This window comes from Pseudomonas sp. Marseille-Q0931 (assembly GCF_940789645.1).
Taxonomy (GTDB): Bacteria; Pseudomonadota; Gammaproteobacteria; order Pseudomonadales; family Pseudomonadaceae; genus Aquipseudomonas.
This window is the reverse complement of record NZ_CALNWT010000002.1, coordinates 56127-113280: the sequence shown is the minus strand read 5'-3', so window position 1 is coordinate 113280 and position 57154 is coordinate 56127. Positions and strand designations below refer to the sequence as shown.

The 57154-nt window shown below is 63.1% G+C and carries 49 protein-coding genes and 2 tRNA genes (2 of these 51 only partly in view); 31 read left to right on the top strand and 20 right to left on the bottom strand.

What is annotated here, in order from left to right; translation table 11 throughout:
• From P3C50_RS06890 to P3C50_RS06855, 8 genes are all read right to left on the bottom strand, one after another.
• A protein-coding gene (locus tag P3C50_RS06890) for a glycosyltransferase (protein ID WP_275545425.1) crosses the window boundary here: on the bottom strand, nt 1-1365 show its start. The gene continues 2376 nt to the left of window position 1, outside the view; the window shows 1365 of its 3741 coding nt (coding positions 1-1365); its start codon is at nt 1363-1365; the stop codon falls past the left edge of the window.
• Nucleotides 1358-2575 (bottom strand): ABC transporter ATP-binding protein, encoded by a 1218-nt coding sequence (locus tag P3C50_RS06885; protein WP_275545424.1) that lies wholly within the window; start codon nt 2573-2575, stop codon nt 1358-1360. Before P3C50_RS06885 ends, P3C50_RS06890 begins: the two co-directional genes overlap by 8 nt.
• A complete protein-coding gene (locus P3C50_RS06880) occupies nt 2572-3345 on the bottom strand; it encodes an ABC transporter permease (protein ID WP_275545423.1) in 774 nt (257 codons plus the stop codon). Before P3C50_RS06880 ends, P3C50_RS06885 begins: the two co-directional genes overlap by 4 nt.
• Nucleotides 3346-3449: 104 nt before the next feature.
• Nucleotides 3450-4496, bottom strand: a complete 1047-nt coding sequence (gmd, locus tag P3C50_RS06875; protein ID WP_275545422.1) for a GDP-mannose 4,6-dehydratase — start codon at nt 4494-4496, stop codon at nt 3450-3452.
• A complete protein-coding gene (locus P3C50_RS06870; RefSeq protein ID WP_275545421.1) occupies nt 4493-5878 on the bottom strand; it encodes a TolC family outer membrane protein in 1386 nt (461 codons plus the stop codon). The genes gmd and P3C50_RS06870 overlap by 4 nt, the downstream gene beginning before the upstream one ends.
• The gene (locus tag P3C50_RS06865; protein ID WP_275545420.1) at nt 5878-7194 is read right to left on the bottom strand and encodes an HlyD family type I secretion periplasmic adaptor subunit; all 1317 of its coding nucleotides are present in this window, start codon (nt 7192-7194) and stop codon (nt 5878-5880) included. Before P3C50_RS06865 ends, P3C50_RS06870 begins: the two co-directional genes overlap by 1 nt.
• 12 nt (nt 7195-7206) lie before the next feature.
• The gene (locus tag P3C50_RS06860) at nt 7207-8925 is read right to left on the bottom strand and encodes a type I secretion system permease/ATPase (RefSeq protein WP_275545419.1); all 1719 of its coding nucleotides are present in this window, start codon (nt 8923-8925) and stop codon (nt 7207-7209) included.
• An 81-nt stretch (nt 8926-9006) separates the two neighbouring features.
• Nucleotides 9007-10134: a glycosyltransferase family 4 protein gene (locus tag P3C50_RS06855; RefSeq protein WP_275545418.1), complete on the bottom strand. Its 1128-nt coding sequence runs from the start codon at nt 10132-10134 to the stop codon at nt 9007-9009.
• A 246-nt stretch (nt 10135-10380) separates the two neighbouring features.
• On the opposite strand from P3C50_RS06855, the gene P3C50_RS06850 reads away from it, so the two are divergent.
• Nucleotides 10381-11823, top strand: a complete 1443-nt coding sequence (locus P3C50_RS06850) for a TolC family outer membrane protein (RefSeq protein WP_197857024.1) — start codon at nt 10381-10383, stop codon at nt 11821-11823.
• Between the two features lie 186 nt (nt 11824-12009).
• On the opposite strand, the gene waaA is transcribed toward P3C50_RS06850, so the two are convergent.
• Both waaA and P3C50_RS06840 read right to left on the bottom strand, forming a co-directional pair.
• A complete protein-coding gene (gene waaA, locus P3C50_RS06845) occupies nt 12010-13272 on the bottom strand; it encodes a lipid IV(A) 3-deoxy-D-manno-octulosonic acid transferase (protein WP_275545417.1) in 1263 nt (420 codons plus the stop codon).
• A 43-nt stretch (nt 13273-13315) separates the two neighbouring features.
• Complete coding sequence (locus P3C50_RS06840; protein WP_197857026.1) at nt 13316-14203, bottom strand: LysR family transcriptional regulator; 888 nt, start codon at nt 14201-14203, stop codon at nt 13316-13318.
• 88 nt (nt 14204-14291) lie between these two features.
• On the opposite strand from P3C50_RS06840, the gene P3C50_RS06835 reads away from it, so the two are divergent.
• From P3C50_RS06835 to P3C50_RS06820, 4 genes are all read left to right on the top strand, one after another.
• On the top strand, nt 14292-14624 hold the full coding sequence (locus P3C50_RS06835) for a DMT family transporter (RefSeq protein ID WP_197857027.1): 333 nt from the start codon (nt 14292-14294) through the stop codon (nt 14622-14624).
• Between the two features lie 61 nt (nt 14625-14685).
• Nucleotides 14686-15861, top strand: a complete 1176-nt coding sequence (locus P3C50_RS06830; RefSeq protein WP_275545416.1) for an NAD(P)/FAD-dependent oxidoreductase — start codon at nt 14686-14688, stop codon at nt 15859-15861.
• Complete coding sequence (locus P3C50_RS06825) at nt 15858-16667, top strand: aldo/keto reductase (RefSeq protein ID WP_197857029.1); 810 nt, start codon at nt 15858-15860, stop codon at nt 16665-16667. Before P3C50_RS06830 ends, P3C50_RS06825 begins: the two co-directional genes overlap by 4 nt.
• Nucleotides 16668-16809: 142 nt before the next feature.
• Entirely contained in the window at nt 16810-17718 is a 909-nt protein-coding gene (locus P3C50_RS06820) for a metal ABC transporter ATPase (RefSeq protein WP_275545415.1), read from the top strand.
• A 16-nt stretch (nt 17719-17734) separates the two neighbouring features.
• On the opposite strand, the gene P3C50_RS06815 is transcribed toward P3C50_RS06820, so the two are convergent.
• Nucleotides 17735-19267 (bottom strand): AhpA/YtjB family protein, encoded by a 1533-nt coding sequence (locus tag P3C50_RS06815; protein ID WP_275545414.1) that lies wholly within the window; start codon nt 19265-19267, stop codon nt 17735-17737.
• A 174-nt stretch (nt 19268-19441) separates the two neighbouring features.
• Between P3C50_RS06815 and serB the strand changes: the two genes are divergently transcribed.
• Nucleotides 19442-20656 (top strand): phosphoserine phosphatase SerB, encoded by a 1215-nt coding sequence (serB, locus tag P3C50_RS06810; protein ID WP_275545413.1) that lies wholly within the window; start codon nt 19442-19444, stop codon nt 20654-20656.
• A 63-nt stretch (nt 20657-20719) separates the two neighbouring features.
• On the opposite strand, the gene P3C50_RS06805 is transcribed toward serB, so the two are convergent.
• The 5 genes from P3C50_RS06805 to P3C50_RS06785 all read right to left on the bottom strand — a co-directional run bounded on the left by P3C50_RS06805 (nt 20720) and on the right by P3C50_RS06785 (nt 28130).
• On the bottom strand, nt 20720-22789 hold the full coding sequence (locus P3C50_RS06805; protein ID WP_275545412.1) for an EAL domain-containing protein: 2070 nt from the start codon (nt 22787-22789) through the stop codon (nt 20720-20722).
• A 63-nt stretch (nt 22790-22852) separates the two neighbouring features.
• Nucleotides 22853-24655: a molecular chaperone gene (locus P3C50_RS06800; protein WP_197857034.1), complete on the bottom strand. Its 1803-nt coding sequence runs from the start codon at nt 24653-24655 to the stop codon at nt 22853-22855.
• Between the two features lie 166 nt (nt 24656-24821).
• On the bottom strand, nt 24822-25682 hold the full coding sequence (gene asd, locus P3C50_RS06795) for an archaetidylserine decarboxylase (RefSeq protein ID WP_275545411.1): 861 nt from the start codon (nt 25680-25682) through the stop codon (nt 24822-24824).
• Between the two features lie 65 nt (nt 25683-25747).
• Nucleotides 25748-26563 (bottom strand): rhodanese-like domain-containing protein, encoded by an 816-nt coding sequence (locus tag P3C50_RS06790; protein ID WP_275545410.1) that lies wholly within the window; start codon nt 26561-26563, stop codon nt 25748-25750.
• Between the two features lie 43 nt (nt 26564-26606).
• Nucleotides 26607-28130 carry an HDOD domain-containing protein gene (locus tag P3C50_RS06785; RefSeq protein ID WP_275545409.1) on the bottom strand — a complete coding sequence of 508 codons (1524 nt, stop codon included), beginning with the start codon at nt 28128-28130 and terminating at the stop codon, nt 26607-26609.
• Nucleotides 28131-28249: 119 nt separating this feature from the next.
• On the opposite strand from P3C50_RS06785, the gene motA reads away from it, so the two are divergent.
• Together motA and motB are read left to right on the top strand one after the other, a co-directional pair.
• Entirely contained in the window at nt 28250-29101 is an 852-nt protein-coding gene (motA, locus tag P3C50_RS06780; RefSeq protein ID WP_275545408.1) for a flagellar motor stator protein MotA, read from the top strand.
• A 3-nt stretch (nt 29102-29104) separates the two neighbouring features.
• Nucleotides 29105-30094 (top strand): flagellar motor protein MotB, encoded by a 990-nt coding sequence (gene motB / locus P3C50_RS06775; protein WP_197857039.1) that lies wholly within the window; start codon nt 29105-29107, stop codon nt 30092-30094.
• Here motB and rsgA read toward each other — a convergent pair.
• Nucleotides 30088-31119, bottom strand: coding sequence for a small ribosomal subunit biogenesis GTPase RsgA (gene rsgA, locus P3C50_RS06770; RefSeq protein WP_197857040.1), 1032 nt, complete (start codon nt 31117-31119; stop codon nt 30088-30090). The two genes, motB and rsgA, sit on opposite strands and share 7 nt — an antisense overlap.
• A 93-nt stretch (nt 31120-31212) precedes the next feature.
• Between rsgA and P3C50_RS06765 the strand changes: the two genes are divergently transcribed.
• Together P3C50_RS06765 and orn are read left to right on the top strand one after the other, a co-directional pair.
• Nucleotides 31213-32022, top strand: a complete 810-nt coding sequence (locus P3C50_RS06765; RefSeq protein ID WP_197857041.1) for a class I SAM-dependent methyltransferase — start codon at nt 31213-31215, stop codon at nt 32020-32022.
• Between the two features lie 16 nt (nt 32023-32038).
• Complete coding sequence (gene orn / locus P3C50_RS06760; protein ID WP_197857042.1) at nt 32039-32581, top strand: oligoribonuclease; 543 nt, start codon at nt 32039-32041, stop codon at nt 32579-32581.
• Between the two features lie 87 nt (nt 32582-32668).
• Here the strand turns inward: orn and queG are convergent, their stop codons facing one another.
• Nucleotides 32669-33742 carry a tRNA epoxyqueuosine(34) reductase QueG gene (gene queG, locus P3C50_RS06755; RefSeq protein WP_275545407.1) on the bottom strand — a complete coding sequence of 358 codons (1074 nt, stop codon included), beginning with the start codon at nt 33740-33742 and terminating at the stop codon, nt 32669-32671.
• Between the two features lie 61 nt (nt 33743-33803).
• On the opposite strand from queG, the gene P3C50_RS06750 reads away from it, so the two are divergent.
• From P3C50_RS06750 to P3C50_RS06690, 13 genes are all read left to right on the top strand, one after another.
• The gene (locus tag P3C50_RS06750) at nt 33804-35303 is read left to right on the top strand and encodes an NAD(P)H-hydrate dehydratase (protein ID WP_275545406.1); all 1500 of its coding nucleotides are present in this window, start codon (nt 33804-33806) and stop codon (nt 35301-35303) included.
• Complete coding sequence (gene tsaE / locus P3C50_RS06745; protein ID WP_275545405.1) at nt 35291-35758, top strand: tRNA (adenosine(37)-N6)-threonylcarbamoyltransferase complex ATPase subunit type 1 TsaE; 468 nt, start codon at nt 35291-35293, stop codon at nt 35756-35758. The genes P3C50_RS06750 and tsaE overlap by 13 nt, the downstream gene beginning before the upstream one ends.
• A gap of 10 nt (nt 35759-35768) precedes the next feature.
• Entirely contained in the window at nt 35769-37196 is a 1428-nt protein-coding gene (locus P3C50_RS06740; protein ID WP_275545404.1) for an N-acetylmuramoyl-L-alanine amidase, read from the top strand.
• Nucleotides 37196-39076, top strand: a complete 1881-nt coding sequence (mutL, locus tag P3C50_RS06735) for a DNA mismatch repair endonuclease MutL (RefSeq protein ID WP_275545403.1) — start codon at nt 37196-37198, stop codon at nt 39074-39076. Before P3C50_RS06740 ends, mutL begins: the two co-directional genes overlap by 1 nt.
• Nucleotides 39077-39130: 54 nt before the next feature.
• Complete coding sequence (miaA, locus tag P3C50_RS06730) at nt 39131-40102, top strand: tRNA (adenosine(37)-N6)-dimethylallyltransferase MiaA (RefSeq protein WP_275545402.1); 972 nt, start codon at nt 39131-39133, stop codon at nt 40100-40102.
• Between the two features lie 101 nt (nt 40103-40203).
• Nucleotides 40204-40464 carry an RNA chaperone Hfq gene (hfq, locus tag P3C50_RS06725; protein ID WP_275545401.1) on the top strand — a complete coding sequence of 87 codons (261 nt, stop codon included), beginning with the start codon at nt 40204-40206 and terminating at the stop codon, nt 40462-40464.
• Nucleotides 40465-40477: 13 nt separating this feature from the next.
• Nucleotides 40478-41779 (top strand): ribosome rescue GTPase HflX, encoded by a 1302-nt coding sequence (gene hflX / locus P3C50_RS06720; protein ID WP_197857050.1) that lies wholly within the window; start codon nt 40478-40480, stop codon nt 41777-41779.
• 97 nt (nt 41780-41876) lie between these two features.
• Nucleotides 41877-43043 carry an FtsH protease activity modulator HflK gene (gene hflK, locus P3C50_RS06715; protein ID WP_197857051.1) on the top strand — a complete coding sequence of 389 codons (1167 nt, stop codon included), beginning with the start codon at nt 41877-41879 and terminating at the stop codon, nt 43041-43043.
• The gene (gene hflC / locus P3C50_RS06710; protein ID WP_197857052.1) at nt 43043-43912 is read left to right on the top strand and encodes a protease modulator HflC; all 870 of its coding nucleotides are present in this window, start codon (nt 43043-43045) and stop codon (nt 43910-43912) included. Before hflK ends, hflC begins: the two co-directional genes overlap by 1 nt.
• Before the next feature lie 105 nt (nt 43913-44017).
• Nucleotides 44018-44203, top strand: a complete 186-nt coding sequence (locus P3C50_RS06705) for a DUF2065 domain-containing protein (protein WP_013713860.1) — start codon at nt 44018-44020, stop codon at nt 44201-44203.
• 37 nt (nt 44204-44240) lie between these two features.
• Nucleotides 44241-45428: an ATP phosphoribosyltransferase regulatory subunit gene (locus P3C50_RS06700; RefSeq protein WP_275545400.1), complete on the top strand. Its 1188-nt coding sequence runs from the start codon at nt 44241-44243 to the stop codon at nt 45426-45428.
• A gap of 57 nt (nt 45429-45485) precedes the next feature.
• On the top strand, nt 45486-46781 hold the full coding sequence (locus P3C50_RS06695; protein WP_275545399.1) for an adenylosuccinate synthase: 1296 nt from the start codon (nt 45486-45488) through the stop codon (nt 46779-46781).
• Nucleotides 46782-47001: 220 nt separating this feature from the next.
• Nucleotides 47002-48936, top strand: coding sequence for a methyl-accepting chemotaxis protein (locus tag P3C50_RS06690; RefSeq protein ID WP_275545398.1), 1935 nt, complete (start codon nt 47002-47004; stop codon nt 48934-48936).
• 130 nt (nt 48937-49066) lie between these two features.
• Here P3C50_RS06690 and P3C50_RS06685 read toward each other — a convergent pair.
• Together P3C50_RS06685 and P3C50_RS06680 are read right to left on the bottom strand one after the other, a co-directional pair.
• Nucleotides 49067-49153: transfer RNA gene (locus P3C50_RS06685), tRNA-Leu, on the bottom strand.
• Nucleotides 49154-49235: 82 nt separating this feature from the next.
• Nucleotides 49236-49322: transfer RNA gene (locus P3C50_RS06680), tRNA-Leu, on the bottom strand.
• Nucleotides 49323-49528: 206 nt separating this feature from the next.
• On the opposite strand from P3C50_RS06680, the gene rnr reads away from it, so the two are divergent.
• From rnr to alr, 8 genes are all read left to right on the top strand, one after another.
• Nucleotides 49529-52015: a ribonuclease R gene (gene rnr / locus P3C50_RS06675; protein ID WP_275545397.1), complete on the top strand. Its 2487-nt coding sequence runs from the start codon at nt 49529-49531 to the stop codon at nt 52013-52015.
• A complete protein-coding gene (gene rlmB / locus P3C50_RS06670) occupies nt 52012-52755 on the top strand; it encodes a 23S rRNA (guanosine(2251)-2'-O)-methyltransferase RlmB (protein ID WP_275545396.1) in 744 nt (247 codons plus the stop codon). The genes rnr and rlmB overlap by 4 nt, the downstream gene beginning before the upstream one ends.
• 266 nt (nt 52756-53021) lie before the next feature.
• A complete protein-coding gene (rpsF, locus tag P3C50_RS06665; protein WP_061237453.1) occupies nt 53022-53444 on the top strand; it encodes a 30S ribosomal protein S6 in 423 nt (140 codons plus the stop codon).
• 28 nt (nt 53445-53472) lie between these two features.
• Complete coding sequence (gene rpsR / locus P3C50_RS06660) at nt 53473-53703, top strand: 30S ribosomal protein S18 (RefSeq protein ID WP_003246847.1); 231 nt, start codon at nt 53473-53475, stop codon at nt 53701-53703.
• Nucleotides 53704-53739: 36 nt separating this feature from the next.
• Nucleotides 53740-54627 (top strand): hypothetical protein, encoded by an 888-nt coding sequence (locus P3C50_RS06655; protein WP_275545395.1) that lies wholly within the window; start codon nt 53740-53742, stop codon nt 54625-54627.
• A 21-nt stretch (nt 54628-54648) separates the two neighbouring features.
• Complete coding sequence (gene rplI / locus P3C50_RS06650; RefSeq protein WP_197857059.1) at nt 54649-55095, top strand: 50S ribosomal protein L9; 447 nt, start codon at nt 54649-54651, stop codon at nt 55093-55095.
• A 118-nt stretch (nt 55096-55213) separates the two neighbouring features.
• On the top strand, nt 55214-56608 hold the full coding sequence (gene dnaB, locus P3C50_RS06645) for a replicative DNA helicase (protein WP_275545394.1): 1395 nt from the start codon (nt 55214-55216) through the stop codon (nt 56606-56608).
• Nucleotides 56609-56772: 164 nt separating this feature from the next.
• On the top strand, nt 56773-57154 hold the 5' portion of the coding sequence (gene alr, locus P3C50_RS06640; RefSeq protein ID WP_275545393.1) for an alanine racemase. Its footprint extends 695 nt past the window's final position; the window shows 382 of its 1077 coding nt (coding positions 1-382); the start codon lies at nt 56773-56775; its stop codon lies off the right edge, out of view.

Below are 57154 nucleotides of genomic sequence, written 5' to 3'. Positions count from 1 at the left end.
CTGATTGACGATGACGTCGATACGGTAGTGGGCCGCCAGTGCAGGCAGCAGTTCGGCGCTGTAATCGGCGATGCCGGTGTGCTCGGGTGGCAGTGGCGATACGAACGCCAGGCGGGGCTTGCCTACCGGAGCAGGACGGTCGACCTGTTGCAAAGAGGCCAGGCGGCGCTGCAGGCGCACAACCTGAGGTGCATAGCCATCCTGCAGGGTATCCTGCTGCACGGCATTGCGGCTGAGAGCCAGTTCCAGGCGTTGCAGCCTGGCATTGAGCGCTGGCATTCGGTTGAGCATTTTGCGTGCCGCGCCTGCAACGGTGGAGTTGCGCCGGGCGCAGGCGATGGCCAGGCCTAGCGGCCGCAAGGCGAAGCGGGAAAGCCCGCGCATGTTGCCGTGGCGCAGGAAGTCGGTGAACTCGCGCAGCGGGCGGGTAATGCGCCAGGAGCGGCTGCTGTAAATCTGTGCCAGCAGCGCCTCGGTACGCTCGATATGTTGCGCGTGCAGGGTGTGGCGCTCGGCCAGTTGCTCGATCTGCGCCTGCAAGGCACTCAGCTGTTGAACGTGCCGGGCTTCCTGTTGCTCGCGTTGTTGCTGGTGCTGTTGCTGACGCTGAAGCAGTTGCAGGTGTTGCTGGTCATGACGCAGCGCCAGCGACTGCAGGCTGAGGCCATATTCATGCTGCAGCAGCGTGCTCAACTCATCATCGCTTCGCTCGGCGGTCTTGCGTGCGATGACGGCGTAGTCCGGACTGGCGCCATACAGCACTTGCCAGAGGCCGATGAAGGCTTCGGGGTTATGCAGGGCCGGGTCCTCTTGCAGGCGCATGAGGCTGCTCTGCGGAAAGCCGGCATGCTGGCAGAGAAACTCCAGAAACAACGAGGGCACGGGCCGCTGGTGGGTCGGGTCCAGATAGAAACTGTTGGTGCCGACCAGCAGGTTCTCGCTATTGGGGGTTTCCATGATCAGCAGGCCGCCCGGCACGAGTACCCGATACGCTTCGTCGATCAACTCGCGCAGGTAATCGAACTCCAGGTGCTCGACCACATGAAAGGCGGACACCAAATCCAGGCTCTCGGGCGGCAATTCGCGCAGGGCGCTGAGCGCGTCCTGATTGCGTGCCTGCAGGCCGGATTCATGACAGGCGCGCAGCATCTCGTCATCGAGGTCGACCCCCTGCGCGCTGATGCCCTCGTCTTGCAAAACCCGCAGCCATTCACCACGACCGCAGCCGATATCGAACCCCTGGGCCTTCGGGTTTTGCTGCCGCAGCGCTTGCAGAAAGGGCCGATAGATGGACAGGCGGCGCTGAATTTCGTCCACTGGCGCGCGGAAGCGCTCTTCCAGCGCTCGGTAAAAGGTGTCACTCATGGTGCTGTGTACACTCCAGATTCGCGCCTAGCCAGGCCACACCGGCGAACTCGGGGTGGCTCTGGTTGATGACTTCAAACATGATGGCGCGCTCCTGCCACGCGTAATTGCGATCGATATGACCGTTACGGCTGTGCAGGGCTAGCGTGATGGAATAGGTGCCGGGGCCGATGCTGGCATCGAATTCGAAGTCCCAGCACAGCTGTTGGCCCGCCTGGGGCGCCTCGGCGATCTGTTGCAGGTGGCGGGTATTGGTGCCGAATACGTCCTGCCCGTAACGATCCTTGATCAGAAAACCGATTACCACGTCAGGCACCGCCTGCTTGCAGTGGGCAGTTACCCGCAGATGCACGCGTTGGCCGACGTCGATTTTTTCCACCGGCCGCCCATCGGCGAGCAATGAAATATCACCGAATACCAATTCGCCCGTGCCCGATAGCAAGGCTTTGGCCTGCGGATCGTAGGTGATCTTTTGCTCCTGGTGAGCAGCGAGCATGGCATTGTAGTAATCCATTACCTGGTCGGGCTCGCCCTGCATGACCACGCGGCCATGTTCCAGCAGGATGGCGCGGTCGCAGATGCTCTGGATGGCCTGTTTGTCGTGACTCACCAGCAATATGGTGGTGCCTTCACGAGAAAATTGGCGGATGCGTTCGAAGCTCTTGTGCTGGAAGTAGGCGTCGCCCACTGACAGCGCCTCGTCGACGATCAGTATGTCCGGGCGCCAGGCGGTTGCCACCGCGAATGCCAGGCGCACCTGCATGCCGCTGGAGTAGGTACGAACCGGCTGGTCGATGTACTCACCAATTTCCGAAAAGGCATGGATGTCGTCGATCAGCTCATTCACTTGCCCGGCCGTGTATCCCATGAGCCCGGCGACGTGATAGACGTTCTGCCGGCCACTGAGATCCGGGTGGAAGCCCATGCCCAGTTCGAGAATGGCAGCAATGCGACCGCGCACGGCGAGGCTGCCCAGCGTCGGCTTGAGGGTGCCGGTGATGATCTTGAGCAGCGTGCTCTTGCCCGCGCCGTTGAGCCCTATCAGGCCGACGGTTTCACCGGCCCCAAGCGTGAAGGAGATATCACGCAGCGCCCAGTGCTCTTCGGCCCCTGGCGTGGGGATGCCCAGCCAGGACAACACCCGATGGCGCTCGCGTCGATATTGCCTGAACACTTTGCCCAGATTGGTTATCTGCAACATTGCACTCATAGCGCGTCCACCACTTCTTCAATGCCGCGGCGGTAAAGAAATATCGCCAAAACCATCACCAGCAAGGCGAGTGCCGCTGGGTAGAGTAGCGCTGACAGATCCGGCGCCCGTCCGAATACAAGCACTGCCTGATAGGCCTGAACGATTGCCGTGAGCGGGTTGTAGGAAAGCGCCAGTTGAGCGGTAGGCGGCATCACGTCCAGGGTATAGACGATAGGGGTGAGCCAGAAACCGAACTGCAGACCGATCCCGACAAGCTGTCCTATGTCACGCATGAACACATTGAGAATGCTGATTGCCAGGCCGAGCCCGGCCGCCAGGAAGATCACCAGCCCATACAGCACGGGCAGCCAGATCAGGCTGGCTATGACGTTGTGGCCAAGCACGACGAAGATCAGCAGGATGGCCAGCAGAAGCAACAGGTTGTTGATGATGGCGCTCCCCAAGGCAGCGATGGGAAGTGCCAGCCTTGGGAACGCCATCTTCTTGATCAGGTTGCTGTTGTCGATGAATACGCCGAGGCTGCGTCCGACGATGTCGGAAAACAGCGACCAGGCGAGAATCCCGGACATCAGGTAGATGGGGTAGGCGTGTTCGGACTGCACGCCGGGAAACCTGGCCTGCATGAACATGGAGAGTACGAAGGCGTAGATGGCCGCTTGGGCCAGAGGCAGTAGAACGATCCAGATAAGCCCCAGCCGGCTTCTGACCACCCGCGCCATGAACTCATTGCGAATCGAGCTCTTGATGAAGTGGCGTGCGGACCACATTTGCGCGACTTTGCTGTTCAAACGGCTGGAAACCTCGCTGTTGAGATACGGGGCCGACGTTTATCGGGCTTCGATAACGTCGGCCATGCGGCATCGTGGGGATGTTAGAAGGACTTGCCTGTCTTGACGCGCTCAAGATCAGCCTTGACCATCAGGTCGCAAAGCTGCTCGAGGGTGGTATGCGGTTTCCAGCCAAGCACATCCTGGGCCTTCTGCGGATTGCCGATCAGCAGTTCCACCTCGGCGGGGCGGTAGAAGCGTGGGTTGACCTGTACCAGCGTCTTGCCGGTATTCACGTCGACGCCTTGCTCGTCTTCACCGCTGCCGCTCCACTCGAGCTGGATGTCCACAGCCTTGAACGCCATGTTGACGAAGTCACGCACGGTTTCGGTGCGGTTGGTGGCGATCACGAAGGTGTCCGGCTCTTCGGCCTGGAGCATGCGCCACATCAGGTCGACGTACTCCTTGGCGTAACCCCAGTCACGCTTGGCATCGAGGTTGCCGAGCTCGAGCACGTTCTGTTTGCCAAGTGCGATACGGGCAACGCTGTCGGTGATCTTGCGGGTCACGAACTCTTTGCCGCGCAGCGGCGACTCATGGTTGAAGAGGATGCCGCTGGTGCCGAAGATGTCGTACGACTCGCGGTAGTTGATGGTCATCCAGTGCGCGTACAACTTGGCGACACCGTAAGGGCTGCGCGGGTAGAACGGAGTCGACTCGACCTGCGGTGTTTCCTGCACCTTGCCGAACATCTCCGAAGTGGATGCCTGATAGAAGCGAATCTTGGGATTGACGATGCGAATCGCCTCTAGCATGTTCACCGCACCCAGGCCGGTGATTTCTGCGGTGGTCAGCGGTTGACCGAAGGACACGCCCACGAAGCTCTGTGCCGCAAGGTTGTATACCTCGTCCGGCTCTGCCATCTGCAGCAGTCTGATGCTGGCGCTCAGATCGGTGAGGTCATGCTCGACGAGTTCGAGGCTGGGATGCTCGGCGATGCCCAGCTCTTCGATACGCCAGAAATTCACCGAGCTGGTACGGCGGTAAGTGCCGAAAACCCTGTAGCCTTTATCGATAAGAAAGGCAGCCAGATAGGCACCATCTTGCCCAGTGATACCGGTTATAACCGCGGTTCTACTATGCATGCTCATTCCGTTGTTTTCCGCTCGAGGGCACGCGCTTCTTCATTGTTCTGCGCAAGCCATTGGTTGACATTTTCGATGCTGCTCTCACTCAAGCCACCAGCCCAGCGATTGAGAGACAACAGACCATTGATGAAGTCGTACTGCGACTTTAGAAGGTCCCGACGTGCCTTGTATTCGTTCTGCACGCTGGTAAGCACATCGACGGCATTGACCACACCGAAGCTGAATCCTTTTTCGGCTGCAATGCTCGATTGTTCAGCAGATTCAAGTGCATTGCGCGAGGCTTTGACCTTCTCGACACTTGCCTGAATGCTCAGGTAGGCGCTGGTGGTTTCCTTGAGTACTTGCCTGCGCACCCCTTCGAGTTGCTGCTCGGCGGTAATTTGATCGTTATAGAGCGCGCGCACTCTGGCTGAGGTCGAACCGCCGCTGTAAAGAGGGATCTGTACGCCCAGTGTGGCGACATAGGTGTCGGTTCGAGGCGCGAGGGTGTTGTCATAACCTACATCGCTTCGCTGAGCGCTCAGGCCCAGGCTCAGGCTTGGATAATGGCCACCGCGAGCTTCACGCAACGCAGCGTTGGCAGCTGAAACACCGCTTTGCTGTGCCTGCAGAGCCGGGCTTGCATTCAACGCGCGCTCTGCCCAGGACTCCAGTGAGCCTGACGGCACTTGCAGCTCGACATCTTCCCGAATGCGGCTCAGCCGCTCGTTCACGGGGCGTCCTACCAGTTCGGCGAGCGCTTCGCGGCTCAGACGCACCTGGTTACGTGCCTCGACTTCCTGTGCGGCCAGAGCATCGACACGAGCCTTGAGGTCCAGCACGTCGGTGACCATTGCCATCTGACGCGCATAGAGTGCGTTGACTCGATCAAGGTTCTTCTGGGTCGCTCGGCGCTCAGCCATGATCAGTTCAAGTTCGTCGTCGGACGCCAGGGCAACGAAATAGCGCTGGGCCAGTTCGATAGTAGCCTCTGCCTGCGCATCGGTAGACTCGAATTCGCTCTGTTTGGCGAGGTCCTTGAATTTCTGGTAACGCTCCCAGGCTTCCTTGTTGTAGAGGTGCTGGCTGAGACTCAGGGCGTAGCGATCATTGTTGTACTGCTCGCGAGTTCGCTCGTCATCGCGGCTGGTACGGTTGAAGCTACTGTTGGCGCTCACTTGGGGCAGCAAGGCACCGAATGCTTCGCGCTCGCGCTCGCGCCCTGCCTGGGCACGGGCGAAGGCCATGAGTACGCGCGGGTCCTCCAGCCGAGACTCGCGATACAGTTGCGCCAGGTCGGCGCTGTAGTTATTGGCGCTTACACCGCTGGGGGCGGTTTCGGGCTCGGCGGCGTAAGCTGTGATGCTGGTACCCAGTACCAGCAAGAGAAACAGGCGGTACATCATCAATCCTCGATCAGCGAACGCGCTACCGCATTGGTGATCGGTTGCATGATGTATTGGAGAAGGGTCCGATCGCCCGTATTGATGAGAACCTCGGCAGGCATCCCAGGCTGCAGTTTCAGCGAGCCCAGCGTCCGCGTCCCGTTCTCGGTCAGGCTTACTCGGGCGAGGTAATACGGCATGCCTGTCTGTTCGTTGATCAGCCGGTCGCCAGAGACATGGTTGACCGTACCTTCCATAACCGGAGTCGCACTGCCGAATGCACTGAACCTGATATCTGCAGTTTTGCCAGGCGACACACGGTCGATGTCGACCGGCGAGACCTGTGCTTCCACGACCAGATCGGAAACCGACGGCACGATATCCAGCAGAGGCGTTGCCGGGCTGACCACGCCCCCGATGGTGTGCACCTTCATACCAATGATCATGCCGTCATCAGGGGCGCGGATCACGATCCGTCTCAGTCTTTCCTCAAGGGCCGACATGCGCTCCTGAAGGTCGAACACGCGCGTCTGGACTTCAGCCAACTGGCCGACGACCTCGGAACTGAAATCCTTGTTCAATTGTAAGATCTGCAGCTCCGTCTCGCTGATCTGCAATTTTGTCTTGGTAATTTGCGAGCCGTGATCGGCTATCTCGGCGCGTTCCATGTCGAGCCTGCGCTGCTGATCGAGCAGGCGCTGCTTGTCGACGAAACCTTCTGACAGCAGCTCGGTGAGCTCGCCAATTTCACCCTGATAGGATTTCTCAAGATTTCGTTTGGTCGAGATCATGGACTGCAGGCCGCGAATCTGCTCGTGCAATTGGCCTATGCGCTTCTCCAGCACGGAAACTTCGCCAAGGCGTGAGCCACGGCGCGCATTGAATACCTGGGTCTCGCCCTCACGAGCCTCGCGAGCGCGCTCGCTGTCGATCTCCAGCATATTGCTGAAGTCGATTTCCGGCAGTTCGTCGCGCTCGGCACGCAAGCGTGCTTCCATCGCCTGGGCTGCAATCAGTTGACTGCTGATCATTCCGTACTCGGCACGCACTTGCGTGTCATCGAGTACGATCAGCGGGTCTCCGGCCTTCACGACATCACCATCTCGCGCATGCAGCTCCTTGACGATGCCGCCCTCGAGATGTTGAACGGTTTTGCGGTAGGTCTGCACGGTAACGACACCGGGTGCTAGCGCAGCACTACCGAGGGGGGCAAAGACTGCCCAGGTGCCGAACAGGCCAAACGCTACGAACACGATTAGCATGCCTATGGTGCGAGGCTTGCGGTCGGAGGTAGGCAGGTCGGAAAAACTGCTATCGAGGGTTGGCGTGGTACTCATGTCTACCTCGATTCAGCGGTTGATTGCAGCAGGCTTGGCAGCCTGGGCATTTTGTTGCTTGTTCAATTCGGCTACTACCAGCTCGCGCGGGCCATAGAGCGCTATGGCACCGTCACGCAGCACCAGCAGACGTTCCAGTTGGTCCAGGATGCTGGTTCGATGAGTGATCACGAAGACAGTGGCGCCACGCGCTTTGAGTATCTTGAGGGCCGCAGCGAGCGCGCGCTCGCCTACCTCGTCAAGGTTGGAGTTGGGCTCGTCCAGCACGATCAGTCGAGGATCGCCGTAAAGAGCGCGGGCCAGGCCGATGCGCTGCCGCTGCCCGCCAGAGAGGTTGACCCCGTCGGCACCAATTACCGTGTCGTAGCCGTCCGGCAGTTGCAGGATCATTTCATGAACGCCCGCGATGCGCGCTGCCTCTACAACCTTGCCTGCATCGAGATCACCGAATCTCGCGATGTTGTCGCCGATGGAGCCTTCGAACAGCTCGATATCCTGCGGCAGGTAGCCGACATGCGGACCTAGTTCGTGCTTGTCCCAGGCATTGACGTCGGCACCGTCAAGCCGCACTACGCCGTGCTGAGGCGCCCATACGCCGAGAAGGGCGCGGGCCAGCGTGGACTTGCCGGAGGCGCTAGGGCCGATTACGCCCACGATCGAACCAGCCGCGGCAGCAAAGCTCACGTTGCGGATGATTGGGGCCTTGCTTCCCGGGGCACTGATGATGAGGTTTTCAACGCGTACCTCACCTTTTGGCGCAGGCAGGCTCATGCGTTCAGGCTCGGCCAGTTGCTCGTCCAGAATGTCGTTGAGGCGGGCGTATTGCGAGCGGGCACTGGTGAAGCCCTTCCAACTGCCAATGATCATGTCGATGGGGGCGAGGGCACGCCCGAGCAGGATCGACCCTGCGATCATCAGCCCTGGATTCAATTCGTGCTTGACCGCCAGGTAGGCGCCAAGCCCCAGCACCAGAGACTGAACGAACGTGCGGAACGTCTTGGATATGGAGCTGACGGTGCCACCGCTGTCGCTGGCCAGGGACTGGAGCAGCAAAACCTTCTTTTGACGCTGTGCCCATTTGGCCATGAGGGTTTCGAGCATCCCCATGGACTCGATCACTTCGGCGTTGCGAAGATTTTTGGTGGTGTAGAGGCTGGCAGCAATATTCTGTTTGTTGGCCTCGGCCAGCGCCTTGCCGGTCAGTTTTTCGTTCGCAACGGCCAACAGGAGCAAGATGATCGCACTGGCGATGGCCAGCCAGCCGAACCAGGGATGGAAGAGGAACATTACGCCAATGTATATCGGCAGCCATGGGGCATCGAAGAACGCGAACAAGCCATTGCTGGTAAGAAACTGCCGCAGTCCGGTGAGGTCATTGAGAGGCTGAGCAGACGCGTCCATGCCACCGCTGTCCAGGGCGCGCTTGAAGCTTGCGCGATAAACCTGGCGGCTGAGCATGACATCAAGCTTGGTGCTGACGCGTACCATCACTCGTGAACGCGCCCATTCGAGTGACCCCATGGTCATCATCAGTACAGCCATGATGAGGGTGAGCATGACCAGCGTGGAAATGCTCCCACTGGTGACTACTCGGCCATAGACCTGAAGCATGTAGAACGAGGGCACAAGCATCAAGGCATTGACGAAGAAACTGAAAACGCCAACGGAGATAAAGCTGCCCTTGCACGCCTTGAGAGCAACCTTGAGGCTGTTTTCTTTAACCTGTTGCATCGTATCAATACTGCCGAGACTTAAAAGCGGCGGATTCTAGCACTAATGCGCAGGCGCAGGGAGACCGTTGGCCCTCAGTGGTCAGGCTCCCCGTTGAGCCACGTCAATAGCCTCGTTATAGACGGCGAGGGTGTTTCGCCACATGCGGTCGGCGGTGAACAATTGCTCGAAACGCAAGCGAGCCTCAGCACCGAAACGCATGCATTCTACCCTGTCAGTCCAGAGGCGCTGCATTGCTGCTCGAAGGGCCTGCGGCGACGCGGGAGGGACGACCAGCCCGGTGACTTCGTGATGATTGACATAGGTGGTTCCGCTGCCAATTTCACAACTGATCATCGGCTTGCCCAGCATGGAGGCTTCCAGCAGCGAAATGCCGAATGCTTCTGATCGAAGGTGGGATGGGAATACCAGTGCGAGGGAGAGCTGTAGCAGGCAAACCTTGTCCTCATCATCAAGGCGGCCTAGAAAAACGACGTTCTGCAGCTGCAGGCGAGCAGCCTGCTCTTTCAGTGCGCTTTCTTCAGGGCCGTTACCTATGACAACTAACGGGAAGTTGGTCCCTTGCAGCGCATCCAGCAGGCTTGAAAGCCCTTTGTAGTAGCGCAAAACGCCGACAAACAGAAAAAAAGCCTCTCCAACGCGCTTTCGCCAGTAATCCAGACGTTCGGTTGACGCTTGCGGGTAAGCGCTTGCATCCAGCCCATAAGGAACGACCACCGTCTTGTCAGAGAAGTGGCGCAGAACTTCACTGCTTTGCTGGTAATTGGGGGACGCAACCATGATGCGCTGTACGCTGCCTAGAAAACGATTCATCAGCGGGCGATACAGCTTGAGTAAGGATTGTTGACGAACGATGTCCGAATGGTAGCTGACCACGCTGGGGCGGCCATGTCGCGTACAGAAATGTACGAGATCCATCATTGGCCAGGGAAAATGAAAATGGATGACATCCGACTCGCGGGCCATGGCACTGAAGCGCTTGAAAACGTCCAATGAGAAGCCGGTGGAGGCGATCTGGATATTTTGTCTGGCCCGTGTGACCTGATGATGTTCGACGTTGATTGTCTCTGGAGTCGGCTCGGGACTCAGTGTCAGAACTTGCGCTTGGACGTCATTGGCTCGAGCCTGCTCGCATAACTGAAAAATGACCTGTTCGATCCCGCCAGTGGTGTCTGGAAGGTAGGTTTTGAAAAAATGTAGAACGCGCATCGAACGGCCAGGCAAATAACCAAGGGGCGCGCAGTTTCCAGCAAAGGCATCGCAACTTCAATGATGCCCATTGAACAGCATGGCCAGTGTTCTGCTGATTTCGGCAAGCCCAACGCAAGAATTGTTGCGCATGAGCAACATAGCTTGCCGCAGACTAGACTTATGCCGCTTGCGGCGCGCTTGACCCTCGTCAGTGGCGCCCCGTAGCCTTGCCGATTACCGCCTATTCAAGGATCGACATCCATCATGTTGCGCAGACTTTCCCTGGCAATCGCCGTGGCCGCCGCTTCGGTGGGCCTGGTTCAGGCCGCAGAGGCCCCGCTGTCGAGCAAGACCGACCTGGTCACCGTTTATCAGGAAGCGGCGAACAACAATGCCGATATCGCCGCCGCGCGTGCCGACTATCAGGCCCGCCGCGAAGTCGTGCCGCAGGCACGTGCCGGCTTGTTGCCCAACCTGTCTGCCGGCGCCAACTACGGTGACACGCGCACCGAAGTCGATTCGCCCAACGCTACCCTGTCGCGTAGCGGCCTGGTCTACCAGGCCAACCTAAGCCAGCCGCTGTTTCGCGCCGACCGCTGGTTCCAGCTGCAGGCGGCCGAGGCCACCAGCGAGCAGGCTGCGCTGGAGCTGTCGGCTACCGAGCAGAACCTGATCCTGCAGAGTGCAGAGACTTACTTCGAGGTGCTGCGCGCTCAGGATACCCTGGCCTCGACCAGGGCCGAGGAGGCGGCATTCAAACGCCAGCTGGACCAGGCCAACGAGCGTTTCGATGTCGGCCTGTCCGACAAAACCGATGTGCTCGAGGCGCAGGCCGGCTTCGACACTGCCCGTGCCAATCGCCTGCTCGCCGACCGCGCGGTGGATGATGCCTTCGAAGCCCTGGTGACGCTGACCAATCGTGATTACGTGGCGGTCGAAGGCATCGTCCACACCCTGCCGGTGCTGGCGCCGACGCCGAACGATGCCAAGTCCTGGGTCGATACCGCTGCTGCGCAGAACCTCAACCTGCAGGCCAGTCTGTATGCCGTGACGGCCGCGGAAGAAAACCTGCGCCAGCGCAAGGCCGGCCATGCGCCAACCCTGGACGCGGTCGCCAGCTACCAGAAGGGTGACAACGACAGTTTGGGCTTCAGCAACTCCGGTTCGCCGCTGTCGCCAGGCTATAGTGGAGACGTCTCGCAGCGCTCCATCGGCCTGCAACTGAACATCCCGATCTACAGTGGCGGCCTGACCAGCTCGCAGGTGCGCGAGGCCTACCAGCGCCTCGGCCAGACCGAGCAACTGCGCGAAAGCCTGCGCCGCCAGGTGGTGCAGAACACCCGCAATCTGTTCCGCGCGGTGAATACCGATGTGGAAACCGTGCAGGCGCGTCGCCAGTCGATCATCTCCAACCAGAGTGCGCTGGAGGCCACCGAGATCGGCTATCAGGTTGGCACCCGCAACATCGTCGATGTGCTTGATGCTCAGCGCCAGCTATACAGTGCGGTGCGCAACTACAACAACGCGCGTTACGACTACATCCTCAACAACCTGCGCCTCAAGCAGGCGGCCGGCACCCTCAGCCCAGCCGACCTGGAGGCGCTGGGCAGCTTCCTCAAGCCGGACTACAACCCGGACAAGGATTTCCTGCCGCCGGACCTGGCCTCTGCCGCCGAGGAGCGTCTGCAAGGCAATCCGGATTTTTGAGCCATTTGCTGGGACGAAAAAGCCCGACGCGAGTCGGGCTTTTGCTTTTAAGCGTGGTGGCGTATCCGACAGAGCGTAGGGTGGGCCGGGCGCGATCCGCTTCAGCCTACCAACTGCGGCCAGTCTTGCTGTGGTGGGCTGAAGCCCACCCTACCGATTGACAGTCGTAACCCGGATTGCATCCGGCTACAGAAGATGTTGCAACCCATCCAGTAGTCGCTCCAGCGCGCCCTGGTTGGCCTTGAGCACGTTCAGGCCGTGGCTCATACGCTGCATCTCGCCAGGCTCGCCCAGCAGCGTCACGATCCTGCCTGCCAGTTGCTCGGCGTTTTCCACCTCGCTCAGGGCGCCGGCCTCGCGCAGCTGCGCAGCGATTTCCAGAAAGTTGAACAGGTGCGGGCCGCTCAACACGGGTTTGCCCAGGGCTGCCGGCTCCAGCAGGTTGTGGCCGCCGTTGGCCACCAGGCTGCCGCCGACGAAGGCGATGTCCGCCAGGGCATAGAGAAACAGCAGCTCGCCCATGGTGTCGCCCAGCAGCACCTGATCACCAGGCTGGACCGCTTCGCCGGTGGAGCGACGTCGAGTCGTCAGGCCTTGGCTCAGGCACAAATCATGCACGGCATTGAAGCGCTCCGGGTGACGTGGCACCAGGATCAGCAGCGCGTCCGCTCGGGCCTTAAACAACTGACGGTGGGCGGCGAGGATGATCTCGTCCTCACCTGCGTGGGTGCTGGCAGCGATCCACACCGGGCGCTGCTCGGCGTGCCACTGGCGGCGCAGTTCAGCCGCCTGCTGTGGTAGTTCGGCATCGATCTTCAAGTCGAACTTGATCGAGCCGGTCACTTCCACGCAGCCAGGGCGAGCCCCCAGGGCGAGAAAGCGCTGCGCCTCGGTCCGAGTCTGCACGGCGATCAGCGACAGCTCAGCAAGCATCGGCGCGGTGAGTTTGCCAAAGCGCGCATAGCCACGTGCCGAGCGCTCGGACAGGCGTGCGTTGGCCAGGGTCACCGGGATACCGCGTTTGGCGCACTGGTGAATATGGTTCGGCCACAGCTCGGTTTCCATCACCACGGCCAGGCGTGGTTGTACGCGGTCGAGAAAACGTGCGGCGGCCCAGGGCAGGTCGTACGGCAGATAGCAGTGCTGCACGCTGTCGCCGAACAGCGCCTGGATGCGCTCGGAGCCGGTCGGCGTCATGCAGGTAACGGTGATCGGTAGGTCGGGATGGCGCGCCTGCAGCGCGCGGATCATCGGCGCGGCGGCGATGCTTTCGCCCACCGATACCGCGTGCACCCAGATGCCGCCTGGTTTCATTGCCGGCAGGCCGAGGGAGAAGCGTTCGTTGATACGCCGAGCGTAGGCCGGTGCCTTGCGTGCGCGCAGCGCGAGGCGCAGGGCGATCAGGGGCAGGGCCAGGTGCAGCAGCAGGGTGTAGAGGAGTCTGTTCATGGGCGCGCAGCTTATCGCCGCCGGCGATGCGCTGGAAGGGCAGTCATGCCTGCGGACGCAACAGTTCGCGTGCCAGGCAATCGGCCAGCCAGTTGGCCGCGGGGCCAAGCGCGCCATCGCGTCGGGTGACCAGCTCCACCACCAGCGGTAGTGGCGCCCAGTCGCTGCGCAGTTCCTGCAGGTGGCCCTGGTACGTCGGATATTGCGCCACGTGGCGCGGCAGCCAGGCCCAGCCAACGCCGCGAATCACCAGCTCGGCCATGACGTAGAAGCTGTCGGCGCGCCACACCAGCGGGCTGATCTGCTCGCCACCGGGGTAGTGACTGTCCTGCGGCGTCATCAGCAATTGGCGGTGTTCGGCCAGGTCGCGGCGTTCGACACTGGCGAGTCCAGCTAGCGGATGATTCGGGCTGCACACCGTGACCATTTCGATGGTGCCTAGGCGTTGGCTCTCGAGTTCTCTCGGCATCTGTTCGTGATGGAACAACAGGCCCAGATCCGCCTGGTGTTGCAGTAGCTTGCGCGCCACGTCGCCCTGCGCGCCGCTGGAAAGCTGGACCTCCAGCAAGGGGAAGGCTGCGGCGAGCGCCTCCAGGCTGGCCAGCACCGGCTGGTAGGGCATGGCCTCATCCTGCGCCAGGCGTAGACGCGCCTCTTCGCCTCGGGCCAGGCCCAGCGCACGGCCGTCGAGCCGTTCGCATTGCTGCAGCACGCTGCGCGCCTGTTCCAACAGGGCCTTGCCGGCTTCGGTCAATTGCGGCTGGCGCCCGCTGCTGCGCTCGAAGAGGGTAACGCCGAGATCGCTTTCCAGCAGGGCGATGGCGGTGCTGACCGCAGACTGCGCACGCCCGGTTTCACGAGCCACGGCAGAAAAGGAGCGGCATTCGGCGGTGCGTACGAACAGGTGCAGCTGATCGAGATTCCAGTTCATGGCGACCTATCTCAGAAACAGATAGGTAATGACTTTATCCCATCGTTGAAGAATCTAGAATGGCGACCATTGTTCAGGAGCCGCCATCATGCCCGGATACCTCTACCTCGCCATCGCCATCGCGGCCGAGGTGGTCGCCACCACCTCGATGAAGGCGATCGATGGCTTCAACAAACCCCTGCCGCTGCTGCTGGTGGTGGGCGGGTACGGCATCGCGTTCTGGATGTTGACACTGGTGGTGCGCACCATTCCGGTGGGCATCGCCTACGCCATCTGGGCGGGCTTGGGCATCGTATTGGTCAGCGTCGCCGCGATGTTCATCTACCAGCAGAAGCTCGACCTGCCAGCCGTACTGGGCATGGGACTGATCGTCAGTGGCGTGGTGGTGATCCAGCTGTTCTCGCAATCGACCGGGCATTGATGGCCGCGGGGCGGGCGGCTGACGCGTTATACTGCGCGCCTGTTTTCGCCGAGGCCCGTTCATGTCCCAGTCTCTCAGCACCGATGTCCTGATCGTTGGTGGCGGTATCGCCGGCCTCTGGCTCAACGCTCGCCTGCGTCAGCAGGGCTTTGCCAGCATTTTGGTGGAGCGCGGCAGCCTGGGCGGCGGGCAGAGTCTGAAATCGCAAGGCATCATCCATGGCGGTGCCAAGTATGCCCTGCATGGCGCGCTGACCGGCGCCTCCGAGGCCATCGCCGACATGCCGCGCCGCTGGCGCGAGGCGCTGGCGGGCAATGGTGAGCTGGACCTCTCCGGCGTGCGCATTCTTTCCGATGCCCACTACCTGTGGTCGCCCGGCACCCTGGCCGGCAACCTGACCAGTTTCTTCGCCAGCAAGGCGGTGCGCGGCCGGGTCGATCAGGTCAAGGGCGAGCAATTGCCGCCAGCGCTGCAGCATCCGAAGTTCAAGGGCAAGGTCTATCGTCTGGCCGAGCTGGTGCTCGATGTGCCGAGCCTGATCGCCCGTCTGGCCGAACTGGCTGGCGACGGCCTGCTGGCTGCCGAGCGTATCGAGCCGCTTCAGGAAAACGGCGAACTGCGCGGGCTGATCGTCGATGGCCGCGAGATTCGCGCACAGCGCGTGGTGCTCAGTGCCGGCGCCGGTAACGCCGAGCTGCTCGCAGCGTTGGGTATCGAGCAGCCGGCGCAGCAGTTGCGTCCCTTGCATATGGTGCTGGCCAAGGGGCCGGCGCTGAAGCCGCTGTACGCTCACTGTCTCGGCGGCGGGCCCAAGCCGCGGGTGACCGTGACCACTCATCCGGCGGCCGATGGCCAGTGGGTCTGGTATCTGGGCGGCGATCTGGCCGAAGCCGATGGCGTCGCCCGCGACGAGGCGGCGCAGATCCAGGCCGCGCAGAAGGAAATGGCAGCGTTGCTGCCGTGGGTCGACCAGAGCCAGACGCGCTGGGCCACGCTGCGTGTGGATCGCGCCGAACCCGCGCAGTCGGGCCTGGTGCGGCCGGACAACGCCTTTCTCGCCGAACAGCATCGCCTGTTGGTCGGCTGGCCAACCAAGCTGGCGCTGGCGCCGGACTTCGCCGATCGCGTGCTGGCCACGCTGCAGCGCGAGCATGTGCAGCCGGCGGCTCATGCGCCGTTGCCCGAACTGCCGCGTCCGCCGCTGGGCCAGCCGGTATGGGAGGCGCTGCTGCCATGAGCACGTTGCACGATTTGCATCGCCCGCTGGGCTCCACCGGATTGCGGGTTTCGCCGCTGGGCCTGGGCACGGTCAAGCTCGGCCGCGACCAGGGTGTAAAGTACCCCAACGGCTTCACAATTCCCGACGACGCCCAGGCCCGTGCCCTGCTGAATCAGGCGCGCGAGCTGGGCATCAATCTGATCGATACCGCGCCGGCCTATGGCGTCAGCGAACAGCGCCTCGGCCCGCTGTTGCGTGGCCAGCGCGATGAATGGGTGATCGTCAGCAAGACGGGCGAAGAGTTCGAGCAAGGCCAGTCGCATTTCGATTTCTCCCCGGCGCACACGCGGCTGTCCGTGGAGCGCAGCCTCAAGCGTCTGCACACCGACCGCATCGACCTGCTGCTGGTGCATTCCGACGGCAATGACCTGAGGGTGCTGCAAGATACCGGCGTTTACGAGACGCTGGCCGAGCTCAAGCGCGAAGGCAAGATTCTCGCATACGGCATTTCCGGCAAGACCGTCGAAGGCGGGTTGCTGGCGCTGGAGCAGGGCGACTGCGCCATGGTCACCTATAACCTCGGCGAGCAGGGCGAAAAACCCGTATTGGACTACGCTGCCAGTCACGCCAAGGGCATTCTGATCAAGAAGGCGCTGGCCAGCGGCCACGCCTGCCTGGCCGAGGGTGTCGACCCGGTGCGCGCCAGCTTCGAGCTGATCTTCGCGCACCCGGGTGTCAGCAGCGCCATCGTCGGCACCATTACACCTGCCCACCTGGCGGCCAATGTGGCGACCGTGGCGGATGTCCTGCAGGGCCTTGGCTGAGGCTGCGGTCACGTCCTCTTACAGCCTTGGGTTGTGTTGGGTGGCCGGCTTGGGGCAGCCTTGAACGGTTTTCGCTCAACCTGACCTCGCGTGAGCGCTGGCCGCCGAGCCGGTTCACGCCCAGACGGAACAAGGAGTCGAGATGGCGCGTACGCTGATCCGCAAGGACCCGAGTAACTTCAAGACCCTGCCGCTGTTCGTCGAAGCCAGCCCGGACGGGCTGAGCTACCGGAGCCTGGGACAGCCGCTGAACTTCCAGCAGATGCTCGAACGGCGCAGGCCGCTCGAAGTGGCCGACAGCGCGCACTTTTCCGTGGAACTGGCCAACCTCGGCGTGTCGGTGCGCCTGACTCTGCGCCTGCAGGGACGTGATTACTGGTTGCTGGTGCGCCAGCGCCGCCCTGATCGCGGCGATACCGTACTCAAACTGATTTCCGGCTACGTGCCGGCCCATGAACTCAACCTGCCGCTGCTCACCGCCATTCAGGAGGTGGCCGAGGAATGCCTACTGGAAAGCGCCGATGGCTGGCTGGCCGGGCGCTTCGGCGATACCTGGCTGCCGACGCCCTATCAGGGGGCCCTGCGTTACCGGCAAGCCAGCCATTTTCGCCTCAGCCCGCTGTCCGGCGCGGCGCGCCCGGTGCAATGCGGCAACCTGACCTTGCTGGAGCGCCCGCGCGCTTACGTGCATGTGCCGACAGCATCCCTGCAACTGGTCTACGACCTGAGCCTGGAGCTGCCGCGCGATGCCCGTCAGTTGAGCCTGTTCCACGTCGATGAGTGCCTGGAGGATGGCCGCCTGGTGGCGCGCCTGGAGCGCCGGCGACCGGATATCTACCTGCTGGCGCTGCACCGGGGCGCGCCCAGTGGCGGCTTGTTCACCTTGCGTAAGGGGGGGCTGCAGGCGGCCAGCACTCGCGGGGTGTGGCTGTCGGAAAGCTTCGCCGAGCAGGATGGCTGGCTGGTGCGTGACGAGCGGGTTCGCTGGAAGGACTGGCTGCTGCGTTACGGCGTCAAGATGCCGCAGCGGCGGGCGCTGGCCAGCGCCTAATCGATAAAGCCGGGCGTCAATGCGCCCGGCTGTCGTGCATGCGCGTCAGTTGCCGTTCCAGCAGCGCCGGATAAGGGTCGAGCAGGCGCTCCACGCAGCTGGCACCTTCCGGGCTGGCGATCGGACGGATGCGCGCGCGCTGGCGCGCCAGGGCATCCTGCGCGACGCGTTGCTCCACCAGCAGCAGGTTGCGGCTGTGCTGTGACAATGCCAGCGCGTCCAGGGCGCTGTCGCTAAGCAGCAGTTCGGCCTGGCCCAGTTCTTCCAGATCGCTGCCCAGGGTCAGGCCCAACTGCAGTTGCAGGGTGATACCGCTGTCGGCGACTTCGATCTGCAGGGCGTGGCCCAGGGCGCGCATCAGCTCGCCGCAGCAGATGGCATGGGTCAGGTAGTCTTCGCCGCACTCGCGCTCGTGGAACAGCATCAGGCTGCTGCCGTCCTTGAGAGTATGCAGTTGCCCCTGATACAGCGCGGCGGCCTGTTCCAGGCAACCTCGATAACGATCCAGCAGATCCAGCAGGCGCGTGCGCGGCAGGCGGCGCAGTTGTTCCTGGGCGCCGAGCTGAATGGCCAGCACGGCGCTGGCCTGCGATTGTCGTGGGGCCTTGGCCGCCGGTGCGGGCTCTGCAGGTTCTGAGTCATCGCGCAGGTCGGCAAAGGGATCGTCGGGCTCTATCGAGTCTGGCCAGGGCTTGAGCTGTTCATCATCCTCTTCATGCAGGTCGGTCTCATCGAACTCATGCTCGGTGCTGCGTTTCTGCGGCACGTCGACGCGTTCGTCATCCTCTTCCGCAAGGTAGTCCTCGACATCGTCGAGCAGCGGCTCGTCATCCAGCTCCGGCTCGGGTTCGGGCTTTTCCGGCACCAGGCGTGCCTGCAGCTGGCGCGCCAGGTCACCGATCTCGTCATTGCGCCCTGCGCCGGGTGCAGGATCGTCAGGGTCGCGCAACCACAGGCGCATTTGCAGCAATGGCGTGGAAATATGCCGGCCCAGGCGCATGCTCAGCGACAGCGTCAGCGCCAGGAGGATCAGGCTGAGAATGCCCATGCTCTGCAGGCTGATGGTCATCGGCTGCTGGAACTGGCTCATGTCCAGGCTGATGCGCAGCTGCCCGGCCATCACTTCCTGAAAGGTGATGGAGGTGGAATACAGGCCCTCGGTCTCGCCCAGCACGCTGCGTGTCGGGCGCGGGCCGGCTTCGGCGAGGATGCGACTGTCCACACTGTAGATGGCGGCATGGGCAACCAACGGGTTCTTCGCCAGATTACTGAGCAGCACGTTGAGACTGAGGATGTCGTTGGACACCAGCAGTTCGGTGGCCGAGGCCGCCGTCTGGGTGATCAGCGCCTGGCCCAGGGCATCGGCCTGCTGCTGCATGGCCTGCTTGAACTGCATGCCCATGACCCAGGCATAGATGACCATCGCCAACGCCACCAGCAACAGGCTGTGGCTGGCGATGCGCAGCACCAGGGGCACCCGCCGCTGACGCAGCGCGTGGAAGATCATGATGAAGAAATTGTCGGGTTTGACGGGCGCGGGCCGGTTCACAGAGCACGGCTCTTGTCGACTGAAGTTGCCGCGCAGTATAGCGAGCGGCCTGGAGCGGGCAAAGCGCATGGCTGCCCGGATCGACGGGAAACTGGGTAGAATGTGCGCCTTTTCGTCGGTCGGTGGTCAATTCGCCGCCTGCCTGCCTCAATCGTTTGCCCTGGAGAGTGCGTCTTGCGCGAAATCGTCCTGATCAACATCACCGGCGAAGATCGCCCCGGACTTACCGCAGCCATCACCGGTGTGCTGGCCCAGGGCGGGGTGAACATCCTCGATATCGGTCAGGCGGTGATCCATGACACCCTGTCGTTCGGCATCCTCATCGAGATTCCGGATAACGGCCGCTCCCAGTCCGTGCTCAAGGACCTGCTGTTCACCGCCTACGAGCTGGACCAGCAGGTGCGCTTCACCCCGGTTTCCGAAGACGACTACCGCCAGTGGGTGAGCGGCCAGGGCAAGGCCCGCCATATCGTCACCCTGCTGACGCGCAAGGTCAGTGCCGAGCAGTTGCAGCGGGTCAGCGCCATCACCGCCAAGTACGGCTTGAATATCGATCATATCGACCGTCTTTCCGGGCGTATGCCGCTCGACATGCCGGCCGAGCAGGGCAAGGGCTGCATCGAGTTTTCCGTGCGTGGCGAGCCGGCCGACCCTGTTGCGCTGCGCGCCGAGTTCCTCAGCGTGGCGCAGGAGCTCAACGTCGACATCGCTTTCCAGCGCGACTCGGTGTTCCGCCGCAATCGCCGTCTGGCGGTGTTCGACATGGACTCGACGCTGATCGAGGCCGAGGTGATCGACGAGCTGGCCAAGGCCGCCGGTGTCGGTGAACAGGTGATCGAAATCACCGAGCGGGCCATGCGCGGCGAGCTGGACTTCCGCGCCAGCTTCAAGGAACGCCTGGGCTTGCTGCAGGGCCTGTCGGAGGATGTGCTGGAAGAGATCGGTGCCTCCCTGCGCCTGACCGAAGGTGCCGAGGTGCTGTTCGCCGAGCTCAAGCGCCTGGGCTACAAGACCGCCATCCTTTCCGGCGGCTTCAGCTATTTCGCCAAGCAACTGCAGGCCAAGCTGGGTATCGACTACGTGTTCGCCAACGAACTGCAGATCGAGAACGGCAAGGTCACCGGGGTGGCCGTCGAGCCCATCGTCGATGCGCAGCGCAAGGCCGATCTGCTGCGTGAGCTGGCGCAAAAGGAGGGCCTGCAGCTGGAGCAGACCATCGCGGTCGGCGATGGCGCCAACGACCTGCCGATGCTTGGCCTGGCCGGCCTCGGTGTGGCGTTCCGCGCCAAGCCGTTGGTCAAGCAATCGGCCAAGCAGGCGATCTCCACCCTGGGATTGGACGGCATTCTCTATCTGCTGGGCTATCGTGATCGCGAGGGGCAGGAATAAGCGTCGCGTTCTTTCGAAAATGAAAAAGCCGCCTGTTCAGGCGGCTTTTTCGTTGTTGCGATCTTATTCGTCGCCGGCCGAGAAGTCGTAGTCCATCGACTGGCTCGGGCCCTGCAGGTAGTAGCCCTGGATGAAGTTGACCCCGGCCTGCCACAGCGTGGCCAGCACGCTGGCGCTTTCGACGAAGGGCACGATGGTCAGCTTGGCCTGGGCATGCAGGCTGCTGAGCAGTGTTTTCAGCGCTTCCTGATTGTCGGCGTTGCTCAGGTCCTGGGTGAACGAGCCGTCGACTTTGACGAAGTCCACCTGCAGGTGCTTGAGCGTGTTGAACGGATTCAGGGCGCAGCCGAACTGGCTCAGGGCGACCTTGCAGTGCAGTTCAGCCAGGCCCTGGGTCAGCACCTTGGCCTGCTTCAGGTAGGTGATGGCATCGGGCTCGCTGAACTGGAATACCAGTGAATCGGACGGCAGACGCGCGGCCTTGAGCGCCACGCTGAGCCACGGCAGCAGGGTCTGATCCTGCAGACTGGCGCTGGACAGGTGCACGAACAGTCGGGTGTTGTGGCCTTTGGAGCGATGATCGGCCAGCAGCTTGATCGAGTTGAGGATCACCCAGCGGTCGATCTTCTCGCCCAGCCCGGCATCCTTGGCCGCGGCGAGGAACTGCGCAGGCGGCACTTCCTCACCCTGCGGGCTGAGCAGGCGCAGCAGCACTTCGTAGTGTTCGTGGGCGTCGCCACGCAGGCTGATGATCGGCTGGAACAGCAGGCGGAAGCTGTTGTTCTCCAGCGCCTGCTGCACCATCGCCAGCAGGTTGCCACGGTTGGCGGCGGCGGCCAGCTCGTCGGCCGGGTTGAACAGCTTGATGGCGTTGCCGTCGCTGAGCTCGTCGGCGCAGCGGTGCGCGCGATCGATGACTTCCTGCGCTTTGGCGGTTTTCTCGCTGAGCCCCGCCACGCCGATCGACAGAGTGGTCTGCACGGTGCGACCGCTGACATCGAACAGGTGGCCCTCGATCTTCTTCAGCAGGGCCGCCAGGCTGGCCTGGCACTGCTCGGGCGCCTGCCCCGGCAGCAGGACGGCGAACACATCGTCACCGAAACGGGCCAGTTGGGTCTCCGCCGGGAAATGCGCGCGCAGCAGGCCGGCCAGGTCGGTCAGCAGCAGGTCGATGCCGGCCAGGCCGATCTCGCCCTGCATGCCGGCGTAGCGGTCGACGCGGATATACGCCAGGGTCGAGGGTTGGCCGGTGCTGACGGCGCGCTCGGCGGCGTTGTCCATCAGCTCGAGGAAGTGGTTGCGGTTGAACAGGCCGGTGACCAGGTCCTGACTGCTGATTTCGCGCAGTTTTTCTTCCAGCTCGGCATTGGAGGTTTCTGCGCGGATCACCACCTGGATGCACGGCTCGCCATCGTAGCTGGCCGGAGAGAAACTCATCTGCGCGGCGAAGCTGCTGCCGTCGGCGCGCACGCCCTGGCAACTGAGCTCGGCATGACCTTCGGCGTTCTGGTAGTTCTTCAGGAAGTCCTTGAACGAGCCGTGATCCTCGCAGGCGATCAGGTCGATCATCGGCATGCCTTCGAGCTCTTCGCCATCCTCGTAGCGGAACAGCTCAAGGTACGCGCGGTTGGCATAGATATGCATGCCGTCGTGGACATAGGTGATCGCGTCCACAGAACTATCAAGCAGCAACTGGCAGCGCTTTTCCGCCTCACGCAGTGCCACTTCGGCAGCGCGACGGGCGCGACGTTCTTCCAGGTTGGCGAGCTCGCGCTTGGCCACCAGTACCAGGCGCTCGTCCTCGCCTTGCGGGAGGGCGTCCTGCGCACCGAACAGCAGCGCTTCGGTGATGATCTCGGAGTCGTTGTCTTCGACCAGCTGGATGACGGGGATGTCCTTGGCCTGGCGACGGATGGCGGTGATCGCCTCGCTGGGATCGAGATGCTCGCTGCTCGGCGCGCAGATCAGCAAATCCCAGGTCTGTTGCAGGGTTTCAGCCAGGTCGTCGCTGGAGGTCAGGCGATGCACGCGCGTAGCGTGCCCGGCATTGCGAAACAGACTGACCAGGCGCTCTGCTTCGTTCTGTGAGTCTTCGAGAATCAGCAGGCGGATGGTTTTTTTTTCGATGGCCATAGAGAAGGTCATTACCGCGCCGAACGGGCGCGAAAAGGCGACAAATGGTGAGTCCGCCGGAGCCTACAGCGACTTCCAGAGCGAGTCAAAATCTTCCTCCCCGGCAGGCTTCTGGCTTTGCGAGGCTGTGACCGGTGTCCCGGCTGCGCCCTCTTCAACGCCCACGCGGTGATATTCGAACTGACTGAAGCTGCCGGTGCTGACCTGTCTACGCGTAAGCACCGCGCGGTGCTCTTCGCCGTGGTCGTTGATCAGCACCTTGCTGCCTTCCTGGAACGGCAGGCGCGGCGTGATCAGGCTGGCAGGACGGGAAATCGCGCTGATTTCCGGTAGCAGCAGGGCGCGCAGAAACTGGCTGCTCTGCTCGCCCTTGCGCAGCAGTTGCAGGCCGCAGGGGCGTGCATGCGGCGCGATCAGCTCGATGCCCATCTGCGTGCCGCCGCCGCGCACCTGACGAATCCAGCGCACGATGGCCACGCTCCAACCCTGGCTGGGGCTGTCCTGCACACCCAGCAGCTCGCCGGCCTGCAGTTGGCTGGGAACCTCCTTGGGCCAGGACAGGCAATAGCCGCCAGGACTGTGATTGACGATGGCCAGGGGGAAGGTCGGGTAATTCTCGCCGTTGCTCTCGGGCGGCGCCTGTTCGCCAGGGGTGACCTTGGTGTACTGAATCTCTTCGAAATGGATCTCGTCAGCGGCGCTGCGCTGGGCATCGAAGGCATTCGACCAGACGTCAGGCTCGCCGGTGGACGGCTTGAACACGGCTGCGCCGATTTCCACAGGGCGCTTGAGCACCTCAGCGAAGGAGCGACGGCCGGAGAGGAAGAAATGCAGCGCGGTCATGCCGATGCACAGGGTCAGGTTGCCCTGGCCCGGCGTGCGCTGAAAGGTGCGCTCGGCGATGTCGCCCCAGGCTGCGGCAACGTGTTGCAGCAGGTCGAGGCTGATGCCTTCCGGAATCATCAGGCGCGACTTGCTGCGCTCGCCCTCGGGCAGCTCCAGGTATTCCTTGATCGCGTCGACCAGCGGCTGCGTGTCGATGCCCAGCAGGTTATGCAGTTCGCTGCTCTGATACAGCGACTTGTAGCGCGGCGGGCCATCGACTTGCGGTGCCAGCACGAACAGGCTGTGCGGATGGTCGCCGGGCTGCAGCTTGATCAGCGCGCTCCAGGGCTCCAGCGCTTCGGCCAGGCGCGCGATGCCGTTCTGGCGCATCTGGTTGGTGCGCGCGCAGCCCAGCAGCAATGCGGTGATGTAGGTCTGCTCGGTGCTAAGGCCCTGGGTGTGGCGAGCCAGCGGGTCACGGATGACCTGACGCTGCAGGCGCTGCTCACAGGCGATCTGATACAGCTGGTGCAGCTCCAGCCAGAGCCCCTCGGGCACCGGGCAGTACAGCTGGCTGGCGCGGACCAGCGGGCTGCAAAGGCTGTGACTGGCGCGTTGCAGGGCGATGGCGAGGAGTTGGTCGCGGTCCTTGCCGCTGCGTGCGATGACGCGGGAGATGATCAGCTTGTAGCCGACCGCCAGGTGGTTCTGCAGCGCCTGGCACAGGTTGGCGACCTTGCGCGGGCGCTCGTCGAGAACGATGGCCTGGTTGAGAAAGTGGCGCTCGAGGTGCAGGCAGACGAAGCTCACTTCAGGGCGTAGCAGCTCCAGCAGTTGCAGGCGGTTTTCCGAGGGGGTGAGGAGTTGGTTGAGTTCCACCAGGCTCTGATACAACTGCCGCGCGGTTTCACCGATGTTCGCCTTGGGCAGGCCTGCGATCCAGCGTTTGAGGTCACGGGGGCTGCCGTCGCAGAAGCTGAGGCTTTGCTTGCTCGGTGTGGGAACGCGCAACAGTTGAAGGTGGGTACTCTGTTTGTCCATCAAACTCGGATACTCCGGCCACGCAATAACGAGCGGCTCTAGTAATAGTCTTTCGAACTCTAGCAGTATCTGCCTGTGCTGGCAGCACGTCCGCCTGGACAGGCTGCCTCGCCAGAGTACGGATCTATGACCGAACGGTCGAGATGCGGGTTCCTTTCCCGGACGCTCAGCCCTGAGCGTTGCCCAGCAACTGGCCCATGCGCACGGCGCTGCCAGCGCAGAGTTCTTCGGCCCACTGCACCTGGTTCGGAGCGAACAGGACGATGGCCGTGGAACCCAGCTTGAAACGACCCATTTCCGCACCTTTGGCCAGTTCGATCGGCCCGCGCGCTGGCGCGTCGTAACGCGTGCTCTTCAGTTCGCGCTTGGGCGGGGTGACCAGGCCGGCCCATACCGTCTCGATGCTGGCGACGATCATCGCGCCCACCAGTACCACGGCCATCGGCCCGCGCTCGGTGTCGAACAGGCAGACCACGCGCTCGTTGCGGGCGAACAGTTCCGGCACGTTCTCCGCGGTGGTCTGGTTGACCGAGAACAGGCGGCCCGGAACGTAGACCATCTCCTTCAGCGTGCCACCCAGCGGCATATGGACGCGGTGGTAATCCTTCGGCGAGAGGTACACGGTGGCGAACTGGCCGCCCATGAACGGCGCAGCGCGCTCGGCATCGCCACCAAGCAATTCGACCGTGCTGAAGCTGTGGCCCTTGGCCTGGAAGATACGCCCGTGCTCGATGGTGCCGAGCTGGCTGATCGCACCGTCGGCCGGGCTGAGAATGGCGCCGGGGGTTTCATCCAGCGGGCGCGCGCCTGCCTTCAGGGCGCGGGTGAAGAAAGCGTTGAAGTGCTCGAAGGCCCGCAGGTCTTCGTTCTGCGCTTCGCTCATATTGACCTCGTACTGCTTGGCGAACCACGAGATCAGCGGATTCTTGAGCCAGCCGATGCGGCACTCGGCAACGCAGCCGATCAGGCGCGACAGCAGGTGATGAGGCAGCAGGTACTGGCTGAGGATAAAGAGACGTTGTTTCATCGTGTTTCCTTGAGGTTCCTGCCTACGCTGTGGCCGGCGCAGGGTGCAATTGAAGGTTTGCGGGCTCAGCGTTCGATGGGCGTATCGGGCAGGTTGCCCCATTCGGACCAGGAGCCAGCGTAGGCTTTCACGCGCGGGTATCCGAGCGCCTTAGCCACCACGTAACTGAAGCCGGAGCGGCGATGAGTCTGGCAGTGAGTGATCACTTCCTTGTCCGGTGTGATGCCCAGGCCCTGCAGAACTTCGGCGATGTCCGTGCGAATGCGCATGCCGCGCTGTGGGTCCATGCCTGCAGTCCATTCGAAATGGGTGGCGCCGGGGATGTGCCCGCCACGTGCCGAACTCAGCTTCTCGCCGCGATATTCGTCCGCGCCGCGCACGTCCCAGATGGCCAGGTCGGCCGAATTCAGGCGTGATTGCAGGTAGTCGCGGGTGGCGGTAGGGGCGTCGCTCAGGGTCAGCGTCACTTCGCTGCGGGCCACGGCGGGCACGTCCTGGCTCAGCTCGAGTCCGTCGCCGATCCAGGCCTGCAGGCCGCCGTTGAGGAAGTGGTAATGCTGATGGCCGATCACATCGAGCAGCCAGATGAAGCGGCCGGCCCAGGGGCCGCCCTCGTCGTCGTAGACCACGTAGGTGGCCTCTGCCCGGTGGCCGATATCGGCGAACAGTGCTTCGAGTTGCGCGCGTGCGGGTAGCAGGCCGGGAGCGGGCGGCTGGCCCAACTGCGTACGCTTGGCATCCACCCAGCGCGCGCCCGGAATGTGGCCGGCGGCGTAACGCGCTGCACTGCTGAGGTCGAGCAGGATCAGGTCGGCCGCGTCCAGGCGCTCGGCCAGCTCGGCCGGTTCGATCACCAGAGGTAGATTGTCGAAGGCGGACATCACGGCCTCCTCGTATGAAAAGAGGTCGATTGTAGCGGACTCTTCAGCGTCCGCGTCTGGAAAAGCAGCCCAGCGCGCGCTCGATGCACTGCACGGTCTTGGCGAAGGCCTGCAGGCTGACGTCATTGAGCGGCTGGCCGCCCTGGTCGGCCACGATCAGCATCACCACTCGACCATTGCTGGCGAGAGAGCGCAGCAGCAGATGTTCGCTGGGGAACAGGGCCTTGAGGTTGCCCGGCAGCAGGGCAGAAAACTGCGCGATGTTGCTAGGGGTCATACGCAGCTGGCCCGGCTCGCTGAGCAGGCGTTTCAGGACCTGGCTTTGTGCCGGATCAAGGCTGAGGCTCGCCGCGCTGGCATCGAGGCCCGCGTGTTGCTGGGTCTGCAGGCGAGTGTGATGACGATCGGCGAGCATCAGCAGAACGCGCTTCAGGCCGCAGGCTTGCAACGCGTCGCGGGCGCATGCAGTCAACTGCGGCACATTGGCGAAGCTGCTGGGCTCGGCCAGCAGGCGCGCGCAATGCTGCCGCCAGGCGGCAAGGTCGTCACGCTTGGGCGGTGGCGCGGCGGTGACCGCCGGCTTCAGGCGATGGGCGTCCCACGGCCAGATCAATGTCTGTGCCGGATGCCAGAGCGCGGCGTCATGGATCAGGCGGGCGCTGCTGACGGCATGTTGATGCACTTCCTGCTGCAGCTCGCTCAAGGGAATCTGCAGGTACAGCCCGGTAAGACGCTGCCAGCGCAGGCTGTGCGCGGTATCCCAGGCATGGTGGGCCGACACCGCCAGGCCGTTGGCCAGCAGCACGCAATTGCTCGGTTGGGTGAGCCAGTGACGTAGGTACGTATCTTCGTCGAGCATTTGTTGCTGATGCAGCGGATGCTCGTTATCGCGGGCGATATGCAACGCCTTGACCAACTGGCGGCGGTCACGCTCCAGCAGGCGATAGCCGCGCACTATCCACTCCGGCAGGCGCCAGCGCTCGGCCAGCTTGAGGCATAGCTGGATCAGGCTGACGCCCAGCAGGTCCTTTTCCACAGCAGCCGGTCGTTCGCCTTTGAGCAGCACCCGCTGTTCCCAGGCTTCGAGCAATTGCGGGTGGGCGCACAGCAGCGGCCAGATCGGTGCGAGAAACAGCAGGCTGCAGCCATGCAGTTCGTTCCACAGCCGTGCCAAACGAGCGCCGAACAGCCCGCGGGCCTGCTGGCTGGCGTGCTGGCTGATCAGCAGGATTTGGCGAAACGCCTGGGGAATCTCGCCCTCGGGCAGCGCTGGCGCCTGGTTGAGTAGCGCCTCGCAGCGGCTCAGGCCCAGGCGTGACAGGGCCGTTTCGACGCTTTCGGCCGGATCGCTGAGGCTGTTGCCCGACTGGTTGGCTTCGCGCAGGACCTGCAGGGCGAAGGATGGGCTCAGCTCGATGGTCTCGGCGATTTCGCGCCAGGTTTTGCGGCTGTCACCCAGGATGCGACGCAGGCGCAAGTGCTGCTGCTGCTCGATTGGCAGCGGCAACTTGCCCAGATGCTGTACCCAGGCGTCTAGAGTGCGTGGCAGGGACTTTGGCGTCGACATATTGGCTCGAGTCGAACTGGCTTTTGACCATAACTGGCTATAGTCTGGCGTATAAGTTCCGATAATTAGAAGGGCTGTTTTTAATAGCCCATCCTCTAGGCTCTGCAAGCGTTTCTTTCATGGCAAAAATCATAGGCATCATTGTCGTTTTCGGCTGCGTATTCGGCGGTTTCGTGCTCTCGGGCGGTAAGCTGATGGCGCTGGTTCACCCCTTCGAGGTTCTGATCATTGGCGGCGCGGCGCTGGGGGCATTCCTGCAGGCCAACCCGGGCAGCATGTTCATGACCGTGTTCAAGAAGTCGCTGAGCATGTTCGGCAGCCGCTTCACCCATGCCTACTATCTGGAAGTGCTCAAGCTGCTGTACGAGATCCTCAACAAGAGTCGTCGCGAGGGCATGATGGCCATCGAGGCCGACGTCGAGGACCCCAACGCCAGCCCGATCTTCAGCAAGTACCCCGGAGTGCTCAAGGATGCGCGCATGACGGCGTTCATCTGCGACTACCTGCGCATCATGTCGTCCGGCAACATGGCCCCGCACGAACTCGAAGGGTTGTTCGACATGGAGCTGGCCAGTCTCAAGGAGGAAGTGGAGCACCCGGCGCACGCGGTAGCCAAAGTTGCCGACGGCATGCCGGCCATGGGTATCGTCGCCGCGGTACTGGGCATCGTGATCACCATGTCGATTCTGGCTGAGGCGGACAACGCGCAGATCGGTGAGAAGGTCGGTACGGCGCTGGTCGGTACCTTCCTCGGCATTCTTGCGTCATATGGCTTCTTCGGCCCGCTGTCCAACGCCTTGGAACATGACGCCAAGGAAGAGCTGAACCTCTACGAAGCCATCAAGGCAACCCTGGTCGCGTCCGCTTCCGGCATGCCGCCGACGCTGGCTGTCGAGTTCGGGCGCAAGGTGCTGTTCCCGGCGCATCGCCCGAGCTTCAGCGAGCTCGAGCAGGCCATGCGCGGCAGCTAAGCCATGGAAAATAACCAACCCATCATCGTCAAGCGGGTCAAGAAGACCGCAGGCGGGCACCATGGCGGCGCCTGGAAGATCGCCTTCGCCGACTTCGCCACCGCCATGATGGCGTTCTTCCTGGTGATGTGGCTGATGTCGTCGGCCACGCCGGAGCAGAAGCGCGCGATCTCCGGTTACTTCCAGGACCCCATCGGCTTTACCGAAAGCGCCAGCCCCTACGCCATCGACCTCGGCGGTACGCCCACGCCGGCGCCGGAGCGCACGCTCAACCCGGATGTAACCGATACGCCGGAGAGCCAGCCGGACGAGACGGGCATCAGCACCGATCAGATCGAAACCCTGGCCGAGAAGATGGAGCAGGAGCGCCTGGAGCTGCTGTTGCAGGAGCTGCAGAACAAGGTCGAGGAAAACCCTGAACTGCAGCGCTTCAAGGATCAGATTCTGTTCGAGATCACCCAGGATGGCCTGCGCATCCAGATCATGGATGCCGAGAACCGGCCGATGTTCGCCCTCGGCAGTGCCAACCTTCAGCCTTATTTCGAAGACATTCTGCTGGCCATGGCCGACACCATCCGCGCCGTGCCGAACAAAATCAGCATCAGCGGCCATACCGATGCCAAGCCTTTCGCTGGGCGCGGCGATTTCGGCAACTGGGAGTTGTCATCCAATCGCGCCAACGCTGCAAGGCGGGCGCTGGTGGCCGGCGGGTATTCCGATGATCAAGTGGCGCGCGTTGTCGGCTATGCATCGTCGGCGCTGTTCGATCGTGAAGACCCCTTCAATCCGGTCAATCGACGCATCGATATCGTTGTGCTGACCAAGAAGGCGCAGCGCGCCATCGAAGGCGAGCAGGGTGTCGAGTCCAGCGAGAGTGAAACGCCTGCCCCCGCAGGGGCGACTAGCGAGCCGCTAGCGCCGGAGCAGCTGCGCGAGCGCCTGAATATTTTCGAGGAAGGCGCGCTGCAGTTCGATCAACTGAACAATCAGTAATCGTCCTGCGGCAGGCTGGCGAGGATGTGCCGGTAGCTGGCCATGCGCTGCGGCTGTACGCGACCGTCTTCCAGAGCCTGCAACAATGCGCAGCCCGGCTCGCGGTCGTGCTTGCAGTCACGAAAACGGCAGCGGCCGAGCAGGTCGTGGAACTCGATGAAGCCGGCCTCCACGTCGTCGCGACTGACATGGCCGAGGCCGAATTCGCGAATACCGGGGGAGTCGATCAGTTGACCGCCACCGGGAAAGTGGAACAGCCGTGCGGTGGTGGTGGTGTGGGTGCCCTTGCCGGTCAGCTCCGACAGGGCGCCGACGCGGGTGTCGACGCCGGGCAGTAGGCCGTTGACCAGCGATGACTTGCCCACCCCCGACTGGCCAACGAAAACGCTGACGTGGCCGTCCAGGCGCTTTTTCAGTTGTTCCATGCCGTCGCCCTGATGGGCCGAGACTTCCAGCAGCGGATACTCCAGCTGACGATAGACCTTGAGCAGGGCGTCCAGCGCCACCTGATTCTGTTCATCGATCAGGTCGGCCTTGTTCAGCAGCAGCAATGGGCGGATGCCGGCATGCTCGGCGGCCACCAGATAGCGGTCGATCAGGTTGGCGTGGGGTTCGGGCAAGGGGGCGAAGACGATGACGATCTGGTCGACGTTGGCCGCCACCGGCTTGAGTTGGCCACGCATATCGGGGCGGCATAGTTCGCTGTTTCTCGGCAGTTGCGCGACGATCACGCCGTCGCCTTGGTTGCCGGGGCGCCAGACCACCTGATCGCCGGTGACCAGTGCCGGCAGGTTGGCGCGCAGGTGGCAGCGAAACACCTGGCCGGCCAGTTCGCCCTGTAAACCCTCGATTTCCACCTGTACGCCAAAGTGAGCGATCACCAGGCCGGTCTGCTCCGGGCCCAGGTCGCCGCCTTCCAGCGCCTCCACGGCTCGCGATTCACGCTTGGCCGCGCGGGCGGCGCGCTCGCCTTGAATCTTTTCGATGCGCCAGCTCTGGCGGCGGTTGAGTTGGCGTTTGGCCATGAATCATCCGGGGTGTGGTGGAGTGTTGATCGCGGCGAGTTTAGCATGAGCGCTCGGTGGTCATTCGGCTGCCGAAGCGGGGGGGGGCAGGGAATGACGACTGGCGGGAAAAGAACGGTGCTGCGGCTGCCTGTGTTGCGCGCGCTCCTGGCGCAAAGCCTGGCCGTGGCGCTGGTGGTGGTGCTGGTGTATCTGCTGGCGCTGCTGCCCTGGCGCATGTCGCTGTTTTCCGTCGCTCTGCTGCAGGGCGTGCTGGCCGCTGCCATAGGCTGGCGCCTGGGATTGTCGCGCTGGTGGTTGTGGATCAACCTGGCGTTCCTGCCGACACTGTTACTGGTGCAGCGCGCCGACTTGCCAGCCTGGCTTTTCCTGCTGGGCTTCGTGCTGTTACTGCTGGTCAACTGGAACAGCCTGCGTGAGCAGGTGCCGCTCTACTTGAGTGGGCGCAAGGCGCAGCAACGTCTGCAGCAGTGCTTGAGCGAGCTGGAGCCGACGCTGCGTTTCGTCGACCTTGGTTGTGGTACGGCAGGGACGTTGCTGCAGTTGGCCCGGCAGTTTCCCCGTGGGCACTTCGTTGGCGTCGAAACGGCGCCGCTGCTCTTCCTTCTTGCCTGGCTGCGTTGCCTGTTTCAGGAGAATTGCCATGTCCACTATCGCAGTCTGTGGCAAACCACGCTGGGTGATTTCGACGTGGTCTACTGTTTTTTGTCGCCAGCGCCAATGCCTCGCCTGTGGGCCAAGGCGCAAGCCGAAATGCGCGCCGGTAGCTGGCTGATCAGCAATACCTTCGAGATTCCCGGCGTGCCGGCTGAACGGCTGCTGGCGATCAACGAGGGGCGACAGACCGCGCTGCTGGTCTGGCAGATCAAGGACGCGCCGATATCCGCTAGAATTGGCACCTGAGCCAAGGAGCCTAACCATGCAAAACCCCGATAACCTGATCTGGATCGATCTGGAAATGACCGGCCTGGAGCCGGAGCGCGACGTGATCATCGAGATGGCCACCATCGTCACCGACAGCGAGCTGAACGTGCTGGCCGAAGGGCCGGTGATCGCCATTCACCAGAGTGACGAGGCTCTGGCCGGCATGGACGAATGGAACACCCGCACCCATGGCCAGAGCGGCCTGACCCAGCGCGTACGCGAGAGCCAGATCGATACGGCGGCGGCCGAGGCGCAGACCATCGCCTTTCTCGAACAGTGGGTGCCGAAGGGCAAGTCGCCGATCTGCGGCAACAGCATCGGCCAGGATCGCCGCTTCCTCTACAAGTACATGCCGGCGCTGGAAGCCTACTTCCACTACCGCTATCTGGACGTCTCGACCCTGAAGATCCTCGCCGGCATGTGGGCGCCGGAGGTCAAGGACAGCTTTCAGAAAACCGCCACGCACCAGGCGCTGGACGATATCCGCGAATCCATCGCCGAACTGCGCCACTATCGCGAGCATTTTCTCAAGGTGTAAATCAGCCACCCCGGTGAGCCGCGCGTGCCGTGCGAGAACTTTAGCCCGGATGCAATTCGGGGAAACGGGCGGCGCTACTCCCGGATTTCATCCGGGGTACAGGGCGCCGTGTCGCTGCAATGCCCACTGCACATGTTCGCGTACCAGATCCGATGGGTGGTCGCGGCGCGCCTGCAGGGCCTCCAGCACCGGGATGGTCGAGGGCGCATTGCCCAGGCCGACTGCCAGGTTGCGCAGCCAGCGCTCGTAGCCGGCGCGGCGTAGCGGCGAGCCCTCGGTGCGGCTGAGAAATTCTTCTTCCGTCCACATGAACAATTCGGCCAGGGCACTGTTGTCCAGGCCGTGGCGTGGCTGGAAGTCGCCCTGCTCGGTGGGGCGAGCAAAGCGATTCCAGGGGCAGACGATCTGGCAGTCGTCGCAGCCGAACACCCGGTTGCCGATGGGCGCGCGCAGTTCCACCGGGATCGAGCCCTTCAGTTCGATGGTCAGGTAGGAGATGCAGCGCCGCGCATCCAACTGGTAAGGGCCGGCGAAGGCTGCGGTGGGGCAGATGTCCATGCAGGCGCTGCAGCGCCCGCAGTGCTCGCTGCCATGCGCCGCATCGACCGGCAGCGGCAGGTCGACGAACAGCTCGCCGAGAAAGAAATAGCTGCCGGCCTTGCGGTTGAGCACCAGGGTGTTCTTGCCGATCCAGCCCAGGCCGGCCTTCTCGGCAATGGCCTTTTCCAGTACCGGCGCGCTGTCGACGAAGGCGCGATAGCCGAACGGGCCGATTTGCTGCTGGATGCGTTCGGCCAGTTGTTGCAGGCGTTTGCGGATCAGCTTGTGGTAATCGCGGCCCAGGGCATAGCGCGACACGTAGGCTTGTTCCGGCTCGCTCAGGCGTTGGGCCATTTGCGTATCGCCAGGCAGATAGTCCATGCGCAGCGACACCACGCGCAGTGTGCCGGGCACCAGTTCCTGCGGGCGCGAGCGCTTGTCGCCGTGGGCAGCCATGTAGTCCATCTCGCCTTGGTAGCCAGCCGCCAGCCAGCGCTTGAGATGCGCCTCGTGCTCGTCCAACTCGACATCGGTGATGCCGACCTGCTGGAAACCCAGCTCGCGCGCCCACTCCTTGATGGACAGGGCCAGCGCATCGAGATCGAGAGTTTGGTTGGACATGGGGCGGGCGCAGGCGGTGGAGGTGCGTATAATTCTGCCAGACATCCGTCGCGAGCGAGCCATGCATTCACTTTCCGCCTCTTTGCCTTTGAGCCTGTATAGCGCCGAACAGGTGCGTGCACTCGATGCGCAGCTGATCGCCGCCGGTACGCCGGGTTTCGAGCTGATGCAGCGCGCCGCGCATGGCGCCTGGCGTGCTTTGCGTCGTCGCTGGCCGGATGCGGGCGAAATCACCGTCCTCGCCGGGCGCGGCAACAATGCCGGTGATGGCTATCTGCTCGCTGCCCTGGCGCAACGCTCCGGTTGGGGTGTGCGGGTCTTGGCCGTCGGCGATCCTGCTGCGCTGGTTGGCGACGCCGCCCAGGCCTGCGCCGATGCCAGGCAGGCAGGTGTGGATATTTTGCCTTGGAGCGAGTGCGCGCCTTTGGCCGGTGTCGTGGTCGATGCGCTGCTCGGCACGGGGCTTACCGGCGCGGTGCGTGAGCCTTACGCTCAGGCGATCCGCCTGCTCAATCAGAGCGGCCTGCCGGTGCTCGCAGTGGATATTCCCTCCGGTTTGCACGCCGATAGCGGCGTCCCCCTGGGCGTGGCGGTGCGCGCCGACCTGACCGTGACCTTCATCGCGCTCAAGCTGGGTCTTTTCACGGGGCTAGGCCCCGAGCTGTGTGGCGAGCTGCAGTTCGATGACCTGCAGGGCGATGCGCAGCTGCTGGCAGCGGCTCCCTGTGCTGCACAATTGCTCGATCCCGCTAACCTGCCGCGGCTTGCGGCGCGCTCGCCGGTGGCGCACAAGGGGCAGTTCGGCCACCTGCTGGTGATCGGTGGCGATCTGGGCATGGGCGGCGCCGCGTTGCTCAGTGCCGACAGCGCCCTACGAGCCGGCGCCGGCCTGGTGTCGCTGGCGACGCGTGCCGAGCACGTCGCCGCGGCCCTGGTGCGCCGACCTGAAATCATGTGCGCGGCGGTGGCTTCGGCCAATCAGTTGCTGGCGCTGGTCGAGCGCGCCGATGTTTGCGTGGTTGGACCGGGGTTGGGCCAGGCCGCCTGGGGGCGCAGCCTGCTGTCTGGCGTATCGGGCCGCGAGCAGCCGCAGGTGTGGGATGCCGACGCGCTGAATCTGCTCGCCGCTGGTCAGGTCACGGCACCACGTCAGGGCGTGCTGACGCCGCATCCGGGCGAGGCGGCGCGCTTGCTGGGCATCGACACGGCGGCGTTGCAGGCCGACCGGCCCGCCGCTGCGCGGGCTCTGGCGCAGCGTTTTGGTCTGGTGGTCGTGCTCAAGGGCGCTGGTAGCCTGGTCGCGGCGCCGGACGGGCGTCTGGCGTTGTGCGATCGCGGCCATCCGGCGATGGCCGGTGCGGGTCTGGGCGACGTTCTGGCCGGGTTGATCGGCGCGCTGCTGGCGCAGGGCATGGCGCCCTTTGAAGCCGCCTGCCTGGCGGTCTGGTTGCACGCGCGGGCCGGCGAAACGCTGGCCGTGCTGGGGCGTGGGCTGGCTGCCGGTGATTTGTCCGGCTCCATTCGTCAGTTACTGGAGGAGTTGTGTCCGTGTGTGAAGTGAAGCTCGAGGCGGCCGACGAGGCCGCGATGCTGATATTGGGTGCGTCGATTGCCGAGGTCAGCGGCGGTGTGGGCACCATCTATCTGCACGGAGACCTGGGCGCCGGCAAGACCACCCTGTCACGCGGCATTCTGCGCGGTCTGGGCCATGCCGGTGCGGTCAAGAGTCCGACCTTCACCCTGGTCGAGCCTTATGAAATCGGTGAGGTGCGCGCCTTTCATTTCGACCTCTACCGCCTGGTCGATCCGGAGGAACTGGAGTTTCTCGGCATCCGCGACTACTTCGAAGGGAATGCCTTGTGCCTGATCGAATGGCCGCAGCGTGGCGCGGGCGTTTTGCCAAAGCCCGACCTGGACATTACCATTACCCCTCAAGCGAGCGGCCGCTTGCTGTTGCTGCAGGGGCATGGGGCTCGAGGGGAGGCCTGGTGCAAAGCCCTGAGCGGCAAGGAGTGAACAAGAATCGATGGGGTTGGTTATGCGCATAGGCGCGCTGGTTACCGCTGTGGGGATATTGTTGGCGGCTCTGGCTGCCGAGGCGTTGGCTGCCTCCGATGTACGGAGCGTGCGCCTGTGGCGTGCCCCGGACAATACCCGCCTGGTCTTCGATCTGTCCGGCCCGGTGCAGCACAACGTGTTCACCCTGTCGGCCCCCAACCGCATCGTCATCGACGTCAGTGGCGCCAAGTTGGCCACCGGTTTCGATCAGCTTTCTCTGGGCAACACGCCGATTACCGGCGTGCGCTCGGCTCAGCGCAGCGCCGAGGAACTGCGCGTGGTCATCGACCTGTCGGCACCGGTGTCGCCCAAGAGCTTCACCCTGGCGCCCAACCAGCAGTATGGCCATCGCCTTGTCGTTGACCTGTTCGATCAGGACAGTGCGCCGCCCGCGACGCAGGCGCCCAGCGTCGCTGCCAGCGCGCCGCCCGTGCCGGTCACCCCGACCCAGCCTCCGCCCAAGCTGACGCCCGTACCCAATGGCAAGCGTGACATCGTCGTTGCCATCGATGCCGGCCACGGTGGCGAGGACCCGGGCGCGCTGTCGCCGGTCAAGGGGCAATACGAAAAACACGTGACCCTGGCCATCGCCAAGGAATTGCAGCGGCAGATCAACGCCGAGAAGGGCTTCCGTGGTGAGCTGGTGCGCACCGGTGACTATTTCATCCCGTTGCGCAAGCGCACCGAGATCGCGCGCAAGAAGGGCGCCGATCTGTTCGTCTCGATTCATGCCGATGCCGCGCCGCGCTCCTCGGCCTTCGGTGCCTCGGTCTATGCGCTGTCCGAGCGCGGCGCGACCTCCGAGACCGCGCGCTGGCTGGCCGATGCCGAGAACCAGTCGGACCTGATCGGTGGCGCCGGCAACGTCAGCCTCGACGACAAGGACAAGATGCTCGCCGGTGTGCTGCTGGATCTGTCGATGACCGCATCGCTGTCCTCCAGCCTCAACGTCGGTCAGAAAGTGCTGTCGAACATGGGCGGCATCACGCCGCTGCACAAGCGTCGTGTGGAACAGGCGGGCTTCATGGTGTTGAAATCGCCTGACATCCCCTCGATCCTCGTGGAAACTGGGTTCATTTCCAATCCCAACGAGGCGAAGAAGCTGCACACCGCCAGCCACCAGCAGGCCCTGGCGCGCTCGATCACCTCTGGCGTCAAGCAGTTCTTCCACGAAAACCCGCCGCCCGGCACCTACGTCGCCTGGCTGCGTGATGAAGGCAAGATCGCCGCAGGCCCGCGCGAGCACGTGGTTGCCCGTGGCGAAAGCCTGGCGCTGATCGCCCAGCGCTATCAGATCAGCCTGGCTGCCCTGCGCAGTGCCAACAAGCTCAATGGCGACGTGATCAAGGTCGGCCAGACATTGCAGATACCCGCCACGTCCCTGGCCGCCCAGTAGTGAGTGTCATGTCCCGTATTCATTTGCTCAGCCCGCGCCTGGCTAACCAGATCGCCGCGGGCGAGGTAGTCGAGCGCCCGGCTTCGGTGGCCAAGGAACTGCTGGAAAACAGCTTGGACTCCGGGGCCCGGCGCATTGATGTCGAGGTCGAGCAGGGCGGCATCAAGCTGCTCAAGGTGCGTGATGATGGCCGCGGCATTGCCGCCGGCGACTTGCCGCTGGCTCTGGCGCGTCACGCCACCAGCAAGATTCGCGAGCTGGAAGATCTGGAGGCCGTGCTCAGCATGGGCTTTCGCGGCGAGGCGCTGGCGTCGATCAGCTCGGTATCGCGCCTGACCCTGACCTCGCGCACGGCCGACGCCGATCAGGCCTGGCAGGTGGAAACCGAAGGGCGCGACATGGAGCCGCGCGTGCAGCCCGCCGCGCATCCGGTGGGCACTTCGGTGGAAGTGCGTGACCTGTTCTTCAATACCCCCGCGCGGCGCAAGTTCCTGCGCGCCGAGAAAACCGAATTCGATCACCTGCAGGAAGTGATCAGGCGCCTGGCGCTGGCGCGCTTCGATATTGGCTTCCACTTGCGGCACAACGGCAAGACCGTGCTCAGCCTGCACGAGGCGGGTGATGAGATCAGCCGTGCGCGCCGCGTCGCCTCGGTCTGCGGCCCGGCTTTCCTGGAGCAGGCGCTGCCGATCGAGATCGAGCGCGGCGGCCTGCGCTTGTGGGGCTGGGTTGGCTTGCCGACCTTCTCGCGCAGCCAGGCGGATCTGCAGTACTTCTACGTCAATGGACGCATGGTGCGCGACAAGCTGGTGGCCCACGCGGTGCGCCAGGCCTACCGCGACGTGCTGTTCAATGGCCGGCATCCGACTTTCGTGCTGTTCCTGGAGATCGATCCGACGACGGTGGACGTCAACGTCCACCCGACCAAGCATGAAGTGCGCTTCCGTGACAGTCGCATGGTTCATGACTTCCTCTACGGTACGCTGCATCGTGCGCTGGCCGATGTGCGTCCGGAAGATCAGGTCGCGGCGCCGGCAGCCGTATCGCCCATGCTGCGCCCGACGGGCCTCGCCGCGGGCGAGTTCGGCCCGCAGGGCGAAATGGGCCTGGCCGCCAGCGTGCTGGAAACGCCCGTGGCCAATCCGCAGCCGGCCTGGCGTGGCGCCGGGGCTGGCTATCAGCAACCGGTCAGCAATCCCGGCGTGCCAGCCGGCGAAGCTCAGGCAGCCTACCGTGAGTACTTTTCGCCGCTGCCGACCGCTCAGCTTCAGTCCATGCCGCAGGAGCAGGGCGACATTCCGCCGCTCGGTTACGCCGTAGCGCAGCTCAAGGGCGTTTATATCCTCGCCGAGAATGCCCAGGGCATGGTGGTGGTGGATATGCATGCGGCCCATGAGCGCATCACCTATGAGCGCCTGAAGCAGGCCATGGCCAGCGAGGGGCTGCGCGGTCAGCCGCTGCTGGTGCCGGAATCCATCGCCCTCAGTCAACGCGAGGCGGACTGCGCCGAGGAGCATGGCGAGTGGTTCCAGCGCCTGGGCTTCGAGCTGCAGCGTCTGGGCGAGGAAAGCGTGGCGATCCGGCAGATTCCGGCCCTGCTCAAACAGGCCGAGGCCACTCAACTGGTGCGCGACGTATTGGCCGATCTGCTGGAGTACGGCACCAGTGATCGTATCCAGGCGCACCTCAACGAGCTATTGGCGACCATGGCCTGTCACGGCGCAGTGCGCGCCAACCGGCGCCTGACCATTCCCGAAATGAACGGCCTGCTGCGCGACATGGAACAGACCGAGCGCAGCGGCCAGTGCAACCATGGTCGACCGACCTGGACGCAACTGAGCATGGATCAGCTCGACAAGCTGTTCATGCGTGGCCAGTAATTGAGCGAGGCCCTGCGTTAGGGTCTCCGTGTTTTCGTGTTTCGAGTCATGCCCATGTCTTCGCTTCCTCCTGCAATCTTCCTGATGGGGCCGACCGCCGCCGGCAAGACCGACCTGGCCCTGGAGCTGGCGCGAGTGTTGCCGTGCGACCTGATCAGCGTGGATTCGGCATTGATCTACCGCGGCATGGATATCGGCACGGCCAAGCCCGAGCGCGCCATTCTCGATGAGTTTCCCCACGCCCTGATCGATATCCGTGATCCGGCCGAGAGCTATTCGGCGGCCGAGTTTCGCACCGACGCGCTGGCGGCCATGGCCGAGAGTGCGGCGCGTGGCCGTATTCCGCTGCTGGTCGGCGGTACCATGCTCTATTACAAGGCGCTGCTGGAAGGGCTCGCCGATATGCCCAGTGCCGATCCTGCAATACGTGCCGAGCTGGAGGCGCGTGCGCTGGCCGAAGGTTGGGAGACGCTGCATCGTGAGCTGGCGGCGGTCGATCCGGAGTCCGCAGCGCGCATCCATCCCAACGATCCGCAGCGCCTGACCCGGGCGCTGGAGGTCTATCGAGTCAGTGGCCTGAGTATGACCGAGCATCGCCGGCGCCAGGCTGCAGGAAATCCCGATACGGGCACATCGGGCACCGGACAATTACCCTATACTGTTGCTCAGCTTGCTATCGCACCGGCGCAGCGTCAGATTTTGCACGACCGCATCGCTCAACGATTTCGGGCGATGCTGGAACAGGGTTTCGTAGAAGAGGTCGAAGCCCTGCGTATCCGAAGTGACTTGCACGCGGGATTGCCGTCTATTAGGGCGGTAGGCTATCGCCAGGTATGGGAATACCTCGATGGTGAGCTTTCCCGGGACGAAATGGTCGAGCGCGGCATCATCGCCACTCGCCAGTTGGCCAAGCGGCAGTTCACCTGGCTACGAGGTTGGGACGGTTTGCACTGGCTCGATAGTCTGGCCTGCGACAATCTGTCTCGCGCCTTGAAATACCTGGAAAGCGTCTCCATATTGAAATGAGACCTTGCCGCTGGCCGTCTATCCTTGGGGGTGAGGCGGTCTGAAGCTATTGTTTACTTACTAAAATTATTGAAAATTGATCCTCGAAAGGAGTGCGGCACATGTCAAAAGGGCATTCGCTACAAGACCCTTACCTGAATACCCTGCGTAAGGAACGCGTCCCTGTTTCCATTTATCTGGTCAACGGCATCAAGCTGCAGGGCCAGATCGAGTCCTTCGACCAGTTCGTCATCCTGCTGAAGAACACTGTCAGCCAGATGGTCTACAAACACGCCATTTCTACCGTCGTCCCCAGCCGTCCGGTGCGTCTGCCGAGCGCTGGCGATTCCGAGCAGGCCGATGGCGAGTCGGGTAACGCCTAAGTAGGGGGTTGCATTGTTCTTCGAGCGTCATGAGGGCGGTGAGCGGGCCATCCTGGTTCATCTGGAAGGCCAAGACTCCGAGGCGAGCGAAGATCCCCAGGAGTTCCAGGAGCTGGCCATGTCGGCAGGTGCCGATATGGCCGCTTTCTTTTGCGTGCCCAGCAGCCGCCTGACTGCCAAGTTCCTGATCGGCAGTGGCAAGGTCGAGGAGCTGCGCGACCAGGTCAAGGCCGTTGAGGCCGATCTGGTCATCTTCAATCACACCCTGACGCCCAGCCAGGAGCGCAACCTCGAGCGCGCCTTCGAGTGTCGTGTGCTCGATCGCACCGGCTTGATCCTCGATATCTTCGCCCAGCGCGCCCGCACTCACGAAGGCAAGCTGCAGGTGGAGCTGGCTCAGCTCGACCATATGAGCACGCGTCTGGTGCGCGGCTGGACTCACCTCGAGCGGCAGAAGGGTGGTATCGGCCTGCGCGGCCCTGGCGAAACCCAGCTGGAAACCGACCGCCGCCTGTTGCGCGTGCGCATTCGGCAGATCAAGCAGAAGCTGGAAAAGGTGCGCAGCCAGCGGGAGCAGGCGCGTCGCGGGCGCAAGCGCGCGGATATCCCGTCGGTTTCCCTGGTGGGTTACACCAACGCCGGCAAGTCCACCCTGTTCAATGCCCTGACCACTTCCGAGGTGTATGCGGCCGACCAGCTGTTCGCCACCCTTGACCCGACCTTGCGCCGCCTGGAGCTCGATGACCTCGGTCCGATCGTCCTGGCCGATACCGTGGGCTTCATTCGCCACCTGCCGCACAAGCTGGTCGAGGCCTTCCGCGCTACGCTGGAAGAGTCGAGCAACTCCGACTTGCTGCTGCACGTGATCGATGCCCATGAGCCCGAGCGCATGGCGCAGATCGAGCAGGTGCAGGAAGTGCTCAAGGAGATCGGCGCGAACGAGCTGCCGATGCTCGAGGTATACAACAAGCTGGATTTGTTGGAAGGTGTCGAGCCGCAGATCCAGCGCGATGGTGACGGCAAGCCGGTTCGTGTCTGGCTGTCGGCGCGTGAAGGGCGTGGCCTGGAGTTGTTGCGACAGGCCGTGGCAGAGCTGTTGGGCGAGGATTTGTTCGTCGCCACGCTGCAGTTGCCGCAACGTCTGGGAAGGCTGCGCGCGCAGTTCTTCGCCTTGGGTGCGGTGCAGAGTGAAGAGCACGATGAGCAGGGTCATAGCTTGCTGTCGGTACGTTTGCCGCGAGTCGAGCTCAATCGTTTGGTGAGTCGCGAGGGGTTGGAGCCTCAAGCCTTTATCGAGCAACATACTTTGCAATAAAGCCTGCAGTGGCGGCTTTGCCGTCACCCTTGGGCTTTGGGTAGCATTGGCCGGCGCGCCGTGGGCGCGCCTTCGCTTTATCAGTACGGAGAACGCTATGGCTTGGAATGAGCCGGGTGGCAACTCGAACAATCAAGACCCTTGGGGCGGCCGCAAAGGCGGTGGCCGGCAGGGCCCGCCGGATCTCGACGAAGCGTTCCGCAAGTTGCAAGAAAGCCTGAACGGGCTTTTCGGTGGCAAGAAACGTGGTGGCGACGATTCCGGCCGCAGCGGTGGTGGCGGTGGCTTCGGTCTGCTGTTCGTAGGCCTCGGCCTGTTGGCGGTGGTCTGGCTGTACAGCGCGATCTATGTGGTGGATGAGCAGGAGCAGGCCGTGGTGCTGCGCTTCGGCAAATACCACGAGACCGTCGGTCCGGGCCTGAACATCTACTTCCCGCCGATCGATCGCAAGTTCCAGGAAAACGTCACGCGTGAGCGCGCCTACAGCAAGCAGGGCGCCATGCTGACCGAGGACGAGAACATCATCGAAGTGCCGCTGACCGTGCAGTACCGCGTGAGCAACCTGCAGGACTTCGTGCTCAACGTCGACCAGCCGGAAGTCAGCCTGCAGCACGCCACCGACAGCGCCGTGCGCCATGTCGTGGGCTCTACCGAGATGGACCAGGTGCTGACCGAAGGTCGTGAGCTGATGGCCAGCGAAGTGCGCGAGCGTCTGCAGCGTTTCCTGGATAACTACCGCACCGGTATCACCATCACCCAGGTGAACATCCAGAGCGCTGCTGCGCCGCGTGAAGTTCAGGAGGCCTTCGATGACGTGATCCGTGCCCGTGAAGACGAGCAGCGCGAGAAGAATCAGGCCGAGTCCTATGCCAATGGCGTGATTCCGGAAGCCCGTGGCCAGGCCCAGCGTCTGCTGGAGGAAGCCAACGGTTACCGTGATGAAGTCATCGCTCGCGCCCAGGGTGAGGCTGACCGCTTCACCAAGTTGGTCGCCGAGTATCGCAAGGCGCCGGAAGTCACTCGTGAACGTCTGTATCTGGACACCATGCAGGAAATGATGAGCAACACCAGCAAGGTTCTGGTCACTGGCGACAAGGGGCAGAACAACCTGCTCTATCTGCCGCTGGACAAGATGATCGACAGCCGTGGTGGTTCCTCTTCCTCCGGTTCGGCCAACAGCAGCAATACGACAACGCGTGATCCGGCCGTGCCGGTTAGCGGCGATCTGTCGCAGCGTAACCTGCGTACCCGGGAGGGCCGTTGATGAGCAACAAGTCCCTGATCGGCCTGATCGTGGCCGTGGTTCTGGCCCTGGTGGCATGGAATAGCTTCTACATCGTGGCGCAAACCGAGCGTGCGGTATTGCTGCAGTTCGGTCGTGTGGTCAATCCGGATGTGCAGCCTGGTCTGCATGTGAAGATTCCTTACGTCAATCAGGTGCGCATCTTCGATGGTCGCCTGCTGACCCTGGATTCGACTTCCTCGCGCTTCCTGACCCTGGAGAAGAAGGCGCTGATGGTCGACGCCTATGCCAAGTGGCGGGTGAAGGATGCCGAGCGCTTCTATCAGTCCACCTCCGGCATGAAGCAGGTCGCCGACGAGCGCCTGGCGCGTCGTCTGGAAGCTTCGCTGCGTGACCAGTTCGGTAAGCGCACCCTGCACGAGTCGGTATCCGGCGAACGTGATGCGCTGATGGCTGACGTGACCGCTACCTTGAATCGTGCTGCCGAGCGCGAGCTGGGTATCGAGGTGGTCGACGTGCGGGTCAAGGCCATCGATCTGCCGCGTGAGGTCAACCGCAGCGTGTTCGAGCGGATGAGCACCGAGCGTGAGCGTGAGGCCCGCGAGCACCGCGCCAAGGGCCGTGAGCTGGCCGAAGGTATTCGCGCCGATGCCGACCGTCAGCGCCGTGTGCTGCTGGCTGAAGCCTATCGTGAAGCCGAAGAGCTGCGCGGTGATGGTGATGCCAGGGCTGCTTCCATCTACTCCCAGGCGTATGGGCAGGATCAGGAGTTCTACTCCTTCTACCGCAGCCTGCAGGCGTATCGCGAAAGCTTCGCTGACAAGCGTGATGTGCTGGTGCTGGACCCAAGTAGCGATTTCTTCCGCTACCTGGAAAAAGCCAAGCCTTGATCGGCAACCCTGGCGGCGCGATGCGTCGCCAGGGTGACCTCAGGGGAAAACGTGGTATGATGCGGCAGCCGGGAAAATCCCGGCTTTTTTGCGTCTGTGAGAATCATGTGGCAGGAACTCGGCATCGCACTGTGTCTGGTATTGGTGCTGGAAGGCATCCTGCCCTTCCTCTATCCGCGCCATTGGCGCGGGGCGGTATTGCAGGCAGCGCGTCTGCCCGACCGTCGACTGCGTCTTATGGGGCTGGCCAGCATGCTGCTGGGTACTGCTCTTCTATATCTGCTTCACTGAAGGCTTGTGCCGCCCGGATCGAGAGGGGAATGGCGAAATGGCAACGGTAGACCGCTGGCTGCTGCCAGATGGCATCGAAGAAGTACTGCCGCCGGAAGCGGCGCGCATTGAGGCGGCACGCCGCCAGGTGCTGGATCTGTTCCAGCGTTGGGGTTACGAATTCGTCGTCACCCCGCATATCGAGTACCTGGAATCCCTGTTGACTGGCGCTGGCCAGGATCTCGACCTGCGCACCTTCAAGGTCACCGATCCGCTGTCTGGTCGGCAAATGGGCTTTCGTGCCGACATCACCCCGCAGGTGGCGCGTATCGATGCCCACACCCTGCGCCGTGAAGGTCCGAGCCGTCTGTGCTACGCCGGCAGCGTGCTGCACGCTCAGCCGCGCGCGCTGACCACGTCGCGCAGTCCCATCCAGCTGGGCGCCGAGCTCTATGGCGACGCCAGCCCGGCCAGCGATATCGAGGTGATCAGCCTGCTGGTCGAGACCCTCGAACTCGCTGCGGTGCCGGATGTGCACATGGACCTCGGTCATGTCGGCATCTATCGCGGCCTGGCGCGCGCCGCTGGTTTGTCCGGCGAAGCCGAGCAGCAGTTGTTCGATGCGCTGCAGCGCAAGGCCATGGATGAGATCGAGTCCCTGACCGCGGCCTTGCCGGCAGGTCTGGGCAACATGCTGCGTTCGCTGGCCGAGCTGTGCGGCGGGCGCGAGGTGCTGGACCTGGCCCAGGCGGCACTGGTCGAGGCGCCGGATGCGGTGCATGCTGCGCTCGATGAACTGGTGGCCATCGCCGATGCGCTGGAGCTGCGTTATCCCGAGCTGCCGCTGTATTTCGACCTGGGCGAGCTGCGCGGCTACAACTATCACACCGGCGTGGTGTTCGCGGCGTTCGTGCCGGGCGAGGGCGGTGCCATCGCTCAGGGCGGCCGTTACGACGATACCGGCGCGGTGTTCGGTCGGGCTCGTCCGGCGACCGGCTTCTCCACTGACCTGAAGACCCTGGTGACCCTGGGGGATATGCGTCTGGATGAAACGATCAGCGGCGTCTGGGCGCCGGATAATCATGACCTCTATCTGTGGCAGGCCGTTCGTCGTCTGCGTGGTGAGGGTGAGCGCGTGGTACAGGCGCTACCCGGACAGAGCGAGGCGGATGCGCGCGAAGCAGGCTGTGACCGTCTGCTGACGCTGCGCGATGGACGTTGGCAGGTGGCGCCCCTGGCGTCCTGATTTCATTTTCGCCGGCCTGTGGTCGGCATCCAAGCTTGCGCGAAGAGGACCAGTATCATGGGTAAGAATGTCGTCGTCCTGGGCACCCAGTGGGGTGATGAGGGCAAGGGCAAGATCGTTGACCTGCTCACCGAGCAGGCCGCTGCAGTCGTGCGTTATCAGGGTGGCCACAACGCCGGCCACACCCTGGTGATCGACGGTGAGAAGACCGTCCTGCACCTGATTCCGTCCGGCATCCTGCGCGAAGGCGTCGAGTGCCTGATCGGTAACGGCGTGGTCGTCGCTCCCGATGCGCTTCTGCGCGAAATCACCAAGCTGGAAGACAAGGGCGTGCCGGTGCGCGAGCGCCTGCGTATCAGCCCGGCCTGCCCGCTGATCCTGTCCTACCACGTGGCGCTGGACCAGGCGCGCGAGAAAGCCCGTGGCGATGCCAAGATCGGCACCACTGGTCGTGGTATCGGCCCGGCCTACGAAGACAAGGTCGCGCGTCGTGGGTTGCGTGTTGGCGACCTGTTCCACCGCGAGCGTTTCGCCGCCAAGCTGGGCGAGCTGCTGGACTACCACAACTTCCAGCTGGTCAACTTCTACAAGGAGCCGGCCATCGACTTCCAGAAGACTCTGGATGAGTGCATGGAGTACGCCGAGCTGCTCAGGCCGATGATGACCGACGTCACTGCCGTGCTGCACGACTTGCGCCGCAGCGGCCGCGACATCATGTTCGAGGGTGCCCAGGGCTCGCTGCTGGATATCGACCACGGTACCTACCCCTACGTCACCAGCTCCAACACCACGGCCGGCGGTATCGCCACCGGCTCCGGTTTCGGCCCGCTGTACCTGGACTACATCCTGGGTATCACCAAGGCCTACACCACCCGCGTCGGTTCCGGTCCGTTCCCGACCGAGCTGTTCGACGATGTCGGCGCGACCCTGGCCAAGCGTGGCCATGAGTTCGGCTCCACTACTGGCCGTGCCCGTCGTTGCGGCTGGTTCGATGCCGTGATCCTGCGTCGTGCCATCGACGTCAACAGCATCTCCGGCATCTGCCTGACCAAGCTGGACGTGCTCGACGGCCTGGAAACCATCCGCATCTGCACCGGTTACAAGGATGCCAATGGCCAGGTACTGGTCGATGCGCCGACCGACGCCGACAGCTACATTGGCCTGCAACCGGTGTACGAGGAAATGCCGGGCTGGAGCGAGTCCACCCTGGGCGCCAAGACCCTGGAAGACCTGCCGGCTGCTGCCCGTGCCTACATCAAGCGCGTGGAAGAGCTGGTCGGAGCGCCGATCGACATCATCTCCACCGGCCCGGACCGCAACGAGACCATCGTGCTGCGTCATCCGTTCGCCTGATCGCTGTTGTCGAGCTGAAAGAGCCGCCTTCGGGCGGCTTTTTTGTGGCTGGCTGTTATCGCAGGTCGCTGGCATTGTTGTGTGAATCTGCAGCCATAATGCAGGCTCTCGTTGGTTTACTGCTGTTTGCTCCGTGGGTCGTGGGCACGTAGCTTGCTTGCACTCAATAAATCCCGGAAGTCGCCGTTATAGCTGTTACGGTCGTTGAGGAGTGTCCCCAGTGTTTGCCATCGTTTCCATGTTGCGCAGCCGCCTGCTGCGCCCGGTGTTCGTCGCGCTTGGCCTGGCCATGTTGGTGCAGGTGGGGCTGGCGGTGTGGCTGATGCGTGCATCGGTTGATGGCATGGTCGAGGACCTGGCGCAGCGCCTGGGCGGTGAAAGTCGCCGCCTGGGCGAGGAGTTGGGCATGGCCGAGCGCGAGATGAGCCAGGGGCTTGCGACGCTCGCGAGCAGTACGCGTACGCGCCTGGGTGAAGGCCTTTCCGGCCAATTGAAGGACGAGCAGGCGCAACTGCGCGTGGTGCTGGAGGGTAATCTCAAGCAATCCGGTCAGGCGCTGGCGCAATTGTTGGCCGGTGTGGCGCCCAAGTCCATCTGGGACCTGGACATCCCGGCGCTTACCTCGCTTACCCGCATCGCCCAGCAGGACCCGGCGGTGCTGTTCGCCATCATCTACGACGCCGAAGGCAAGCGTTTGACGCGCAACTTCAACCGCAGCAATGCGCAGGTGCGCGAGTTGGTCGCGGCGGGGCAGGGCGACTCGCCGCTGGACAGATTGGTGGATGCCGCCTCGCGTGATTCGCGCGTCTATGTGGTCGAGGCCGACATCAATCCTATGGGTGCGTCGATCGGCAAGGTGCAGATGGGGTTGTCGCTGGATGTCGTCGAGCGTGAGCTGACCGCGCTGGATGGCCGCTTTGCGGCGCTGGTCAGTGGTGCGGGAGAGTTGGTCGACAGCAGCCTGGCGGGCGCTTCCGAGGAGGCGACCCGGGCGCTGCGCGCGCGTTTGCAATCTGCCGAGCGCTACACCCAGGAAATGGCACGCAACGGTGGTGAGTCGGTGCGTATCGCGGCGGATTCCCTGCGCTGGAACATTGCGCTGGGGCTGCTGGTGGTCGGTGCTCTGGCGATGCTGGTAGTGGCGTTGGTGCTGGGGTGGCGGGTGCTGAGCCGCTTGCGTCTGCTCAGTGCAGCGCTCAATGACCTGGCGGCGGGCGAGGGGGATCTGACGCGGCGCGTGAGTATCGACAGCCAGGACGAGGTCGGCGAGATGGCCGATGCCGTCAATCGCTTTATCGCCAAGCTGCAGCCCATCGTGCGTGAGTCGGGTGAAGTGGCCCTGCGTACCGGTGAGCAGATTCGCAGTCTGACCCAGCGCGGCGTGGCGGCTGAAGCAGCTGCCGGGCGGCAGCGCGACGAGGTGGCGGGCAGTCTGCAGGCGCTGGAGCAGATGGCTGACGAGGCGCAGTCGGAGAGCCAGTCGATGCAGGAAGCGTTGCAGCGCGTCGATAGCATTCGTCAGGCAGCGCACGAGAACGCTGCTATTGCGCAGCGCCTGTCGACCCTGATCGAAGGCCTGGTCGCGCGCGTGGCGGATGGCTCGGCGGTGATCGAGCGCCTGGCCAAGCAGAGCGAGCAGATCGAGGTGGTGCTGACGGTGATTCAGTCCATCGCCGAGCAGACCAATTTGCTGGCGCTCAATGCCGCTATCGAGGCGGCGCGCGCTGGCGAGAGCGGGCGAGGTTTCGCTGTGGTGGCTGACGAGGTGCGCGCGCTGGCGAGCAAGACCCAGCAGTCCACCGGCGATATCCAGACCCACATCGCAGCCCTGCAGCGTGGCGCGCAGGAGGCCGTAGCCGCTATCGCTCAGGCGGGCGCGCAAGGTGGCGAAGGCCTGCAGGTGCTGCGCGACAGTGCGCGCCTGCAACAGTCGGTGCAGCAGTCGGTCGACGAGGTGCATGGCGCCATCAATGCGGCGACGCAGGCGGCTGCCCATCAGGCCGAGGGCGCCGGCGCGGTACGTGGGCGCGTCGAGATCATCCACGCCGAGGCGCAGCGTGCGGCCGAGGCGGTGACGGCAATCGCTGGCAATGCGCGTGCACTGGACGAGCTGGCGGCGCAGCTCAAGGCCAGTCTGGGGCAGTTCAGGGTCTAGAGAGGATTGCTGTGGGAGCGAGCTCTGCTCGCGAAGCTTTTGCCTGGCAAGAGTTCGCGAGCAGAACTCGCGCCTGCGGTTTTTTCCAGGCAATAAAAAACCGAGCCATACGACTCGGTTTTTTGAAATTTGGTGCCCAGGAGAAGACTCGAACTTCCACGGCCGTTAAGCCACTGATACCTGAAACCAGCGCGTCTACCAATTCCGCCACCTGGGCACTGCAGCAATGTTCGTCGTTACCGACACGGAGCGTTGCATCCGTATTTGCAAAGTGGGTTATCAAACCACTTCACGAAATTTGGTGCCCAGGAGAAGACTCGAACTTCCACGGCCGTTAAGCCACTGATACCTGAAACCAGCGCGTCTACCAATTCCGCCACCTGGGCACTGAAACCGATGATTCCTCATCTGCTTCGTGTTACAACGTCTGCTTGACGCTGTGGGCGCGAACTATACGGGCGGGCATTTACCTTGTAAACCCCTGACCGTAAAAAATTATTGTCGCCGGAAAAGCTGCCGTGAATGCCGTTTTCGCGCTTCAATAGGCAGATGGCATACACCTTTATACATAAGCATAGGTAATCCTTCCTACATGGCCGATTGGCAATCCCTCGATCCCGAGGCCGCCCGCGAGGCGGAAAAATACGACAACCCCATCCCCAGCCGTGAACTGATCCTGGCCCATCTGGCCGAGCGTGGTTCGCCTGCCAGCCGTGAGCAACTGGTCGAAGAGTTCGGTCTCGACACCGACGACCAGCTCGAAGCACTGCGCCGCCGACTGCGCGCCATGGAGCGCGACGGTCAGCTCATCTATACCCGTCGTGGCACTTACGCCCCGGTGGACAAGCTCGACCTGATCTGCGGGCGCATCAGCGGTCACCGCGACGGTTTCGGCTTCCTCGTGCCGGACGACGGCAGTGACGACCTGTTCCTCAGCCCGGCGCAGATGCGCCTGGTGTTCGATCGTGACCGCGCATTGGTGCGGGTGGCGGGTTTCGATCGCCGTGGTCGCCGTGAAGGCGGCATCGTCGAGGTGATCGAACGCGCTCATGAGAGCATCGTCGGTCGTTACTACGAAGAGAACGGCATTGGCTTCGTCGTCGCCGACAACCCCAAGATCCAGCAGGAAGTGCTGGTCACGCCGGGCCGCACCGCTGGTGCGCGCATCGGTCAGTTCGTCGAGATCAAGATCACCCACTGGCCGACCCAGCGCTTCCAGCCGCAGGGCGATATCGTCGAGGTGATCGGCAACTACATGGCGCCGGGCATGGAGATCGACGTGGCGCTGCGCAGCTACGACATCCCGCACGTCTGGCCCGAAGGCGTGATCAAGGAAGCGCGCAAGCTCAAGCCTGAAGTGGAAGAGAAGGACAAGGAGAAGCGCGTCGATCTGCGTCATCTGCCCTTCGTCACCATCGACGGCGAAGACGCCCGCGATTTCGACGACGCCGTGTACTGCGAGAAGAACAGCAGCCGCTGGAAGCTGTTCTCCGGCGGCTGGAAGCTCTATGTGGCCATCGCCGACGTATCGCACTACGTCAAGGTCGGTTCGGCGCTGGACGCCGAGGCGGTCGAGCGTGGCAACTCGGTGTATTTCCCCGAGCGCGTCGTGCCGATGCTGCCGGAGGAACTGTCCAACGGTCTGTGCTCGCTCAACCCGCATGTCGATCGCCTGGCCATGGTCTGCGAAATGACCATGTCCAAGAGCGGCCAGATGGTCGACTACAAGTTCTACGAGGCGGTGATCCACTCCCATGCGCGCCTGACCTACAACAAGGTCAGCCTGATGCTGGAGGATCCCAAGAGCAGCGAGGGCAAATCCCTGCGCAGCGAGTACAAGGAGGTCCTGCCGCACCTCAACCAGCTCTATGCGCTGTATCAGGTGCTGGTCGCGGCCCGTCACGAGCGTGGCGCCATCGATTTCGAGACGCAGGAGACGCGCATCGTCTTCGGCACCGATCGCAAAATCGACGAGATCCGCCCGACTCAGCGCAACGATGCGCACAAGCTGATCGAGGAGTGCATGCTGGCCGCCAACGTGGCCACCGCGCGTTTCATGCAGGATCACGAGATTCCTTCGTTGTACCGCGTGCACGACGGCCCGCCGCTGGAGCGCCTGGAGAAGCTCAAGGCCTTCCTCGGCGAGCTGGGTCTGTCGCTGCAGCGTGGCAAGTCCAAGGACGGCCCGTCGCCCAAGGACTATCAGCGTCTGCTGGAAAGCATCCGCGAGCGTCCGGACTATCACCTGATCCAGACCGTGATGCTGCGGTCGTTGAGCCAGGCGGTGTACAGCGCGCAGAACGAAGGGCATTTCGGCCTGAACTACGAGGCCTATACCCACTTCACCTCGCCGATCCGTCGCTACCCCGACCTGCTGGTGCACCGCGCCATTCGCAGCGTGATCCGTTCCAAGCGTGAAACCAAGCATGTGGAGCGTGCCGGTGCGGCGACCATGCCCAAGGCGCGCATCTATCCCTACGACGAGGCGACCCTGGAAAAACTCGGCGAGCAGTGCTCGATGACCGAGCGCCGTGCCGACGAGGCGACCCGTGACGTGGTCAACTGGCTCAAGTGCGAGTTCATGCAGGATCGCGTCGGCGAGACCTTCGAGGGCGTGATCACTGCGGTGACCGGCTTCGGCATCTTTGTCGAGCTGCGTGACATCTACGTCGAGGGCCTGGTGCACGTGACCGCGCTGCCGGCCGACTACTATCACTTCGATCCGGTTCACCACCGCCTGTCCGGCGAGCGCAGCGGCCGCAGCTTCCGCCTTGGCGATAGCGTCGAGGTCAATGTGATGCGCGTCGATCTGGACGAGCGCAAGATCGATTTCGAACTGAGCCAGGGCAAGACCGGCAAGGACGATGATGCGCGCCGTAGCGGTAAGTCTCGCGGCATGGGCAATACCGATGTGCAGAAAAGCCGCGAAGTGAAGAAGGCCCTGCTCGACAGCGCCAAGAAAGGTGGCGGCAAGGCGCCGGCGAAGAAACCCTCCGGCCATCGCAAGGGTGCGCCGGCGCCCAAGGGTAAGGCCGAGGCGAGTGGCAGCAAGCCGAGCAAGCGTAAGGCGAAACGATGAGTCAGCTGGAAAAGGTTTACGGCGTGCATGCCGTGGAGGCGCTGTTGCGCCACCACCCCAAGCGGGTCAAGCAACTCTGGCTGGCCGAGAGCCGTCAGGCGCCACGCATCCAGCCGATGCTGGAGCAGGCGGCGCAGCACCGCGTGCCGGTCGGGCACAAGGAGCGCCAGGAGCTGGACGAGTGGGCCGAAGGCGTGCACCAGGGCGTGGTCGCCGAGGTCAGCCCGAGCCAGGTCTGGGGCGAGAACATGCTCGACGAACTGCTCGAGCGTAGTGAGGGCGTACCGCTGCTGCTGGTGCTCGACGGCGTGACCGACCCGCACAACCTGGGCGCCTGCCTGCGTACCGCCGATGCGGCGGGTGCGCTGGCGGTGATCGTGCCCAAGGACAAGTCCGCCACCCTCAATGCCACCGTGCGCAAGGTGGCCTGCGGCGCGGCGGAGGTGATTCCGCTGGTCGCCGTGACCAACCTGGCGCGCACCCTGGAAAAACTGCAGAAGAAGGGCCTTTGGGTGGTCGGCACCGCCGGCGAGGCCGAGCAGGAGTTGTACCAGCTCGACATGACCGGCCCGACGGTGCTGGTCATGGGCGCCGAGGGCAAGGGCATGCGCCGCCTGACCCGCGAGCACTGCGATTATCTGGTCAAGCTGCCCATGGGTGGCAGCGTCAGCAGTCTCAACGTCTCTGTTGCGACCGGCGTCTGCCTGTTCGAGGCGGTACGGCAGAGGAAAGGTAAGTAAGCGACCTGTAGGCGCGAATTTATTCGCAATGAGTCGATGTCGGTCCATGATCGCGAATAAATTCGCTCCTACAGGAAAGGGCCGGTCGCTGTTGTTCAAATAATCGCCAATTCGCCTTGCGCGCGGCGGGGGGCTTCTCTAGAATGGCGCCCCTTGCTGTGACGGCAGGCCTTTTTGCGCCTACCGCCTGGCAAGCTCATCACGAGAAAAACCCACTCCTTGCCTGACCACTTTAGTTGGCAGGCTACAACCCGTAAGGAGCATTTATGCGTCATTACGAAATCATCTTTCTGGTTCACCCGGACCAGAGCGAGCAAGTCGGCGGCATGGTCGAGCGTTACACCAAGCTGATCGAAGAGGACGGTGGCAAGATTCACCGCCTGGAAGACTGGGGTCGTCGTCAGCTGGCTTACGCCATCAACAACGTCCACAAAGCCCACTACGTGATGCTCAACGTAGAGTGCACCGGCAAGGCCCTGGCCGAGCTGGAAGACAACTTCCGCTACAACGACGCCGTGATCCGTAACCTGGTCATCCGTCGCGACGAGGCCGTCACTGGCCAGTCCGAGATGCTGAAGGCCGAAGAAAACCGCAGTGAGCGCCGCGAGCGTCGTGAACGTCCTGAAAACGCCGAGTCCAACGACGGCGATGACAGCGACAACAACGACAGCGACAACGCTGACGAGTAATCCACGGATCTATTGAGGAGCCAATCACATGGCACGTTTCTTCCGTCGTCGTAAATTCTGCCGCTTCACCGCTGAAGACGTGAAAGAGATCGATTTCAAAGATCTCAACACCCTGAAAGCCTACATCTCGGAAACCGGCAAGATCGTTCCCAGCCGTATCACCGGTACCAAGGCTCGTTATCAGCGTCAGCTGGCCACCGCTATCAAGCGCGCCCGCTTTCTGGCCCTGCTGCCCTACACCGACAGCCACGGCCGCTGAGATCGGATAGTCGACAAGCGTTAAGGAATAGATCGCATGCGCGCCCTGGCTGAATACATCATGCGCGGCCGTATGCAGGCCACCCTCGTGGTGGTGGGATCGGCAGCGATGCCGCTGTTGTTCTGGTTGAGTGCCGCCGCAGGCAGCCTGGTGCTGTTGCGGCGCGGAGCCAGCGATGCCATGGGCATCCTGGCCTGGGCCATGCTGCCGGCGATTGCCTGGTGGTATTTCGGCGAGCCGCGCACCTTGCTGGTGCTGGTCGGTGCGCTGAGCCTGGCGTTGTTGTTGCGCGCCAGTTGGACCTGGAACCGCATACTGCTGAGCAGTGTGGCGCTGGGTCTGGTGTATGGAGTGGTCCTCGGGGCGGTGTTCCGCGAACCCATCGAGGCCATGGCCGGTGAGCTGCAGAAGCTGCTGCCGACCATGTTCGACGGGGCTCACCAGCAATTGGCGGTGAGCGAACGCGAGCGTCTCGAGGCGCTGATTGCACCGGTGCTGACCGGATTGCTGGCAGCCTTGCTGCAGATCCTGAGCTTGCTGAGCCTGATTCTTGGGCGCTACTGGCAGGCCGTGTTGTACAACCCAGGCGGTTTCGGTCGCGAGTTCCGCGCGTTGAGACTGTCGCTGCCGCAGGCGCTGTTGCTGCTGGCGGGCATGATGCTAGGCCCCAACCTGGGGCCGCAGTTGGCCATGCTCACGCCGCTATGCAGCGTGCCGTTGCTGTTCGCCGGGATCGCCCTGGTGCATGGCTTGGTGGAGAAGGGTGGGCTCGCTCGCTTCTGGCTGGTGGGCATGTACATCACGCTCTTGCTGTTCATGCAGCTGATCTATCCGCTACTGGTGGTTCTGGCCATCGTCGACAGTCTGTTTGATTTTCGCGGTCGCCTCGCTCGCAAGAGTGGGCCCGCGGACGGTGAAGGTTAAAAGTTAAGAGGTAAGACCCAAATGGAAGTCATCCTGCTGGAAAAAATCGCCAACCTGGGCAACCTGGGCGACAAAGTGAATGTTAAAGCCGGTTACGGCCGTAACTTCCTGCTGCCGCAAGGCAAGGCCACCGCTGCTACCGCTGAAAACGTAGCTGCGTTCGAAGCTCGCCGCGCCGAGCTGGAAAAAGCCGCTGCCGAGAAGAAAGCTTCCGCTGAAGCTCGCGCTGCTCAACTGGCTGAGCTGGAAGTCACCATCACCGCCGTTGCTGGCGATGAAGGCAAGCTGTTCGGTTCGATCGGTACCCACGACATCGCTGACGCCCTGACCGCCTCCGGCGTTGAAGTGGCCAAGGCCGAAGTTCGTCTGCCCAACGGTACTATCCGTCAGGTCGGCGAATACGACGTAGCTGTGCACCTGCACACCGACGTCGAAGCCACCGTTAAGGTGATCGTGGTTGCTGCTTAATTAAGCAGCCGCCAGGCGGACTTGCACTCAGGTGCCGGTCTGCTGACAATCGGGCACGGCATCGCTTCGGCGATCCGTGCCCTTTGTTTTTCTATCGCAGCATTTTCCTCTCGAGCCTATGAACGACATCAGCATTCCCGAGCAATACGACCTGCAAACCGCAGCCCTGAAAGTGCCTCCGCACTCCATCGAGGCGGAGCAGTCGGTACTGGGTGGCCTGATGCTCGACAACAATGCCTGGGAGCGTGTGCTCGATGGCGTTTCCGATGTCGATTTCTATCGCCATGATCACCGCCTGATCTTCCGCGCGATCTTCAAGCTGGCCGAGCGTAACGAACCCTTCGACGTGGTGACCCTGTCCGAACAGCTGGACAAGGAAGGGCAGCTGTCGCAGGTCGGCGGTCTGGCCTATCTCGCCGAGCTGGCCAAGAACACGCCATCGGTGGCCAACATCAAGGCCTATGCGCAGATCATTCGTGAGCGCGCCACCCTGCGCAAACTGATCAGCATCAGCAACGAGATTGCCGACAGTGCCTACGCCCCAGAGGGGCGCACCGGCGAGGAAATTCTCGACGAAGCGGAGCGACTGATCTTCCAGATTGCCGAAGACCGTCCCAAGACCGGCGGCCCGGTGGGCATCAACGACATTCTGGTCAAGGCCATCGACCGCATCGACACGCTGTTCAACAACGGCGATGCGATCACCGGTCTGTCGACCGGTTTCGACGATCTGGACGGGCTGACCAGCGGCCTGCAGCCAGCCGACATGATCATCGTCGCCGGTCGTCCTTCGATGGGTAAGACCACCTTCGCCATGAACCTGGTGGAGAACGCGCTGATGCGCAGCGACAAGGCGATTCTGGTGTACTCGCTGGAGATGCCGTCGGAATCCATCGTCATTCGTATGCTCGCCTCCCTGGGACGAATCGACCAGACCAAGGTGCGTGCCGGTCAGCTCGACGACGATGACTGGCCACGCCTGACCAGTGCGGTCAACCTGCTCAACGACCGTAAGCTGTTCATCGACGATACGGCGGGCATTTCTCCCAGCGAGATGCGTGCGCGTACGCGGCGCCTGGCTCGCGAGCACGGCGAGATCGGTCTGATCATGGTCGACTACCTGCAGCTGATGCAGATTCCGGGCTCCAGCGGCGACAGCCGGGTCAACGAGATTTCCGAGATTTCGCGCTCGCTCAAGGGCCTGGCCAAGGAATTCAACTGCCCGGTGATCGCCCTGTCGCAGCTCAACCGTGGCCTGGAACAGCGCCCCAACAAGCGCCCGATCAACTCCGACTTGCGTGAATCCGGTGCGATCGAGCAGGACGCCGACATCATCCTGTTCGTCTATCGCGACGAGGTGTACCACCCGGAGACCGAGTACAAGGGCGTGGCCGAGATCATCATCGGCAAGCAGCGTAACGGTCCGCTCGGCACCGCGCGCCTGGCCTTCCTCGGCAAGTATTCGCGCTTCGAGAACCTGGCGCCGGGCAGCTATCAGTTCGAGGATGAATGACAGTCGTAGCCTGGGCGTCATAGGAGCGAGTTCTGTAGCCCGGATGAAATCCGGGGCTCTCGGTGCAGAAGCTCCCGGATTGCATCCGGGCTACGCTCTAGATCAATGAAAACGGGCGCCCAGCAGTTAAGATGGGCGCCCGTTTTTCGTTCAGGCCTTCTGCCATGCGCCCGCTAGCCGCCATCGTCGACCTCTCCGCCATTGCTCACAACTACACGCTTGCCAAGCGCTGCGCGCCGGGGCGTCAGGCTTTTGCGGTGGTCAAGGCCAATGCCTATGGGCACGGCGTGCGTGAAGTGGTAACGGCGCTGCACGATGTTGCCGACGGATTCGCCGTGGCCTGCCTGGAAGAGGCGGCGGAAGTGCGCGCCATGCATGGCGAGGCGCGCATCCTGCTGCTCGAAGGCTGCTTCGAGGCCAGCGAATATGCCATCGCAGCGCAGCTGGGACTGGATCTGGTGGTGCAGAGTGCAGCGCAGGCCGAGGCGCTGCTGTCCAGTGAGCTGGTGCGGCCACTGAATGTCTGGCTCAAGCTGGACTCCGGCA

What these genes read in the sequence shown, in the direction of transcription:
- asd (WP_275545411.1), bottom strand. Translation starts at nt 25,682, where the DNA reads ATGAAACAACGTCTCTTTATCCTCAGCCAGTACCTGCTGCCTCATCAC.
- orn (WP_197857042.1), top strand. Translation starts at nt 32,039, where the DNA reads ATGCAAAACCCCGATAACCTGATCTGGATCGATCTGGAAATGACCGGC.
- P3C50_RS06820 (WP_275545415.1), top strand. Translation starts at nt 16,810, where the DNA reads ATGGCGCGTACGCTGATCCGCAAGGACCCGAGTAACTTCAAGACCCTG.
- P3C50_RS06835 (WP_197857027.1), top strand. Translation starts at nt 14,292, where the DNA reads ATGCCCGGATACCTCTACCTCGCCATCGCCATCGCGGCCGAGGTGGTC.
- queG (WP_275545407.1), bottom strand. Translation starts at nt 33,742, where the DNA reads ATGTCCAACCAAACTCTCGATCTCGATGCGCTGGCCCTGTCCATCAAG.
- rpsF (WP_061237453.1), top strand. Translation starts at nt 53,022, where the DNA reads ATGCGTCATTACGAAATCATCTTTCTGGTTCACCCGGACCAGAGCGAG.
- P3C50_RS06655 (WP_275545395.1), top strand. Translation starts at nt 53,740, where the DNA reads ATGCGCGCCCTGGCTGAATACATCATGCGCGGCCGTATGCAGGCCACC.
- P3C50_RS06855 (WP_275545418.1), bottom strand. Translation starts at nt 10,134, where the DNA reads ATGCGCGTTCTACATTTTTTCAAAACCTACCTTCCAGACACCACTGGC.
- P3C50_RS06830 (WP_275545416.1), top strand. Translation starts at nt 14,686, where the DNA reads ATGTCCCAGTCTCTCAGCACCGATGTCCTGATCGTTGGTGGCGGTATC.
- gmd (WP_275545422.1), bottom strand. Translation starts at nt 4,496, where the DNA reads ATGAGCATGCATAGTAGAACCGCGGTTATAACCGGTATCACTGGGCAA.
- rpsR (WP_003246847.1), top strand. Translation starts at nt 53,473, where the DNA reads ATGGCACGTTTCTTCCGTCGTCGTAAATTCTGCCGCTTCACCGCTGAA.
- P3C50_RS06880 (WP_275545423.1), bottom strand. Translation starts at nt 3,345, where the DNA reads ATGTGGTCCGCACGCCACTTCATCAAGAGCTCGATTCGCAATGAGTTC.
- hfq (WP_275545401.1), top strand. Translation starts at nt 40,204, where the DNA reads ATGTCAAAAGGGCATTCGCTACAAGACCCTTACCTGAATACCCTGCGT.
- P3C50_RS06860 (WP_275545419.1), bottom strand. Translation starts at nt 8,925, where the DNA reads ATGCAACAGGTTAAAGAAAACAGCCTCAAGGTTGCTCTCAAGGCGTGC.
- rnr (WP_275545397.1), top strand. Translation starts at nt 49,529, where the DNA reads ATGGCCGATTGGCAATCCCTCGATCCCGAGGCCGCCCGCGAGGCGGAA.
- hflK (WP_197857051.1), top strand. Translation starts at nt 41,877, where the DNA reads ATGGCTTGGAATGAGCCGGGTGGCAACTCGAACAATCAAGACCCTTGG.
- dnaB (WP_275545394.1), top strand. Translation starts at nt 55,214, where the DNA reads ATGAACGACATCAGCATTCCCGAGCAATACGACCTGCAAACCGCAGCC.
- P3C50_RS06870 (WP_275545421.1), bottom strand. Translation starts at nt 5,878, where the DNA reads ATGATGTACCGCCTGTTTCTCTTGCTGGTACTGGGTACCAGCATCACA.
- P3C50_RS06805 (WP_275545412.1), bottom strand. Translation starts at nt 22,789, where the DNA reads ATGGCCATCGAAAAAAAAACCATCCGCCTGCTGATTCTCGAAGACTCA.
- P3C50_RS06790 (WP_275545410.1), bottom strand. Translation starts at nt 26,563, where the DNA reads ATGTCCGCCTTCGACAATCTACCTCTGGTGATCGAACCGGCCGAGCTG.
- waaA (WP_275545417.1), bottom strand. Translation starts at nt 13,272, where the DNA reads ATGAACAGACTCCTCTACACCCTGCTGCTGCACCTGGCCCTGCCCCTG.
- P3C50_RS06840 (WP_197857026.1), bottom strand. Translation starts at nt 14,203, where the DNA reads ATGAACTGGAATCTCGATCAGCTGCACCTGTTCGTACGCACCGCCGAA.
- miaA (WP_275545402.1), top strand. Translation starts at nt 39,131, where the DNA reads ATGTCTTCGCTTCCTCCTGCAATCTTCCTGATGGGGCCGACCGCCGCC.
- P3C50_RS06740 (WP_275545404.1), top strand. Translation starts at nt 35,769, where the DNA reads ATGGGGTTGGTTATGCGCATAGGCGCGCTGGTTACCGCTGTGGGGATA.
- P3C50_RS06785 (WP_275545409.1), bottom strand. Translation starts at nt 28,130, where the DNA reads ATGTCGACGCCAAAGTCCCTGCCACGCACTCTAGACGCCTGGGTACAG.
- P3C50_RS06700 (WP_275545400.1), top strand. Translation starts at nt 44,241, where the DNA reads ATGGCAACGGTAGACCGCTGGCTGCTGCCAGATGGCATCGAAGAAGTA.
- rplI (WP_197857059.1), top strand. Translation starts at nt 54,649, where the DNA reads ATGGAAGTCATCCTGCTGGAAAAAATCGCCAACCTGGGCAACCTGGGC.
- P3C50_RS06765 (WP_197857041.1), top strand. Translation starts at nt 31,213, where the DNA reads ATGACGACTGGCGGGAAAAGAACGGTGCTGCGGCTGCCTGTGTTGCGC.
- hflC (WP_197857052.1), top strand. Translation starts at nt 43,043, where the DNA reads ATGAGCAACAAGTCCCTGATCGGCCTGATCGTGGCCGTGGTTCTGGCC.
- rlmB (WP_275545396.1), top strand. Translation starts at nt 52,012, where the DNA reads ATGAGTCAGCTGGAAAAGGTTTACGGCGTGCATGCCGTGGAGGCGCTG.
- rsgA (WP_197857040.1), bottom strand. Translation starts at nt 31,119, where the DNA reads ATGGCCAAACGCCAACTCAACCGCCGCCAGAGCTGGCGCATCGAAAAG.
- P3C50_RS06695 (WP_275545399.1), top strand. Translation starts at nt 45,486, where the DNA reads ATGGGTAAGAATGTCGTCGTCCTGGGCACCCAGTGGGGTGATGAGGGC.
- P3C50_RS06885 (WP_275545424.1), bottom strand. Translation starts at nt 2,575, where the DNA reads ATGAGTGCAATGTTGCAGATAACCAATCTGGGCAAAGTGTTCAGGCAA.
- P3C50_RS06750 (WP_275545406.1), top strand. Translation starts at nt 33,804, where the DNA reads ATGCATTCACTTTCCGCCTCTTTGCCTTTGAGCCTGTATAGCGCCGAA.
- P3C50_RS06800 (WP_197857034.1), bottom strand. Translation starts at nt 24,655, where the DNA reads ATGGACAAACAGAGTACCCACCTTCAACTGTTGCGCGTTCCCACACCG.
- motB (WP_197857039.1), top strand. Translation starts at nt 29,105, where the DNA reads ATGGAAAATAACCAACCCATCATCGTCAAGCGGGTCAAGAAGACCGCA.
- P3C50_RS06850 (WP_197857024.1), top strand. Translation starts at nt 10,381, where the DNA reads ATGTTGCGCAGACTTTCCCTGGCAATCGCCGTGGCCGCCGCTTCGGTG.
- motA (WP_275545408.1), top strand. Translation starts at nt 28,250, where the DNA reads ATGGCAAAAATCATAGGCATCATTGTCGTTTTCGGCTGCGTATTCGGC.
- P3C50_RS06825 (WP_197857029.1), top strand. Translation starts at nt 15,858, where the DNA reads ATGAGCACGTTGCACGATTTGCATCGCCCGCTGGGCTCCACCGGATTG.
- P3C50_RS06705 (WP_013713860.1), top strand. Translation starts at nt 44,018, where the DNA reads ATGTGGCAGGAACTCGGCATCGCACTGTGTCTGGTATTGGTGCTGGAA.
- P3C50_RS06865 (WP_275545420.1), bottom strand. Translation starts at nt 7,194, where the DNA reads ATGAGTACCACGCCAACCCTCGATAGCAGTTTTTCCGACCTGCCTACC.